Source organism: Paenibacillus albidus (assembly GCF_014644435.1).
GTDB lineage: Bacteria > Bacillota > Bacilli > Paenibacillales > Paenibacillaceae > Paenibacillus_AQ > Paenibacillus_AQ albidus.
In genome coordinates this window covers 115,344-173,014 of record NZ_BMKR01000001.1, presented here as the reverse complement: position 1 = coordinate 173,014, position 57,671 = coordinate 115,344, and the positions used below count along the sequence as shown (strand labels likewise).

53 protein-coding genes and 1 riboswitch (1 of these 54 only partly in view) are annotated in these 57,671 nt (G+C 52.9%); of the genes, 38 read left to right on the top strand and 15 right to left on the bottom strand.

The genetic code is table 11. From position 1 onward, the window contains the following. Window positions 1-21 precede the first annotated feature (21 nt). The 11 genes from IEY53_RS00740 (at window position 22) to IEY53_RS00690 (ending at window position 12,854) form a co-directional block, all read left to right on the top strand. On the top strand, window positions 22-315 hold the full coding sequence (locus IEY53_RS00740) for a nucleoside-diphosphate sugar epimerase (protein WP_251038112.1): 294 nt from the start codon (window positions 22-24) through the stop codon (window positions 313-315). A 22-nt stretch (window positions 316-337) separates the two neighbouring features. Continuing rightward, complete coding sequence (locus tag IEY53_RS00735) at window positions 338-676, top strand: alpha-helical endospore appendage domain-containing protein (RefSeq protein ID WP_189021705.1); 339 nt, start codon at window positions 338-340, stop codon at window positions 674-676. Further along, window positions 673-975: a hypothetical protein gene (locus IEY53_RS00730; protein WP_229695902.1), complete on the top strand. Its 303-nt coding sequence runs from the start codon at window positions 673-675 to the stop codon at window positions 973-975. The genes IEY53_RS00735 and IEY53_RS00730 overlap by 4 nt, the downstream gene beginning before the upstream one ends. Before the next feature lie 4 nt (window positions 976-979). Further along, complete coding sequence (locus IEY53_RS00725; RefSeq protein ID WP_189021704.1) at window positions 980-1,438, top strand: hypothetical protein; 459 nt, start codon at window positions 980-982, stop codon at window positions 1,436-1,438. 131 nt (window positions 1,439-1,569) lie between these two features. Continuing rightward, complete coding sequence (locus tag IEY53_RS00720; RefSeq protein ID WP_229695901.1) at window positions 1,570-2,091, top strand: GNAT family N-acetyltransferase; 522 nt, start codon at window positions 1,570-1,572, stop codon at window positions 2,089-2,091. A gap of 109 nt (window positions 2,092-2,200) precedes the next feature. Then, window positions 2,201-3,226 carry a LacI family DNA-binding transcriptional regulator gene (locus tag IEY53_RS00715; protein ID WP_189021703.1) on the top strand — a complete coding sequence of 342 codons (1,026 nt, stop codon included), beginning with the start codon at window positions 2,201-2,203 and terminating at the stop codon, window positions 3,224-3,226. 87 nt (window positions 3,227-3,313) lie between these two features. Beyond that, window positions 3,314-6,496: an alpha-mannosidase gene (locus IEY53_RS00710; protein WP_189021702.1), complete on the top strand. Its 3,183-nt coding sequence runs from the start codon at window positions 3,314-3,316 to the stop codon at window positions 6,494-6,496. A 1,006-nt stretch (window positions 6,497-7,502) separates the two neighbouring features. Further along, window positions 7,503-7,601: riboswitch (purine riboswitch) on the top strand. A gap of 72 nt (window positions 7,602-7,673) precedes the next feature. Beyond that, on the top strand, window positions 7,674-9,011 hold the full coding sequence (locus tag IEY53_RS00705) for a 5'-deoxyadenosine deaminase (protein WP_189021881.1): 1,338 nt from the start codon (window positions 7,674-7,676) through the stop codon (window positions 9,009-9,011). A 222-nt stretch (window positions 9,012-9,233) separates the two neighbouring features. Continuing rightward, complete coding sequence (locus IEY53_RS00700) at window positions 9,234-11,132, top strand: LTA synthase family protein (protein ID WP_189021701.1); 1,899 nt, start codon at window positions 9,234-9,236, stop codon at window positions 11,130-11,132. Window positions 11,133-11,143: 11 nt separating this feature from the next. Further along, window positions 11,144-12,562 (top strand): glycan biosynthesis hexose transferase WsfD, encoded by a 1,419-nt coding sequence (gene wsfD, locus IEY53_RS00695; protein ID WP_189021700.1) that lies wholly within the window; start codon window positions 11,144-11,146, stop codon window positions 12,560-12,562. A 109-nt stretch (window positions 12,563-12,671) separates the two neighbouring features. Further along, entirely contained in the window at window positions 12,672-12,854 is a 183-nt protein-coding gene (locus tag IEY53_RS00690; protein ID WP_189021699.1) for an aspartyl-phosphate phosphatase Spo0E family protein, read from the top strand. Window positions 12,855-13,132: 278 nt separating this feature from the next. On the opposite strand, the gene IEY53_RS00685 is transcribed toward IEY53_RS00690, so the two are convergent. Further along, window positions 13,133-13,900 (bottom strand): AAA family ATPase, encoded by a 768-nt coding sequence (locus tag IEY53_RS00685; RefSeq protein ID WP_189021698.1) that lies wholly within the window; start codon window positions 13,898-13,900, stop codon window positions 13,133-13,135. Between the two features lie 207 nt (window positions 13,901-14,107). Here IEY53_RS00685 and IEY53_RS00680 point away from each other — a divergent pair, with 207 nt between their 5' ends. The 11 genes from IEY53_RS00680 to IEY53_RS00630 all read left to right on the top strand — a co-directional run bounded on the left by IEY53_RS00680 (window position 14,108) and on the right by IEY53_RS00630 (window position 25,610). Beyond that, window positions 14,108-15,196 carry a CgeB family protein gene (locus IEY53_RS00680; RefSeq protein WP_229695900.1) on the top strand — a complete coding sequence of 363 codons (1,089 nt, stop codon included), beginning with the start codon at window positions 14,108-14,110 and terminating at the stop codon, window positions 15,194-15,196. A 33-nt stretch (window positions 15,197-15,229) separates the two neighbouring features. After that, entirely contained in the window at window positions 15,230-16,366 is a 1,137-nt protein-coding gene (locus IEY53_RS00675; RefSeq protein WP_189021697.1) for a CgeB family protein, read from the top strand. A gap of 199 nt (window positions 16,367-16,565) precedes the next feature. Further along, complete coding sequence (locus IEY53_RS00670; protein WP_189021696.1) at window positions 16,566-18,032, top strand: glycosyltransferase family 4 protein; 1,467 nt, start codon at window positions 16,566-16,568, stop codon at window positions 18,030-18,032. Between the two features lie 527 nt (window positions 18,033-18,559). Further along, window positions 18,560-19,654: a non-hydrolyzing UDP-N-acetylglucosamine 2-epimerase gene (gene wecB / locus IEY53_RS00665; RefSeq protein WP_189021695.1), complete on the top strand. Its 1,095-nt coding sequence runs from the start codon at window positions 18,560-18,562 to the stop codon at window positions 19,652-19,654. Next, window positions 19,644-20,630 carry a polysaccharide biosynthesis protein gene (locus IEY53_RS00660; RefSeq protein ID WP_189021694.1) on the top strand — a complete coding sequence of 329 codons (987 nt, stop codon included), beginning with the start codon at window positions 19,644-19,646 and terminating at the stop codon, window positions 20,628-20,630. Before wecB ends, IEY53_RS00660 begins: the two co-directional genes overlap by 11 nt. Continuing rightward, the gene (locus IEY53_RS00655; protein ID WP_189021693.1) at window positions 20,627-21,466 is read left to right on the top strand and encodes a dTDP-4-dehydrorhamnose reductase family protein; all 840 of its coding nucleotides are present in this window, start codon (window positions 20,627-20,629) and stop codon (window positions 21,464-21,466) included. Before IEY53_RS00660 ends, IEY53_RS00655 begins: the two co-directional genes overlap by 4 nt. Then, window positions 21,463-22,488 carry an NAD-dependent epimerase/dehydratase family protein gene (locus tag IEY53_RS00650; RefSeq protein WP_189021692.1) on the top strand — a complete coding sequence of 342 codons (1,026 nt, stop codon included), beginning with the start codon at window positions 21,463-21,465 and terminating at the stop codon, window positions 22,486-22,488. The genes IEY53_RS00655 and IEY53_RS00650 overlap by 4 nt, the downstream gene beginning before the upstream one ends. Window positions 22,489-22,490: 2 nt before the next feature. Then, entirely contained in the window at window positions 22,491-23,207 is a 717-nt protein-coding gene (locus tag IEY53_RS00645) for a glycosyltransferase (protein WP_189021691.1), read from the top strand. 38 nt (window positions 23,208-23,245) lie between these two features. Further along, a complete protein-coding gene (locus IEY53_RS00640; protein ID WP_189021690.1) occupies window positions 23,246-23,821 on the top strand; it encodes a class I SAM-dependent methyltransferase in 576 nt (191 codons plus the stop codon). Between the two features lie 32 nt (window positions 23,822-23,853). Beyond that, a complete protein-coding gene (locus IEY53_RS00635; RefSeq protein ID WP_189021689.1) occupies window positions 23,854-24,576 on the top strand; it encodes a glycosyltransferase in 723 nt (240 codons plus the stop codon). After that, complete coding sequence (locus tag IEY53_RS00630; protein ID WP_189021688.1) at window positions 24,573-25,610, top strand: glycosyltransferase family 4 protein; 1,038 nt, start codon at window positions 24,573-24,575, stop codon at window positions 25,608-25,610. Before IEY53_RS00635 ends, IEY53_RS00630 begins: the two co-directional genes overlap by 4 nt. Window positions 25,611-25,684: 74 nt before the next feature. Here IEY53_RS00630 and IEY53_RS00625 read toward each other — a convergent pair whose 3' ends face one another. Further along, the gene (locus IEY53_RS00625; protein ID WP_189021687.1) at window positions 25,685-26,755 is read right to left on the bottom strand and encodes a glycosyltransferase family 4 protein; all 1,071 of its coding nucleotides are present in this window, start codon (window positions 26,753-26,755) and stop codon (window positions 25,685-25,687) included. Window positions 26,756-26,959: 204 nt separating this feature from the next. On the opposite strand from IEY53_RS00625, the gene IEY53_RS00620 reads away from it, so the two are divergent. Further along, window positions 26,960-27,832 (top strand): YhcN/YlaJ family sporulation lipoprotein, encoded by an 873-nt coding sequence (locus IEY53_RS00620; RefSeq protein ID WP_189021686.1) that lies wholly within the window; start codon window positions 26,960-26,962, stop codon window positions 27,830-27,832. A gap of 90 nt (window positions 27,833-27,922) precedes the next feature. Here IEY53_RS00620 and nagA read toward each other — a convergent pair whose 3' ends face one another. The 5 genes from nagA to IEY53_RS00595 form a co-directional block, all read right to left on the bottom strand. Further along, complete coding sequence (gene nagA / locus IEY53_RS00615; protein WP_189021685.1) at window positions 27,923-29,107, bottom strand: N-acetylglucosamine-6-phosphate deacetylase; 1,185 nt, start codon at window positions 29,105-29,107, stop codon at window positions 27,923-27,925. Then, window positions 29,095-29,823 carry a glucosamine-6-phosphate deaminase gene (gene nagB / locus IEY53_RS00610; RefSeq protein ID WP_189021684.1) on the bottom strand — a complete coding sequence of 243 codons (729 nt, stop codon included), beginning with the start codon at window positions 29,821-29,823 and terminating at the stop codon, window positions 29,095-29,097. Before nagB ends, nagA begins: the two co-directional genes overlap by 13 nt. Continuing rightward, window positions 29,820-30,701 (bottom strand): MurR/RpiR family transcriptional regulator, encoded by an 882-nt coding sequence (locus IEY53_RS00605; RefSeq protein ID WP_189021683.1) that lies wholly within the window; start codon window positions 30,699-30,701, stop codon window positions 29,820-29,822. Before IEY53_RS00605 ends, nagB begins: the two co-directional genes overlap by 4 nt. A gap of 214 nt (window positions 30,702-30,915) precedes the next feature. Next, window positions 30,916-32,025 (bottom strand): DUF4179 domain-containing protein, encoded by a 1,110-nt coding sequence (locus IEY53_RS00600; RefSeq protein WP_189021682.1) that lies wholly within the window; start codon window positions 32,023-32,025, stop codon window positions 30,916-30,918. Further along, window positions 32,022-32,588: a sigma-70 family RNA polymerase sigma factor gene (locus IEY53_RS00595; protein WP_189021681.1), complete on the bottom strand. Its 567-nt coding sequence runs from the start codon at window positions 32,586-32,588 to the stop codon at window positions 32,022-32,024. The genes IEY53_RS00600 and IEY53_RS00595 overlap by 4 nt, the downstream gene beginning before the upstream one ends. 147 nt (window positions 32,589-32,735) lie before the next feature. Here IEY53_RS00595 and IEY53_RS00590 point away from each other — a divergent pair, with 147 nt between their 5' ends. Then, complete coding sequence (locus IEY53_RS00590; protein WP_229695899.1) at window positions 32,736-33,059, top strand: DUF3889 domain-containing protein; 324 nt, start codon at window positions 32,736-32,738, stop codon at window positions 33,057-33,059. Between the two features lie 379 nt (window positions 33,060-33,438). Here the strand turns inward: IEY53_RS00590 and IEY53_RS00585 are convergent, their stop codons facing one another. The 4 genes from IEY53_RS00585 to IEY53_RS00570 form a co-directional block, all read right to left on the bottom strand. After that, window positions 33,439-35,244 carry an FTR1 family iron permease gene (locus tag IEY53_RS00585; RefSeq protein WP_189021680.1) on the bottom strand — a complete coding sequence of 602 codons (1,806 nt, stop codon included), beginning with the start codon at window positions 35,242-35,244 and terminating at the stop codon, window positions 33,439-33,441. A 78-nt stretch (window positions 35,245-35,322) separates the two neighbouring features. Next, window positions 35,323-36,630: an iron uptake transporter deferrochelatase/peroxidase subunit gene (gene efeB / locus IEY53_RS00580; RefSeq protein ID WP_189021679.1), complete on the bottom strand. Its 1,308-nt coding sequence runs from the start codon at window positions 36,628-36,630 to the stop codon at window positions 35,323-35,325. Window positions 36,631-36,635: 5 nt separating this feature from the next. After that, a complete protein-coding gene (gene efeO / locus IEY53_RS00575; protein WP_189021678.1) occupies window positions 36,636-37,526 on the bottom strand; it encodes an iron uptake system protein EfeO in 891 nt (296 codons plus the stop codon). A gap of 153 nt (window positions 37,527-37,679) precedes the next feature. Beyond that, entirely contained in the window at window positions 37,680-38,657 is a 978-nt protein-coding gene (locus IEY53_RS00570) for a LacI family DNA-binding transcriptional regulator (RefSeq protein ID WP_189021677.1), read from the bottom strand. A 350-nt stretch (window positions 38,658-39,007) separates the two neighbouring features. On the opposite strand from IEY53_RS00570, the gene IEY53_RS00565 reads away from it, so the two are divergent. Continuing rightward, the gene (locus tag IEY53_RS00565) at window positions 39,008-39,232 is read left to right on the top strand and encodes a helix-turn-helix domain-containing protein (RefSeq protein WP_019908812.1); all 225 of its coding nucleotides are present in this window, start codon (window positions 39,008-39,010) and stop codon (window positions 39,230-39,232) included. Window positions 39,233-39,525: 293 nt separating this feature from the next. Here the strand turns inward: IEY53_RS00565 and IEY53_RS00560 are convergent, their stop codons facing one another. Next, a complete protein-coding gene (locus IEY53_RS00560; protein ID WP_189021676.1) occupies window positions 39,526-39,792 on the bottom strand; it encodes a hypothetical protein in 267 nt (88 codons plus the stop codon). A 235-nt stretch (window positions 39,793-40,027) separates the two neighbouring features. Then, window positions 40,028-40,213 (bottom strand): hypothetical protein, encoded by a 186-nt coding sequence (locus tag IEY53_RS00555; protein ID WP_189021675.1) that lies wholly within the window; start codon window positions 40,211-40,213, stop codon window positions 40,028-40,030. A gap of 494 nt (window positions 40,214-40,707) precedes the next feature. Here IEY53_RS00555 and IEY53_RS00550 point away from each other — a divergent pair, with 494 nt between their 5' ends. The 9 genes from IEY53_RS00550 (at window position 40,708) to IEY53_RS00510 (ending at window position 48,952) form a co-directional block, all read left to right on the top strand. Continuing rightward, window positions 40,708-41,205: a MarR family transcriptional regulator gene (locus IEY53_RS00550; RefSeq protein WP_189021674.1), complete on the top strand. Its 498-nt coding sequence runs from the start codon at window positions 40,708-40,710 to the stop codon at window positions 41,203-41,205. Then, on the top strand, window positions 41,202-41,777 hold the full coding sequence (locus tag IEY53_RS00545) for a nitroreductase family protein (RefSeq protein ID WP_229695898.1): 576 nt from the start codon (window positions 41,202-41,204) through the stop codon (window positions 41,775-41,777). The genes IEY53_RS00550 and IEY53_RS00545 overlap by 4 nt, the downstream gene beginning before the upstream one ends. A gap of 33 nt (window positions 41,778-41,810) precedes the next feature. Then, window positions 41,811-42,296: a nitroreductase family protein gene (locus IEY53_RS00540; RefSeq protein ID WP_189021672.1), complete on the top strand. Its 486-nt coding sequence runs from the start codon at window positions 41,811-41,813 to the stop codon at window positions 42,294-42,296. A gap of 222 nt (window positions 42,297-42,518) precedes the next feature. After that, window positions 42,519-43,853 (top strand): spore germination protein, encoded by a 1,335-nt coding sequence (locus tag IEY53_RS00535; protein WP_308424198.1) that lies wholly within the window; start codon window positions 42,519-42,521, stop codon window positions 43,851-43,853. A gap of 6 nt (window positions 43,854-43,859) precedes the next feature. Further along, the gene (locus tag IEY53_RS00530; RefSeq protein WP_189021671.1) at window positions 43,860-44,942 is read left to right on the top strand and encodes a GerAB/ArcD/ProY family transporter; all 1,083 of its coding nucleotides are present in this window, start codon (window positions 43,860-43,862) and stop codon (window positions 44,940-44,942) included. Between the two features lies 1 nt (window position 44,943). After that, the gene (locus IEY53_RS00525) at window positions 44,944-46,032 is read left to right on the top strand and encodes a Ger(x)C family spore germination protein (RefSeq protein WP_229695910.1); all 1,089 of its coding nucleotides are present in this window, start codon (window positions 44,944-44,946) and stop codon (window positions 46,030-46,032) included. Between the two features lie 376 nt (window positions 46,033-46,408). Continuing rightward, window positions 46,409-47,434, top strand: a complete 1,026-nt coding sequence (locus tag IEY53_RS00520; RefSeq protein WP_229695897.1) for an ABC transporter substrate-binding protein — start codon at window positions 46,409-46,411, stop codon at window positions 47,432-47,434. Next, the gene (locus tag IEY53_RS00515) at window positions 47,415-48,203 is read left to right on the top strand and encodes an ABC transporter ATP-binding protein (RefSeq protein ID WP_189021669.1); all 789 of its coding nucleotides are present in this window, start codon (window positions 47,415-47,417) and stop codon (window positions 48,201-48,203) included. The genes IEY53_RS00520 and IEY53_RS00515 overlap by 20 nt, the downstream gene beginning before the upstream one ends. Further along, window positions 48,197-48,952, top strand: coding sequence for an ABC transporter permease (locus IEY53_RS00510; RefSeq protein ID WP_189021668.1), 756 nt, complete (start codon window positions 48,197-48,199; stop codon window positions 48,950-48,952). The genes IEY53_RS00515 and IEY53_RS00510 overlap by 7 nt, the downstream gene beginning before the upstream one ends. Window positions 48,953-49,069: 117 nt before the next feature. Here the strand turns inward: IEY53_RS00510 and IEY53_RS00505 are convergent, their stop codons facing one another. Further along, a complete protein-coding gene (locus IEY53_RS00505; RefSeq protein WP_189021667.1) occupies window positions 49,070-50,008 on the bottom strand; it encodes a serine hydrolase domain-containing protein in 939 nt (312 codons plus the stop codon). Between the two features lie 191 nt (window positions 50,009-50,199). Here IEY53_RS00505 and IEY53_RS00500 point away from each other — a divergent pair, with 191 nt between their 5' ends. Beyond that, the gene (locus IEY53_RS00500; protein WP_189021666.1) at window positions 50,200-52,575 is read left to right on the top strand and encodes a YcdB/YcdC domain-containing protein; all 2,376 of its coding nucleotides are present in this window, start codon (window positions 50,200-50,202) and stop codon (window positions 52,573-52,575) included. Between the two features lie 139 nt (window positions 52,576-52,714). Here the strand turns inward: IEY53_RS00500 and IEY53_RS00495 are convergent, their stop codons facing one another. After that, on the bottom strand, window positions 52,715-53,542 hold the full coding sequence (locus IEY53_RS00495) for a TerC family protein (RefSeq protein WP_189021665.1): 828 nt from the start codon (window positions 53,540-53,542) through the stop codon (window positions 52,715-52,717). 545 nt (window positions 53,543-54,087) lie between these two features. Here IEY53_RS00495 and nifB point away from each other — a divergent pair. The 3 genes in view from nifB to nifD are tightly spaced (at most 35 nt apart) and all read left to right on the top strand, a layout consistent with a single transcriptional unit that may run on beyond the window. Beyond that, window positions 54,088-55,467, top strand: a complete 1,380-nt coding sequence (gene nifB, locus IEY53_RS00490; RefSeq protein WP_189021664.1) for a nitrogenase cofactor biosynthesis protein NifB — start codon at window positions 54,088-54,090, stop codon at window positions 55,465-55,467. Window positions 55,468-55,474: 7 nt separating this feature from the next. Continuing rightward, entirely contained in the window at window positions 55,475-56,341 is an 867-nt protein-coding gene (nifH, locus tag IEY53_RS00485; RefSeq protein WP_189021663.1) for a nitrogenase iron protein, read from the top strand. 35 nt (window positions 56,342-56,376) lie between these two features. Then, window positions 56,377-57,671 carry the 5' portion of a nitrogenase molybdenum-iron protein alpha chain gene (gene nifD, locus IEY53_RS00480; RefSeq protein ID WP_189021662.1) on the top strand. It continues 169 nt past the right edge of the window, so 1,295 of the gene's 1,464 nt are visible here — the first part of the coding sequence; its start codon is at window positions 56,377-56,379; the stop codon falls past the right edge of the window.

The following is a 57,671-nucleotide window of genomic DNA, read 5'->3' as shown; positions in this document are numbered from 1 at the left end:
GGGCGTTTGAGCAAAGGAGACATGAAGGTGCAGAATAAAATAACCAAAGTCCTGCAGCACATGGCCCATACGCACGAACAGATGGCGCGGATTCTCGATGCCGAACGTCACGTGGCCGTCCGTATGTCGCAAATTGTCCACGACCTGCCGGATGCGGAGCCCGATTTTGGCGATATCAGCGGGTTAATCGAAAGCTCGGGTAAGGTAAACAAGAATATTATTGCTTACCTTAACGCGTTTGCAGATCTGGAAGAGGCGATGGCTGAGGGTGTAGGCAGGGTCATCAAGGAATTGAACGGTCAGGAAGAAGAATAGTTACAAGAGCGGGAGGCGGATGATGAGCAGGGAAAAGGCTTATCTGCAAATGCTGGAATCGACGGCCGCCATCCAGTGGAACGTTGCGCTGATTCTGGAAGCCAAGGCGGTGGAAGCGGAGAAGGTAAAGCAGTGGACACAGCATCATATCCATGCCAGAGTGTTCGATACCCATGAAGAGCAGCTGAAAGAGTCACTCTCTATCCATGAGGTGATTGTGGAAATGGTGGAGGGGCTGACCAAGCTGGAGAACGGGCTGTACAGTAATCTCAAGGCAGTTCTCGGTAGCGGTGAAGAAGACGGTGGCGGCGGCGAAGGGTTCGAGGGGGAAGGCTTCGGATTCGGGGAAGACAGCAAATGAGCGGCGGGCTGATGTCGGAGCATGCTGTCAAGCTGGAGATGATTCGCTCCATCGCCCGCAGTCAGGCCGCACTCGCGGCCATTCTTGAGAGCATCGCCGAGGTTACGGGGCATTCCGAGCTGACGGCCCGCAAGCTGAGCGACAACATCCGTATCCTAAGCCAATATCAGAGTGCCATGTGCCGGATGATGTCCGGTATTTCACTGCACCAGCCAAAAAGAGGCAAACCTGCTGCGCCATGGCTGAGCAATAGCTGCGCGGGAGGAGCCTTTGGAGGACATGGAGTACAGGAGGAGTAGAAAAATGAGGAGAAAGAGAAGCAGAACGGTGCGTTCGGGCAGAACAACCCGCGGACGCACCTTGTTGCTGGCGCGGAGAGCAAAAGTCCGCAGAGGTCCTGTCCGTAAGAAACGCAGAGGTCTCACCCGGATAACAGTGCGTTATGGCAGGAAGAATAGAGGCCTCTTGCTGCGGCGGAAAAGAAGAGTTCGTCTACGCCGCAGGCTGGCCCGCAGGAACGTGCCTATCGCCCAGCCTGCGGTTCAAGTTGTGCCGGTGGCCGAGGTTCCCCAGGCCCCCCAGGCCCCTCCGGCCCCCCCGGCTCCGCAGGTGATTCCGCTCCCCCCGGATCTGGGCGTCCCGCCGGAGACACCTCCGGCCGACGCCTATCAGCAGGGTTACACCGAAGCATACAACGTGGGGTTCGACGCCGGTTTCGCCAAGGGCTTCGAGGACGGGCATAAGCTGGAATTGAAATCATAAGCACGAGCCGCTCCCGCTTCCGGGAGCGGCTTCTGTCGGTATACATAGGCTGGCCCCTCCGGGTGCCGATATGATAAACTTCATTAAAGACTCGTTAGGGGTTAAATGTCGAGAGGAAAGCAGGGATACCCGTGGGCAATGAGATCCGCAGAGCAGAGCAGAACGAATTAGAGGAGATTATGGAGCTGATTGCCAAATGCGTACAAGTGATGCAGGCCGGCGGCAGTGATCAGTGGGACGAGTTGTATCCGAACCGGGAGATTATCTCCCTGGATATCGAGCGCGGCACGCTTTGGGTAAGCGAGGAGAATCAGGCCGTGGCCGGAATCCTTGTGCTGGATGAGCATCAGGCTGAACAATATGCAGGGATTGAGTGGGCTGACCGGGAAGGTCCGCACCTGATTATGCATCGGCTGGCCGTACATCCCGAGGTGCAGGGCAAAGGGGTTGCCCGCCGCCTGAACGCATATGCCGAGGAGTTTGCACGGCTTCACGGGTATAAGAGTATCCGGCTGGATACCTACGCCAAAAATACGAAGGCGCTTGAGCTGTACCCGAAGCTTGGTTATGAGCGCAGGGGAGAAGTCAACTTCCCGGAGCGCACAGCGAACTTTCCGGTGTTCGAGAAGGTGCTGGCTGCTGAAGAAATGTAGTCCCGTTTGTACCCAAACAGCAGTCTGCTGCGAACCTGCGGCAGGCTGCTGTTTTGCCTCTTGTGCTCATGGTATAACACGTGTTATTATTGCCTCGAGGTGAAGGCTGTTGAGCAAAAAAAGAACGACCAGCTTCGATGTGGCCAAACATGCCGGGGTCTCACGCAGTGTGGTATCCGCCGTATTGAACGGGACACAGGGGATTGGTGTCAGTCCCGAGAAGCGGCAGCTCGTGCTAGATGCGATAAAAGAATTGAATTATCATGTGGATTCACAGGCCCGGAGCATGAAGACCGGCAAAAGCGGCTGTATAGCGGTCTATGGGGACATGGAGCGCCCGATGTTTTTGCAGCTTCTGGCAGGGGTGAAATCCGCATGTTCCGCATCCGGATATTACGTTATGCTGAACAAGGCGGCGAGCGGCGAGCGGATGGAGTCGCGCCATGAGCTGCTGGACCTCTACTATCAGAAAAGAATTGATGGAGCCATTTCACTGGATGCGACCAGCTACGCGGACCCGATATGGGCAGAGGCGGTGCTTGAGGCCGGAATGCCTTATGTGTCGGTGGAGGGATACGCGGAGGATGAGCGGATTTCATCCGTCCAGACGGATTACCGGCAGAGTCTCCGGGAGGCGCTGGCCTATATGCACCGGGGCGGCAGCGTTCCTCTCTATTTGAACATTCAAGTGGGAGGATCTGCCGAGGCATTGGGTGAACGCCAGCGTTTGGAGGCATATATCCGGTGGTGCGAAGAGGCCGGGGTACAGGCGGAGGTAGTCGATTGTCATCTTGCAGAGCTCGATGAGGATCACATCCAAGCCAGGGTTCTGGAAATTATCCGGGACCGGGCACGCAGAACTTTGCTTGCGAACTGGTCGGTCGGTGCTTTTGCGGTATACCGCGCAGCCTGGCAGATGGATTTGCGGATCGGGCGGGAGGTACAGGTGATGGCAGCGGATAATACCTATCAGGTCAACCAGCGGCTGGTTCCGGCGCTCAGTTCCATGGAGATTCCTTATTACCGGATGGGTGTTCAGGCTGTGGATCTGGTCAACCTGCAGCTGGATTCTACCGGCGCCATAAGGCGTCAAATCAAGATTCAAGCGGATTTGCTGAAAGGTGAAAGTTGCTGAAGGCTCGTTCCTTCTTGCCCTTGCATTCCCTATAAGGCAATCCGCCTTTTTTTATAAGATTATAACACGTGTTATAGGAGGGTGTTTATGTTCTGGACAGTGGAAAAATTGGAACAGCGCATCAAGGAATTGAGCTCTTACCGGTACAGAGGCCTTATGGAAATCAATGACTGGGAATATGCCGTGGATAACGAGAGGATTATCGGCAGTGCCCCTCCTCCTGTGCTTAAGGCTGAGCGCAGCGTAGGAAAAGGCGACAGATGGAGCGGCCGCGACCTGTATGTATGGCTGCGGAAGCAGGTCCTTGTTCCACAGGAATGGAGCGGAAGGAAGGTTGTGGGTCTGTTTGATTTTGGCGAGACGGGCGGGGGGCATAATTCGGGATTCGAATCCTTATTATTTGTGGATGGGCAGCCTTATCAGGGTGTGGATTCCAACCACCGGGAAGTGCTGCTTGAGCAGGCCTCTGCAGGGCGTGAGCTGAGCTTGTGTTTTCGTCTGTGGACCGGACTGGAAGGCGGGGGCGTGCCTAAGGAGCAGCACCATGAAGTGCGTCAGGCTGCCTTGGCCTGGCTGGATGAGCCAGCGGATAATCTGTACTACACCGGCAGAGCTGTACTGGAAAGTGTCAAGGTGCTTGGGGAAGACCGCCAGGAGCGGCATGAACTGTTAAAAGCGCTCGACCGTGCCTTTGCACAGCTCGACTGGTTCGATGTTGGTTCCGAAGCCTTCTATCAGAGCGTGGAACGGGCCGAAGCCAAGCTGCTGGAAGAACTCGCCCGCCTGCAGCAGACCCATCCGGTAACCGTACACTGCATCGGCCATACCCATATCGATGTCGCCTGGTTATGGCGTCTCCAGCATACGCGGGAAAAAGCGGCCCGTTCCTTCAGTACGGTACTGCGCCTGATGGAGCAATACCCGGAATATGTTTTTTTGCAGACCCAGCCCCAACTGTACGAATACATCAAACACGACTACCCGGAAATTTATGAACAGATGAAAGCGCGGATTGCGGAAGGACGCTGGGAAGCCGGCGGTGCAATGTGGCTGGAGTCGGACTGCAATCTGGTCAGCGGCGAATCGCTGGTGCGGCAGCTGCTCTACGGAACCCGCTTCCTGAAGGAAGAATTCGGAGTCACCTGTGATTATTTGTGGCTGCCCGATGTATTTGGCTACAGCTGGGCGCTGCCGCAGATTCTGAAGAAATCGGGTATACGTACCTTTATGACAACAAAAATTAGCTGGAACCAGTACAACCGCATGCCGCATGATACCTTTCAATGGCGAGGCATTGACGGCTCGGAAGTGCTGACCCATTTTGTGACCACGCCGGAGGTTCCGGGTTCGACCGTTTGGTGGTATACCTACAATGGAACAACTGAACCTTTTGCTGTTAAGGGGATCTGGGACACGTACCGGGATAAGGAAGTGAATAACGAACTGCTGTTGTCCTATGGATACGGGGACGGGGGCGGCGGTGTGAACCGCGATATGCTGGAGATGCGGCGGCGGCTGGAAGAGATGCCGGGAATTCCGAAGGCGGTACCGGGCCGGGTGGACGATTATTTTGCGCGGCTGCATGAGGCAGTAGACACGACAGACCGCTATGTCCATACCTGGGACGGCGAGCTGTATCTGGAATATCACCGGGGAACCTATACGAGCCAAGGGTTTATCAAAAAAATGAACCGCAAGCTGGAGTTGCTGTTCCGGGAGACGGAATGGCTGCAAGTGTTTGCGGGGGTGGCTGCCGGTTCCTGGAGTGCATATCCGGCGGAACAGCTGACCTTGGCCTGGAAAACTGTGCTGCGCAATCAATTCCATGATATTATTCCGGGCTCCTCCATACCGGAGGTGTATGAGGATGCCAGAATAGAGTATGAACAGGCAAGATTGCTGGGCCAGGAGGCTTGGGATGGGGCGGCATCGGCGTTGACGACGCGGAACATGGTGGAGAGTGCACGGCCGGTGGGGATTCCGGCTCACTCCGTACCCTACACCTTGTGGAATAATGCCTCATTCAGCAGAACCGACCGGGTGCTTATTCCCGCGGCAGAGACAGGAGCTGCGGCTGGAAGCTGGACCGATGGTTCGGGAAGTGCGTTGACAGCCCAGCGGAGCGGGGACAACTGGCTGATTCAGGTTCGTGACCTGCCACAGCTGGGCGGTTCGACTATCCATTTCGTTCCGGGCGGGGGAGCACCGGAAGCTTTGGAAGAGGCGGTACCGTTTGTACTGGAGGGCCGGACGTTGCACACCCCCTTCTACATTCTGGAATGGAATGACAAGGGGCAGCTTGGCCGGATCTTTGACCGGGAAGCCGGGCGGGAAGTGCTGGCCCCGGGGGAAGCCGGCAATGTATTCCAGCTGTTTGAAGATAAGCCGAAGATGTTTGAGGCTTGGGATATTGATCTCTTTTATCAGGAGAAGCAGTATCCGGTGGACGTGCTGGAGAGCTTCGAATGTACGGCGATGGGACCGCTGGCTGCAAGTATGCGCCTGAGCTGGACCTTTGGGCATTCGCGGATCGAGCAGACGATGACCGTGTACGCAGACAGCCGGCGGATGGATTTCGAGACCGAAGTGGATTGGCAGGAGCGGCAACGCTTGCTGAAGGTGGCTTTTCCGGTCACGGTCCGGGCCACCGAAGCCACCTATGATATCCAGTTCGGGAACGTCAAACGCCCGACCCACTGGAATACGAGCTGGGATTATGCGCGGTTTGAGACGGTAGGCCATCAATGGGCCGATCTGTCGGAGCGCGGTTATGGCGTCAGCTTTCTCAATGACTGCAAGTACGGGCATGACATCAAAGACAACGTCATCCGGCTGTCGCTGCTCAAATCGGCTATGTACCCCGATCCGCAGGCGGACCGTGGTGTGCACAGCTTCAAGTATGCGCTGCTTCCCCACAAGGGGGATTGGGTGGAAGGGCGTACGCAGCAGGAAGCCTGGATGCTGAACAACCCGCTGTCCTGGCTGAAGGGAGCTGCCGCGTTATCCGGCAAGTCGCTGCTGAAGTTAGATACGGAAGGCGTGATGATCGATGCGGTCAAAAAAGCGGAAGACGGCGACGACGTCATCGTCCGTATCCACGAATGGACCGGCACCCGCTGCCACGTCCAGCTTACAAGTGATTTGCCGCTTACGTCCTGGCAGGAATGCGATCTGATGGAGAATCCGGAAGGTGAAGTGTTCGCGGGCCCAGCGATTAGCTTGCCGCTGACACCTTATGAGATTAAGACGTTCCGGGTGAAATTTGCTTGAAACTGATTAGCAAGCCTCTGGTATAGGGGGTTTGTTTTTTTATCGTTTAGGAAATGATGCAATGCCCAAAAATGTGGATATCTTGGAAGCGTCAGATGAAATAGGCGGTGCAGGAGGATTGGGCTCCATCAGCGGAGTGAAGCGGACAGAGAAGCACTTATTTTGCGAAAAAGTCTGCTTTCCTGGCGAATTCGGACTCAGGAGCCGTTATATCGTTCGATTGAGCCTAGAATGAGGGGAGATGGGACAATTAGCGGAATCTCAGTCCGATTATCCTACTGAATAGCCGAATCCTCCCCAATAGCGGAATCTCTGTCCGTTTGTCCTGCTAAATAGCCGAATCCTCCCCAATAGATTTCCTGTCCGCATCAGCCGCGGATAGATCGTGAAGGGAACACATCATGTCCGCAGAGGGACCCACGCAAAATCGCACGGTCAACAATGCATGTCCTAACCACGCTATATGGGCGAGAGTTGTGCGCGTGTACAACAATGTGAGCTCTAAGCAAGCCAAATGACGATAATCTTGCCTATTGTATAACAATCCGTGCCTCGTAAGCTCCGAGTTGTTATTCACCCGTAGGGTGATTTTGTTCTTAGGGAACAGGGACGAGCTGGGAAAGGGAATTACACCCGCTAATTGTGAGGGGATGGCTCTTTTTTTGATCATTATAGGGAAAAACACCCATTAGTTTGTGGGAAAAGCTCGATTTGGAGGATTAACGGGTCGTATTCCCGCTAATGTAGCTGAAAGGGGAGCATCTGCGGATTTAATGGGCAAATTTCCTTATAGCAGAGCTTTGACAACTTTGTGGTATCAAGGCCTGTCTTAAACTGATCTATCGAAGACCGATGGATAAATTACTGTGAAGCATCACAACGCGTCATTATATATAACATAATGTGGATTTATTATATTGTATAATTATTTTTATGCTTAATTTTTATTTTTTATGTTATGTATATTGACATATGACTTGTTCTTCATTTATTATTGGATTATTCAAATTACAAATAGTCCTTTTTTCGTATATCCTTAATAATTGGTTTAAGGGTCTCTACCGGGAACCGTAAATTTCTGGCTACGAAAATATGCCCGGGCATATTTTTGTGGCCTTTTTATGTTGGCGAAGCAGCAGCTGGGGGCAATGGAATGATGACTAGGGGGAGAATAATGTTGGGGAACCTACTGATCAAAAATGCTGAAATTATAACCATGAACCAGCGGGAGGAAATCATAACCGGAGATATTCGCATCAAAGACACCCTGATTGTGGAGATAGGGAGCGGGCTGATGCCGCACGGTGATGAGAGGGTGATTGATGCCACGAACCGTACGGTGATCCCCGGCTTTATTCAGACGCATATTCATTTGTGCCAGACGTTGTTCCGCGGCAAAGGCGATGATCTGGAGCTGATGGATTGGCTGCGCAAGCGGATCTGGCCGCTGGAAGCGGCGCATGACGAAGAGTCGCTGTATTACTCCGCGATGCTCGGGATCGGCGAGCTGATCTCCAGCGGGACGACAACCATTGTAGATATGGAGACGGTGCACCATACGGACTTTGCCTTTCAGGCCATCGCTAAAAGCGGCATTCGGGCGTTATCCGGCAAGGTGATGATGGATCAGACAGGCGGTGACGTTCCCGCTGCTCTCCAGGAAGATACGGCAGCTTCGCTTCAGGAGAGTGTGGATCTGCTGGAGAAATGGAACGGCTATGGGGGAGGGCGGATTCAATACGCGTTTTCGCCGCGTTTTGTCATCTCCTGCACAGAGCGGCTGTTGACTGAAGTACGCGATTTGTCTGCCCGGTATAAGGTGAAGGTGCATACCCATGCTTCCGAGAATCTGGGGGAAATCGAGATTGTGCAGGCCATGACAGGTATGCGTAATATCGTCTACCTGGATCATCTGGGGCTTGCCAATGAACGCCTGATTCTGGCCCACTGCATCTGGCTGGACGGGGAGGAACGCCGTATTCTGAAGGAACGGGGAGTACATGTCAGCCATTGTCCAGGTTCTAACCTGAAGCTGGCCTCGGGGATCGCCGATACGCCGGGCATGCTGCATGATCAGGTCTCGCTCAGTCTGGGCGCAGATGGGGCGCCGTGCAACAACAATCTGGATATGTTCAATGAAATGCGGCTGGCGGCGATCATTCAGAAGCCGCAGCACGGGCCGACAACGATGGATGCCCGCAGCGTATTCCGAATGGCGACTATCGGCGGGGCGAGAGCGGTAGGGATGGAAGAGCAAATCGGCAGCATAGAGGTTGGCAAAAAAGCCGATCTGGCCCTTTTGAACCTTTATAATTTTCATACCTTCCCGTCTTATGACGTAGATCCGATCTCCCGGATTGTCTACTCCGCGACCCGGGCCGATGTGGAGACCACCATTATTAACGGAGAGATTGTCATGGACCGGGGGCAGCTGAAGACTATAGACAAAGAGGTTGTGCTGCAAGAGGCCAACCGTTCCATAAAGAGGCTGCTGGTGCACACCAATTTGGCCTAAAGCCGGTATTCTTTAGATATTGACATGCAGGGGGACTAACGAACCTCTGCTTTTTTTGTGCGGATCTACAGAAGCAGCCCATTGAAACGGGAAGATTGCCAGGCAGGATCAGCATTCCGGTATTTTTGATAAAAAAATCAAGTATTGCTATACTAGTGGAATCTGATATTTTACTGAAACCAGAAATAGTTTTTACAAATCATGAAGTAAGAAGGGGATTGTATGTACGAGAGAAAAAGCGGGCCGGGTAGAGCCCATTTCTATATCGTGTCAGGACTGCTGTTGTTAAAGCTGCTGCTGCTGAGAGTCCTGTTTTTTGACAGGATCGCCTGGGAGTGGGTGGCGGCGGACGCTGCTCCGGTTCTGCTGCTTATGGGTATTCTGGCTGTTGTGATCCCATCCCGTGCCAAAAAAGCAGCTTACTGGATATTTAACGGGCTCCTCTCCCTCCTGCTGTTCGCCTCCAGTGTGTATTTCAACCACTTTGGGTCGGTTCCGACGTATTTGGCTCTGTATGAGCTGGGACAGGTCTTTCAGGTAAAAGAGAGCGTAGAATCGACGATTAAAAGCATTGATTATCTGTTCTTTGCGGATTTGGTGCTGCTGCTCCTGTTTAGCGTATTCCGCAGATGGAGACACGGCCGGGGAGCCGGGGAACAGCGGTTGTATTCACCGGGGGCGCGGAGAGCCCACCTGATTGTAATTCTTGTCTGCATCCTTGGAGGCGCTTCGTTGTCGGTCTATTCCATTCATGCTGCACGGGGAATTACGAATGAGCTTGTGCAGGCGGAAAGTGCCGGATTTCTAAATTATGAGGTGGCGGCGGCGCTTAAAGCCCAGGAAGACAGCGGACTGGTTGGTACCGGCGACATCAAGGATACGATTGCCAAAGTAAAGGCGCTGGAAGCCGGCTATCCATACAGTGCCAAGCCGGCGGGGACCGTGCCGGACTATTTTGGCTCGCAAAAAGGGAAAAATGTAATTGTTATTCAGCTGGAGGCTTTTCAGACCTTCCCGCTCCATCAGTCTCTGAATGGCCAGGAGCTGACACCGGTATTGAACGGGCTGGCTGATGAGGGTTATTATTTTCCCCATGTGTTCCAGCAGGTTGGTCCGGGCAACACATCGGATGCGGAATTTATGAGCAACACTTCTATTTACCCCATCGGGACACTGGCAATGTCGACCAGCTTCGGAGACCGGGAGCTGCCGAGTCTGCCCCGGCTTTTACGTGACAAGGGTTATGGAGCATATACGTTTCACGTAAACAAGGTAGGTTTTTGGAACCGGAATGAGTTATACCCGGCACTTGGGTTTAACGGTTATTACGACAAGGATGCCTTCAAAAATGATAATTTTAATGCGTTTGGAGCTTCGGACGAGCAGCTCTATATCACCGGAGTAGAAAAGCTGGCGGAGCTCAGCAAGAAGGGAACGCCTTTCTATGCGCAAATGGTCACGGCCTCCAGTCATCATCCGTTCAACATTCCCGATTCGTTCAAAAAAATAACGGTGCCCGATAATCTGAAGGATACCATGCTTGGCAACTATTTAACGGCCATCAATTATACGGATTATGCCGTCGGCACGTTGATTGAAGAGCTGAAACAGAACGGCTTATGGGAGAATACCGTGCTGGTTCTGTATGGCGATCATTTCGGCCTGCAGCCGAAGGATGTGCCGCCGGAGCAAGTGAAGGAAGCGCTTGGTATTAACTATGACTCCCGGATCAGCCGCTTCAATATTCCGCTGATCGTGCATGCTCCGGGCCTTGCGCAGGGCCGCGTGGTAGAGAGAACCGGTGGACAGCTGGATATCATGCCAACCGTAGCCAACCTGCTGGGTGTTTCACTTCAGGAGGAAGGTTTTACGGCTTTTGGCCACGATCTGCTGAATATTGACCGCAATGTTATAGGTATGCGTTATTACATGCCTTCAGGTTCGTTCTTAAATGATGACATTATGTATGTGCCCGGCAAGGATTTTGCCAATGGAGAGGCTGTTTCGCTGGAGACGCTGGAGCCGGTCGCCGACTTTAGCCAATACCAGGACGATTATGACTATATCCTGAAGCTGATGGACTTGTCTGATGAATATGTGAAGCTGCTTCCGCAGCGGTAAAGGGGAAACACATGAAAAGGTTAAACAAACCGGAAAATATGATCCTCGTGCTCGGCCTGGGAATAATCATTTATCTTTTGTTCGTGCGTCCCTTCATAGGGGTGGCAGACAATGGGGATTTCTTACGCATGATGAGTACAACCGGGCTGAACTATTACGATGCTGCCGAATCGTACGCTGACCGTTTTTTCAACTTCAGCCATTCGCGCTTTTCGTATGAGAATCTGTTCAAGGGATTTTATCCTTCCTCGCAGATTATCCTGGTGCTCATCCCGCGGCTTATTGGCGGGGTGTTTCATGGGAGCTATTTTGATATCCGGTTATTGGGGGCCGTGTATGGCCTGCTGCTGCTGGGGGCGACATGGCTGCTAGTGAAGCATAATGCCCGCGGCTCCTATATTGCCGGTCTGCTGCTGGGTGGGGCAATTTTGTTTGTATTTTATGATATCGGGTATCTGGCGTATTTTAATTCGCTTTTTGGAGAGCCGGTATCGATGGTGTTCATGCTGCTGACCTTTGCCATTGGCTTGAGGCTTACCCGCATGGACAGGCCTACGACTAAAGGACTGACAGTGTTTTTTATTGCCGTTCTGTTTCTGACCTGCTCCAAAATCCAAAACGCGCCGATCGGCATTGCCTTTGCCCTGATCTTTTTGCGTTTTGCTGCGCTACAGGGAGAAGGGAACTGGCGGAAGCTGGCCCTGCGGTTCTCTGCAGCCATCTTCCTGATATCCATTCTTCTTTACGTAACCGCGCCGAAGGATTTGAAGCATATTAACCTGTATCAGACGGTCTTCTTCGGTATACTGAATGAATCTCCGGATGTAAAGGGTGATTTGCAGGATCTGGGGCTGCCGGAACGGCTGGAGGTACTTGCGGGGACCAACTATTTCCAGACGGATACGGCCATTAAGCAGGATGATCCAACGCTGCAAGCGGATTTCTATGACCAGGTATCGCACAAGGATGTGCTGTTCTTCTATCTGAAGAACCCGGGCCGGCTGATAGATAACATGAAATATGCGGCAAACAACAGTATGTCCATCCGCCCCTATTATCTTGGCAACTATGAGAAAGGGGAGAACAAGCCGGAGGGATCGTTGTCTTATACCTACAGTGTGTGGAGCCAATTCAAAAACAACCACGTTCCGCATACGCTCGGATTCCTTCTTGTCTTCTATGGCGTGTATTTTGCCGGAGCTTTGTTCCAATATTTCCGCAGCAGGGATATTCGCGGCAAAGTGACCGGAGAACTGATGATGCTGCTGGGCCTGATCGGCATTTTTTCTTTCCTGGTGCCGATTCTCGGCGATGGGCGAGCCGATATCGGCAAGCATTTATTTATGTTCAATGTCAGCTTTGATATGATGGTTGTAACAATGTTTGGCTGGGTCTTATACAAGCTTGCGGGGACCATAAATTTGGATTGACCCTTGTCAAATAATAGAATACAATCGGCGTATATATGTTTTTACATTTAAGTGAACATTTTGGAAATGGCTTATATGTCTAGCCTCATAATTAAGGGGGCCGCAATGCATGGAGACGAACACAGGCAGGGATCGAATCGAACAGGCACGGCAGGAACTGAACCGACTTGCATTAGAATTCGGTATGCAGGATTCCAGGGTGCTTCGTCAATCTGTAATACTGGATGCGCTCATCAACGAGTATATTGACAGCAGCAGTGCAGATAAGGACAACAGTTTTTTGAGTGATTAATATAGCGGGGATTGGAAACGGGGGTGTCTCAAAAGCCATGAAATGGCTGCTGGGACACCCCCATTTATTTTGCGTAAAATCCCAGGTAAGTGCTTGGGTGGACGCTCCGCGAGCGGACCGTTGTTCCGACTGCGTGCGACTCACTGTTTCAAAGAGCAGACATCCCCAAATCCCCTCGTTCATATCGTCAATGACGTCATCCACCGGCTGGACGACGTGATCTGCGAGAATCTTCTGAAATAAGCGGTCCAACGGGAAGTTAAGCCATCGGACAACCGCTAGGTATCACCCAGCAGTTCGTGCAGCATACCCTTCCGGTCATTCATGAATGCCTTGGTTACACTGAAATGTTCTGTCTCCTCCAGATCAACGGGCCGCATGGCCTCCCCCTCCAGCAGGAAGATCTCCGCACCGGGATAAGACATCAGAATTGGCGAGTGGGTAGCGATAATGAACTGCGAATGCTGCAACACCAGCTCATGCATGCGGACCAGCAGCGACATCTGGCGTACGGGTGACAAGGCGGCCTCGGGCTCATCCAGAATATAGAGGCCACGGCCGCCGAAACGGTGAACAAATGCTGCGAAAAAAGACTCACCATGGGACTGCTCATGGAGGGACTTGCCGCCATATGAGTCTTTGATAGGCGGTTGTGCACACTCCCCGGGATCTTCATCATTATCCAATTCATCAATATAAGAAGCGACATTATAATAGCTCTCCGCCCGGAGAAAAAAGCCGTCCTTCGGGCGCTTCACGCCTCTGGCGATTCTCAGAAACTCATACAGGCTGGAGTGGGAGGAACGGGTGTTGAAAGAGAAGTTAAGGGTTCCCCCTTCGGGGTTGAAGCCCCAGGCTGCCGCTATGCCTTCCAGCAGGGTTGACTTTCCTGTCCCATTCTCGCCTACCAGAAAGGTAACCGGTTTCGTAAATACCAGGCGCTCCAGATTGCGTACCGCAGGGAGTACGAAGGGATAGGCCTCGAAGGAAGGAACCTGATCACGGAGCAGCTCTACATGGCGCATATACAACATGGGGTTATTCATGGTGGTCCTCCTTGCCGATTAGAATAGCTGCTTCAAGTATAACAGCTTCTCTAAGTGGATACATTCGGCAAAGGTTCGGGCCGGCCGGGCGAAAGACAGGGGGCATCTGCCAATTTCCTGCGGCTACAGACAGATGTCCATGAGGCGGGTGCTGACTCCGCATATAGTACTACTGTCTTGAGAATACAACGGGGCAGGGTGAAAGCCGTGAGAGCAAAGAAGAGAAAAGCACGTCCACGGGAGTACCGTGACGGATACAAGGATGGTTACCATCTAGGGATGTGCGAAGCTGTGCAGCGCTTGAATCCTCCAGTGGTGGGGGTATGCCGCCCGTTCAAGCTGATGTATGTTCCCCAAGGATTTGAAGCGATTGATACGGGCGTTGCAGAGGCGCTGGGTCAGCTGATCAGTGAACTGGTGTTCAGTACTCCTGAAACCATGCTGGAAACTGCGGCCCGGGAGAAGCCACAGGCCGTGCTGGTAATGAACGGCCTGCATACGTTCCCGGGCAATCATCTGGAACAGGTGGATGAGATCCGCAGGCTGGGGATCACAACGGCCATCTGGTTTGTGGATGACCCTTACTTTACAGAGGACACCTCTACGATATGCAGCCATTACAATCATGTGTTCACCCACGAGCTGGGGTGCGTGGAATTCTACCGTGCGCTTGGCGTAGAATCCGTTCATTATCTGCCGCTGTGCGTGAACCCGGCGATGTTCCATCCGCGGCGCACCGGCCCGCAATACCAATACGATATTGTATTTATCGGCAATGCCTTCTATAACCGGACGGAGCTGTTCGACAAGCTGGCTCCCTTTCTGCAGGGGAAGAAGGTGCTTATTGCCGGAGGCTTCTGGGAACGTCTGTCAGCTTATGAACAGCTGTCCCCTTTTATCAAAAACGGCTTTATCCCGCCGGAAGAAACTGCGAATTATTACAGTGGTGCGAAGCTTGTTATTAACATTCACCGTCCGTGGGGGGCGGGTCAGGACAACCGCAATTCATTTGCACTTCCTTCACGCTCCATTAATCCCCGGACCTATGAGATCAGCGCTTGCGGCACGATGCAGCTCACCGATGTCCGTGAGGATTTGGGCAATTTCTATCGTCCCGGATACGATCTGGATACTTTTGGCTCTGCTGAAGAATTACAGCAGAAAATGGATTATTACCTCAAGCATGAGAAGGAACGCCGCCTGTATGCTGTACGCGGCCTGCATACCACTTTGCGCCATCATACGTTTACGGCGCGTCTTCCCCATCTGCTGAATATCATTGGCGCACAGGTCTAACCAATTTCTTATGGGATAAAGGAGCGATTATTTATGAACAACACTGAATTTATATTGCCAGCCCCGCCGCTGCCTCTGACGCCTGCAGAAGAAGAAAAACTGCGGGGCCGCTTGAGCGGATTCAAGGGGGGCTACGATGAAGGGTATCTGCGGGGCCGTCTTGCGGCGATGAATGCACGTCCCGAAGAAGTGCCGCCGATACGCAATATTCATGTCATGTACGTAGCTTCCGGCAAAGGTTATCCGTATTCTCCGCTGGATGATGCGGTTCTCGCGGCTTTGCAGAAATTAACGGCTCAGGTCACGATTACCGATGTCCGGCAAAATCTGATGGAGCTGGCGGCAACGCAGCGCCCGGATCTGGTTCTGGTGCTGGACGGCATGGATCTGGAGCTGGAACAGATCTCGTTGCTGCGCGGATTGGGAATCCGGACAGCAATTTGGCTTACAGATGATCCGTATTATACCGATTTCACGGCAAAAATCGTCGCGCATTACGATTATGTCTTTACGCTTGAGCGAAACTGTCTGGATTTCTACCGGGGAATGGGCTGCCCTGAGGTACATTATTTGCCCTTTGCCGCCCATCGTGAGCATTATCAGCCAACCATTACCCGTTCGGCCGTGCAGCGGGATATCAGCTTCATCGGTTCCGCCTATTGGAACCGTGTGACGTTCTTCCGGGAAATTATGCCGGACCTGATGACCTACAATACGGTCATCAACGGAATCTGGTGGGACCGCCTGCCGGAGGCTCCGCTGTACGGAGAGCGTATCGAGATCGGCAAATGGATGTCCCCTGTGGAGACGGCAATGACCTACAGTGGCTCCAAAATAGTCATTAATCTTCACCGCTCCCACATCGACGAGGTGGTCAATAACAACACGCTGATGATTCCGGCAGCTTCGCCGAATCCGCGTACCTTTGAAATCGCCGCCAGCGGCACGCTGCAGCTGAGTGATGCCAGGGATGACTTGGGCTCTTTTTATAAAGTGGGCGAAGAAATAGATACATTCGCAAGCCCGCAGGAATTGATGGAGAAGATCCGTTATTACCTAACCCATGAAGAAGAACGCCGCTCCATGGTTCTGCGTGCCTTTGAACGGACACTGAAGGATCATACCTACACCAAACGGCTGGATCAGATGCTGAACATTATTTACCGCTGACCGGGACCCTTTAGTTGAAGCAGTACTGGAATTGTGCATTAACCCGGGGGACAGATGTCGTGCCGGCATCCGTATCCCTTCTATATACTGAAGTACCGGATTTGGCGTCTGCCTGCTCTCCATGCGGGAGTGCTGCGGAATAACTTTCAGGGAGGTGAATGGCTGCTCCAAGCCCCTTATCCGGGAGCGCCAATACGCCATGACCGACAAAGCAACCATCGTCCTCTTTTCCCACGTTTCCAATGTACGGAGCATTACGGGAGCGGAGAAGCTGCTGCTGTTCTTTTGCCGGGAGCTCTCCCCCTATTTCAATTGTATTCTCGTCGCCCCCCAGGACGGCAAGCTGACACGCAAGGCCAGACTCTCCGGCATAGATGTGCATCTGATGTCGATTCCGCTGGTATACGGGATGTATACACCGTATGCGGGACTGGAAGCCGATATCCGCAAATTCCAGGACAGCAAGGAGAACCGGGAGTTGAGCGAGTGGCTGGCTGTTCTTCGCCCGGCATTCATTATTACCAGCACCTGCGTCCATGTCCTGCCGGCCATAGCAGCCAAATCGCTGGGCATTCCGGTGGTCTGGAAAATCTCCGAGACGATTACTGACAACGAGCATACACCGATCAGTGTAGACATCATTCACCGCAACAGCGATGAGATCCTGGTAATCTCGCATACGGCTGCATCCTGTTTCCCGGAGGATATCCGGCAGAGCAAGGTGACACATCTGCCTCCTTCCTGGAATGATGCCGATATCATGCTGGAAGCCTGGAGCAAGCTGCGGGGTGAGCGGCGCCGCGAACTGCAGATTCGGCCCGGTGAGAAGCTGGTCGGGTATATCTCCTCCTTTATCAATAAGGAAAAGGGACTTGAGCATTTCGTGAAAATGGCGGTGCTGGTAGCGGCTGTTCATCCGGAAGCAAGGTTCATGGTCATCGGTACACCGGGTGACAAAAGCTATTACGAACGTTGTGTGCGCAAAGTAAAGCTGGAAGGCCTTAACCCGCACTTTAAATTTATCGGGTACGAAGAAAGTCTTCCCGCCGCATATTGTGCCATGGATGTGCTGGTCGTACCCAGCCTCATCCGGGAAGGCTTCGGGATGACGGCTCTGGAAGGGCTGGCTTTTGGAAAGCCGGTAGTTGCCTACAGCTCCGGCGGACTGCGTGAAATCCTGCACGCGGCAGGTTGTGCGGATTACCTGGTTGCGGCCGACGACATCGACGGCCTGGCCGGTAAGGTGGGCATGCTGCTGGCGAATCCGGAGCTTGCGGCCGCCATAGGCAGCCAGGCGCGGGAGCGTGTGGTTGCCGCCTATGGGCCGGCAGCCTATCGCGTGCGCCTGCAAGGGTATGCGGAGAGGTGGAACCTCCGCTTCTGCACTGCGCCGCCGGAGCCGCAGGCCGCACCGGCGGTGGAGCTTCCGCCCGGTGGCGAAGCCCCGGGCGAGCCTGAAGCGGCGGCCGCGCCGCGCCGCAAGGGCCTGCCACGCCGCGCCGCCCGGCTCCGGCGCGGCAAGCTCCGGCGCGGCCGGCTGCGCCGCGCCAAAGGCCGCCGCCGCGCTGAGCTGAAGCGGCGGGCCCGGACGGCGCGGCGGCGGAGCACCGCCGGCAAGCGACGGAGCGCGGCGCGGCGCTCCGGCCGCCGCCGCAAGGCGGGATAGCGCCGGCGGCCACGCGGCGGCGCTTGCTCGCGCTGCCCGCTGACGCTGCCCGCTGACGCTGCCCGCTGACGCTGCCCGCTGACGCTGCCCGCTGACGCTGCCCGCTGACGCTGCCCGCTGACGCTGCCCGCTGACGCTGCCCGCTGACGCTGACGCTGACGTTGCACGCGCCGGATTGCTCACCGCAGTCGAGACTCATTCGACACCGTCTTTACACCATGCTCCTTACCGGGAGCGAGCCAAGGGAATCATTCGCCGCCGCGATAAAGGGATTTTCACCCACTAATTTAGGGTTTTGGGCTCCTTTCAGCCCGTTAGCAGGAATTTTGCCCACTAATTGCCGAAGAAAGCCCGTTTTTAGCGGAATGAAGCAAGAATAGTGGGAATTATTCCTGTTAATCTCACAATGTTAATGTATTGGACTGATTTAGAGGGAGTTTTTCCCGCTAAATCCCCGTTCTCTACTACCGTTATTTGAGGTGGATGACTTCCGCCACCTATTTCAAAGAAGGCAGGGGAGTGAATTCATGAAGATCATGACGATTTTGGGCACACGGCCTGAAATCATCCGCCTCAGTGTGATTATTCCGCTTCTCGACAAACATGCAGAACGTCATGTACTGGTGCACACCGGGCAGAATTTCACCGCCAGTCTCAGCGGGATTTTCTTTGCCGAGCTTGGGCTGCGGGCACCGGACTATGTACTGCAGGATAAGCAGGCAGGTCTTGGCGGACAGCTGGCCGCGATGTTCGGCGGGCTGGAGCCAATCCTGCTGAAGGAGCAGCCGGACCGGATTCTGCTGCTGGGCGATACGAACAGTGCGCTCTGTGCGATTCTGGCCGAGCGGATGGGGATTCCGGTCGTGCATATGGAGGCGGGCAACCGCTGCTTTGACCTCAAAGTGCCGGAGGAGAAAAACCGCCGTGTCATCGATGCGGTCTCGACCATAAATATGCCCTATACACAGCAGAGCAAACGGCATCTGCTGAGTGAAGGTTTTCCAAGCGCACGTATTGTCCTTACGGGCAACCCGATTCATGAGGTCTTGTCTCATTACAAGCAGCATATTGAAGCCAGTGATATCCTGGAACGGCTCCAGCTTACGGCGGGCGAATATTTCCTGGTCACTGCGCACCGGGCCGAGAATGTGGATGATCCTGAAGCGCTGATACAGATTATGTCGGGCCTGAACGCCGTGGCTGAGCATTTTGGGATCCGCCTGATTTGCAGCATCCATCCCCGTACCCGCTCCAGATTGACGGAGCAGTTTCCGCTTACGATGCACCCTCTCGTTGAATTTCATGAGCCGTTTGGATTTTTTGATTTTGTCTATCTGGAACAGCACGCCTGGTGTGCGATTACCGACAGCGGCACCGTTCAAGAGGAATGTTGTCTGATGGGTGTCCCTACCGTGACGATCCGCCGCACAACCGAACGTCCGGAGACTGTGGATTGCGGCAGCAACGTGGTCTCCGGCGTGGATCAGCATCATATATTGCGCTGCGTTAAGCTCATGACGGCAATGAGCCGCAGCTGGGAGGCGCCGGAGGGGTATTTGACACCGGACGTCTCGGTCAAGGTAGCCAAATTATTGCTTGGAGGGAATCTGCATGTTCAATAATAAACGGATTATGGTCACAGGCGGCACCGGTTCCTGGGGGCATGAGCTGATCAGGCAGCTTCTCCCGCAGAATCCCAAAGAAATCATTATCTTTTCCCGCAGCGAGTCGGCCCAGGTGGCGATGAGCCGCGAATTCGAGGACAGCCGCCTAACCTTCATCATTGGCGATATCCGTGATAAGGATGCACTGGTCTTGGCCTGCCGGGGCGTGGATTTCGTCTTCCATCTGGCGGCGCTTAAGCATGTGCCCGTGTGTGAAGACCAGCCTTACGAAGCACTGAAGACCAATGTCGTCGGCACCCAGAATGTTATTGAGGCAGCGGTCGCCAATAATGTGGAGAAGGCCATTTACATCTCTACCGATAAAGCCGCCAATCCGTCCAACTTCTACGGCATGACCAAAGCCATCGGCGAGAAGTTGTTCGTATATGCCAATCTGCTGGGGTCGGGAACCCGGTTTGTGACTGTGCGTGGCGGCAATGTTCTCGGCACGAATGGCAGTGTGGTTCATTTATTCATGAAGCAGATCAAGGAAAAGGGCCAGGTGCGTATTACCGATATGAACATGACCCGGTTCTTTTTTACCCTGCGCGATGCGATAACACTGCTGTTTAAAGCGTCGGAGGTCAGTCTTGGCGGTGAGATTTTTGTCATGACTATGCCTACCTGCCGGATCATTGACTTGGCCGAAGTGTTGATCGAAGACTCCGGGGTCACGAGTGTCAGCATTATAGAAACGGGAATCCGGCCTGGAGAGAAAATCCATGAAATTCTGATGAGCGACTTTGAAAGCCTGACGACGGTGGTCTACGATGAGCAGTATCTGGTCATCCTTCCTACCCTGGATATGCCGGAGCTGAAGGAGCACTACAAAGGGTATCCGCATGTCTCCTTTAACAGCTTCAGTTCGGAGACTAACCTGATGAACCGCCATGAGATTAAAGAGATTCTGATTCAGGGAGGTTTTCTGCAATGAAGCTGCTTATCCTCGGCGGAAACGGTATGGCGGGTCATATGCTGGCGGATTATTTCCGCCGCCAAGGCAAGCATCACGTCTTCCATACAACCCGGGATAAGCATGATCTCGGCGGATTGTATGTAGATGCCGACGATATTGCCGGCGTGGAGAAGCTGGTGGATATCGTGGCTCCCCACTGCATCATCAATGCGATGGGCGTGCTGAATCAATTTGCAGAACGGGACAAAATAGGAGCCTACCATGTCAACGGGTTCCTGCCCCACCGGCTGCGGCGGGCAGCAGATGCCGTTCATGCCCGGCTGATCCACATCAGTACCGACTGCGTGTTCGAAGGGACACGCGGCGGTTATACCGAAGACGATGTGCCTGATGGTACCTCCGTATATGCCATTACCAAAAGTCTGGGAGAGGTACGCGAGTCCGGTCATCTGACGATCCGCACCTCCATTATCGGGCCGGAAATCCGCGCCGGGGGCATCGGGCTGATGGAATGGTTCCTGGGCCAAACGGGGCGGGTATCCGGGTACCGCCGCGTAATGTGGAACGGGGTCACGACCCTTGAATTGGCCAAAGCCGTGGATTCACTGCTGGATTCCAAGCTGTCGGGCCTGGTTCATCTGGCTCACCCGTCTCCGGTAAGCAAATATGAGCTGCTCCGGCAGATGCAGAGTGCTTTTGACAAAACGGATGTGGAGATTGTCCCGGAAGATGAGCCTGTTCAGGACCGGACACTTGTGAGCACAAGGGCGGATGTTGTATTTGATCTCCCGTCCTATGCTGTTATGCTGGCGGAGCTTGCCGACTGGATGAAGCGGCCGGGAGTGGCCTCATGAAAGGGCAGAGACTGCTGATTACCGGAGCGGGCGGTTTTACCGGACGGCATGCCGTCGATTATTTCTCAGCTGCCGGTGCCGAGGTTACTGCGGTGCTGCGCCGCAGGCCGGGGGCAGCGTCCGGAGCATGTTCCGGCTCAGCCTCTGCTGAATCAGACCTGTTCCCGGAAGGAGTTAAGGTGTACGTCTGTGATCTGAGTGACCGGCAGGCTGTCGCCACCATGATTGCGGATACGGCTCCGGAGGAGGTGCTCCATCTCGCGGGACGCAACTCGGTTCCGGAATCCTGGAAGGACCCCATGCTCTATATGGAGACGAATGTCATGGCTACCTTGTATTTGCTGGAGGCCATGCGGAGCTTCCCGTCCAGCCGTATTCTGGTCGCCGGCTCCCGCCTGAAATACAGACCGGGCCTGGCGGAAGGGCCTCCTCATCCTTACAGTCTCAGTAAGACCATGGAAGAGCTGGCGGCACTTGCCTGGGGAACCTTGTTCAAGCAGCCTATCCTGCTGGCGGAACCTTGCAATCTGATTGGTCCCGGCCCTTCCACCGGCTTCTGCTCCTTGCTCGCCCGGCATATTGTCCGTAGTGAAGCAGGTCTGCCTTCACCACCGTTTAAACTGTCTTCCCGGTATGCCAAACGTGATTTCCTGGATGTGAGAGACGCAGTACGGGCTTACGAATATATCCTGCAAAGCGGTGAGCTCGGGACTGTCTATAGCATTGATTCCGGCACTCCCCGCCAGCTTGGAGAGATCACGGAGCAGATGGTGGAGCGTTCAACGGTAAAGGTAGAGGTTGATTGGGGGCCCGAAACCCAAAGGCCTGCGGAATCGGCACAACCGTCGGCCCGCGCTCAACTGCCGCATCAACAGCCGGCAGCGGATGGTTCTGGCCAGCCTGAGGACCTGGAAATACCGGAAGTTAGCGCCACTGTGCTCGGCTGGGCCCCGGGCATCGGGCTCGGGCAGTCGCTGGCAGATATTCTGGAGTACACCCGGGCGAACGGAGAGGAGAGATGATATTGAAACCCAAAGTATCGGTAGTCATTCCTTTTTATAATTGTCCTTATATTGAGCAGGCGCTGCAAAGCGTATTCTCCCAATCGTGGAAGCCCTATGAGATCATTGTAGTGGATGACGGCTCAACCCAACATAGGGATCGTCTCATGCCTTATCTGTCCCGGATTCATTATTTGGGCAAAGCCAATGGCGGGACGGCTACGGCGCTGAATCACGGCATTCGTCATGCTACGGGGGATTACGTTGCCTGGCTCAGCTCCGATGATATGTTCTATTATGACAAAATCAACAATCAGGTTTCGTTCATGGAAGAGAACCGCCTGCTCATTTCCTATACGAATTTCAATTATATTAACGGATCTTCCCAGTTGATTCAGCAGAACGCCGCAGCTCTTTTTCCCAATCACCTGGAGTATTTACGCTGTTTTCTGCAAGGGAATCCGATCAACGGCTGCACGGTAATGTTTAAGAAGGAAGTGTTCGGAGCCATTGGACTTTTTGATGAGGCTTTGCCTTACACCCATGATTATGACCTGTGGTTCCGGGCTATCCTGAACGGTTATGCGCCGGTTATGCTGAATCAATCGTTGACGGCTTACCGGCAGCATGAAGGAATGGGAACGATCAAGCATTATGACACTATAATGGCTGAAGCTGCGGCAACCAACGCCCGCTACCATGGACTGCTCCGGGGCTTGATCTCCTCCATGGGAGGCTGACAGTCCGGGCCTGCGGACCACCATAAGGGGGGAAGAGGATGTACCGGGAGATTGAAGTGATTGACTTTCTGCCCGTGCTGCTGGAACAGCTGAAATTCTCGGAGAGTATTCTGGATATCGGGAGCGGTACAGGGGTCTTGCTCGAAAAGTACGGGGCATCCGTGGTGCTGGGACTCGATATTCACCGCCCTTATCTGCTGCACCGCAGGTATACTTCACCGCATATCATTCCGGTGAATGCGGATGCCTCTGATATGGCTCGGCTGTTTTTACCGGGGACCTTTTCCGCCGTAACCTTTATTGATTCCCTGGAGCATTTTTCAATGGAACAAGGTAAAAGGCTGCTCGGCATGGCAGAACAGATTGCAACGTGCCGAGTGGTGGTGTTCACTCCGCGGGGGTTTTTCCCCCAGGAAGACATCGATCATTTTCATTTGCAGGGGGAGCAATATCAAAAGCATCACAGCGGCTGGGAGCCGGAGGATTTTCTGAAGCTGGGTTATGCTGTAACGGTGCTGAAGGGCTATCACCATGCGGGGAATCCGTCATTTCGTAAAGCATTTGGCGACGATCACGCTCCGCTGGATGCCCTGCTCGCCTGCAAAACCATATAGGCACAGAACCTCGGGATGAAGGAGGTGAGCGCATGAACAAAGAGCCTAAAGTATCTATAGTCATCCCATTTTATAATTGCCCCTATGTGGATCGGGCTGTACAAAGCGCGTTAGATCAGACTTATCCCTGCCTGGAGATCATTGTCGTTGACGACGGCTCTACGCGGGAGAAGGAGAAGCTGGAATCCTTCAAAGAAAAAATTATTTATATTCCCAAATCCAATGGCGGCACCGCCTCCGCTCTGAACCGTGGTATAGAGCGGGCGAGCGGCACCTATTTTGCCTGGTTAAGTGCCGATGATCTGTTCCATCCGCACAAAATCGCACGGCAGATGGAGAGGCTGCAGCATACCGGAACGTTGTTTAACCATACCGGTTATTATTACATCAATGAACTGGGGACTCGTATCTCCGAGCCGGTCCGGATGCCTATATATAATAAAGGTGAGCTGGTAGAGACGATGATGACGGGATGTCCGGTAAACGGAAGTTCCGTCCTGTTGCATATGGATATTTTCCGGAAAGTGGGGTTGTTTAACGAATCCTTTCTGTATACTCAGGACTATGACCTGTGGCTGCGTATTTTGCCGCACTATGAATGGTCGTATATAGAAGAGCCCTTGCTGGACTACCGGGTGCATAAGGAGATGGGTTCTGTCGTTCATAAGGAGGCGCAGACACAAGAAATTAAAGGGGTTCAAGCCAAACACCGCGAGATTCTCTCACGTCTTTTGCGGAAGGAGAGAGGCGGATGAAAATTACCTTTCCGGTTCTGACACTCTCCAGGGGAGGCGCGCAGCGAATGCTGGCAGAGCTGGCCAACCGCCTGGCCGAGAACGGTCATGACGTCGTTATTCTTATGCCGGGTGATGGGGTTGTGGAATATCCGATGAGGTGCAAGGTTGTCTATGCGGAGACGGGTGTGCTGACGGAGAGTGATTTTCCCTATGCCGACGTAATTGTATCCAATTACTATACAACCGTGTCCGTTTCACACAAGGCCAGCCATATGGGCAAAGGGGTTCATATCCGGCTGGCGCTCTGTTATGAACCGATTTTTCTCCCTGATAACAACCAGTCTTTTGCCTCATATCACATGACTCAGAATCTGCTTGTGTTGTCTCGCTGGCAGCAGGAGATTATCCGGATCAATCACGGTATCAAGGGGACTATCGTGCCGATCGGCCTGAACCCCGACTTTCGCAATCTGCATGTCCGGGATCAGACGGAACGCAGACTGGTGATCTCCGCTATTCTCCGCAAGCCGGAAGGGGGATTCTCAGGCCACCGGGAACAGGAATATCTCCTGCAGCAGTTAAATTTGGTGAAGGATATCTATCCCGGAGTAGAGCTGTATCTGATCGTACCTCCAGGTGAGTATGCCGGGTCCCCGGAACTCCAGCAGCTAGTTGCGAATCCTCGATATCATCTGCGGACGCCTGCCGACGATGCAGAGCTCTGCTTTCATTATAATGAAAGCAATATTTTTGTTAGCTCCAGCACAAGTGACAGCGGATCATTGCCGGGACTGGAGGCCATGCGCTGCGGAGCGGCACTGGTCACAGTCTATTCAGGCGGCAATATGGAGTATGGCAGACATGGGCATAATTGTCTGATGTCCTACCGGTACGAGGACCGGCTGGCGCTCGATATCATCACGTTGATTGCGCAGAAGGACCTGCGCCTGCGCCTTGCCCGTAGAGGGGAGGAAGATTCCATGTCTTTTACCTGGGCAAAAAGTATGGAAATCTTTCAGGCTGAGCTGTTTGAAATTATGTCCAGATCCTAATGACTGCCTGGCGAACAAAAAAAGAACCTTCAATACCACGCGGAACTTCAGTGGCTTGAGGGTTCTTTTCCCGTTTAAAAAATAGCAAACGAGTTCAGCATTTCCCGGAAGGAATGGGCGTACCGCTCCGCACCGAAGCTGGCCTCCATATGTGCTCTTCCCTGTGTCTGAATCGTTTGGCGGAGCGGGAGATTATCCATTAGCTCAAGGCCTTCCGCGGCAGCGGCTTCAATATTGCCGAGCGGGTAGAATTTGCCGGAGGCGTTATGAACAATAAAGGAGCGTACGCCATCGGAATCGGTACTGAGCACAGGGCAGCCGCAGCAGATCGCTTCCGCCACAGCATATCCGAAACCCTCCGTGATCGAGGTGGATAGCAGGAAGCCGCCTGAAGCGGCAATAGAGGAATAATATACCGGCATTTGCGCATTCGGGATATTCGTGAATACATTCAGCCGGTCGTTTTGCTTGCTGGCATGCAGTTCGATATCGAAGGCTTCCCTTTCCTCCTCGGTTGCCAGATCAGGGTCGTGGAACATCCAAAGATGCAAATCAGGCTTGCTGCGGCGGATCTGCCGGGCGATTTGCAGGTATTCCCGCCAATTTTTGTTGCTCTCCAGCCGCCCTACCCAGGCAATGACGGGGTCATGCGGGGCTTCTCCCGGGATAGGGCGGAAGGACTGGACATCGACAATATTAGGGATAATATAACGGTGCAGCCAGGGGCATATGGATATAAACAGCTCCAGCAAATGCGTCGTAGGCGGAATCAGTACCGCATTGCAGTAGGCTTGCAGATAAGGCACTGCTTCCCGGATGATCAGCTCGGCATCACTCCGTTTGCCAAGTCCTTGGGATTCATAAATCAGAACTCCGTCATAACCCAGACGGCGAAGACGTTCCAGCAGTAAAAAATCGGACGTTACAATAATGGCATCATAATGATGCGTATCCAGAATCCCCTTGATTTCTGTATCCAAGGAGGTGATAAATACCGGGAAGCTGGTGCAGGCCTGCGCGCCTGTACCGGGCCTCAGATACAGCACATGGCATTCAATGCCGCTGCTCTGCAGACTCTCACATCGCAGTCTGTTCAGCGTTTCCACCCCGCCACTGGGTACGTAAAATGTGAATAGAACCCTCATGCTCACCCCTCCTGACTTTTGACGAGCAACACCGGCTTTGGCCAAAGATATGCTTACTGTTTATAAGATACGCCGCTGCACCCCGGCAGGTGACGGTTAAAGAGCAGTATGCCAAATCCTTTCAGGATAGCTTGTTCCGAAGCAGGCTATCCTAACGATTGTTACAATGCACAACATACAACTTATGAGATGGAGGATGAATTCATGTTGCGTTCCAGGATCAGCATGTCAGTCTCTGCCGCGCTGCTTGCCGGCGTGGTAAGCATTACAGGGTGCGGAACAAACAATACGGCCGGGGAAGTAACCACAAAAAATACCCGTGGAGCCCAGGACGGACGCTTGAGCGTGAATTCCGTGAATCGCGCCCATTCCATGGATAACATGGAGATGAGCGAGGAGCTGTCTGAACGGATTGCAGCGATGGCGGATATCCGTTCAGCCAATGTGTTGGTGGCCGGAAGAAGCGCCTATGTGGCAGTCACTCTGGATGAAGCTGCAGGAGGTACACATACCAGAGGCAACACACAATACAATGCCAGAAATACAATGCCGGGTACAGGCAGAACAATGCCGGGTACGGACGGAGCGATGAATGGTACAGGTGCTACCATGAACGGCACGAACGGCTCTATGGCGGGCCCTGGTGGTGCCATGGGCGGTACAGGCCAAGGTATGAGAGGTACTGCGGACACAAACACGAACGGTACGGACATGATGGATAATCGTGGAATGAAGCGTGATGTTGATATGGGTCTGGGAAGAGGCCTGCGCAATGATGCAGCAGATACAGGAATAGATGACGGGCTCGATACAGGAATTAGAAACCGTGGTGCCGGCTTGGGCAACACCACAAATGCCGGAACAGAGACGGTAACCCGCGAGATTAAGGACAGAGTTTCTTCTGAAATTAAAAAGCAGGCTCCAAATATCGATACGGTCTATGTATCGGCTAATCCTGAATTTGTGGATCGTGTGGGTATGTTTGCCGAAGAGACCCGGGCAGGACACCCAATTAGGGGTTTTGCCAATGAATTCGGGACCATGGTGGAGCGGATTTTTCCGACACGGGGCCGATAAACAGGAAGTATTTCCAATGGTAAAAGCAAACGCAGCAATCCTTTCAGCCGAAATGGCAGGGATTGCTGCGTTTTTTACAATTTAATAAGCTCAATCCAGGCTTCGGCCATTTATCCAAACACCCAGCAGCCCGAGATTTGCATCCAGTCTGAGGATATCACCGCGTTTACCGGCTTCAAGGGTGCCGATGCTCCGCTCCATGCCGAGAGAAAGAGCCGGGGTGAAGCTGGCAGCGCGTGAGGCATCTTCTAATGTAAGGCCTACCTCCTGCACCAGGTAACGAAAGCCGCGAATCATAGTAAGCGTGCTGCCTGCCAGTGCTTCGGGGTTCTCCTTGAGTGTCGCAATTCCTTCCCGGACAATCACCGGCAGATCGCCGATGAAGTATTCGCCGTCGCTGAGCCCGGTTGCTGACATTGCATCTGTAATCAGCAGCAGATTATGGTGCTGCTTGAGCCGGGCCAGAAGGGAAATGGCTGCGGGATGGACATGAATGCCATCGGCAATAATCTCCGCGCGGATACGCGGATCGGACAGCACGCCCCCAGCCGCGCCCGGCTTGCGGTGATGAAGGGGGGTCATGGCATTGAACATATGCACGGCTTGATTCAGACCGGCGTCCGCAGCTGCAATGACTTCTTCATATGAGGCATTTGTATGTCCGAGTGCGGCAGTGATGCGGTGTCTGCGCAGCCACTGGATGGCGGCAAGGGCTCCTTCACACTCCGGTGCCAGGGTGACCTGGCGGATCAGGCCGGGATAAACACTTTCCCATTCCTCCAGCCATCCGATATTGGCCGGAACAATATGCTCGGGATTCTGGGCTCCCGACCATTTCGGACTGATGAACGGACCCTCCAGATGTACCCCGGCAAGCTGAGCGTAAGGCATGGGGGATGAGCGGAAGTTATGGATTTCATGCAGCGCCTGATCGATGCCGGCTTTATTCGCCGTCATAGTCGTCGCGAGCATCGTAGTCGTGCCTTGAGTGCTGTGAAATCTGGTGATTTCAGTGAGAGCTTCCTTATCGGCATACATGAAATCATGACCCGCTCCGCCGTGAACATGGACATCGACGAACCCGGGAAGGAGCAGAGTTTCAGTGTCCTGGTCGCTGGCCGGCCAGTGAGCATAGACTTCCGGCAGCCAGTCTGACTCACCGGCATAATGAATTTGTTCTTCCGATACAGCGATGACACCTTTGGCGATCAAGCCGTCTGGAGTAAGCACTTGACCGAATAACAGCTTCCCGGTTTCCTGGATTATTTGAGCCATTGGCCTGCTCCTTCATCCAGCAGTACAACCACGTTCGGATGGCTTTGCAGCAGCGAAGCCGGACATTGTGTGGTTATCGGCCCTTCCACGGCATTGCGGACCGCTTCGGCTTTCTCTTGCCCGCGCACGAGCAGCACGATTTGTTTCGCCTTAAGAATGCCGCCAATGCCCATGGTCACGGCTTGCCGGGGAACATCATCCAGCTTCTCGAAGAATCTGGCATTGGCTTCCCGTGTCTCATCCAGCAAATCCACGACATGGGTGCCGCTGCTAAGGCTGGCATCCGGCTCATTGAAGCCGATATGGCCATTGCTGCCAATGCCGAGAATCTGCAGATCCACCGGTCCGTTATTCTCCAGCATCTGGTCGTAAGCCAGGCACTCTGCAGCAAGATCGGCAGCATTGCCGTTCGGCACATGCGTCCGGGCAGGATCGATGTCGACATGGTTGAACAAATGCCCGTTCATGAAGCTGCGGTAGCTCTGCGGATGATCCACCGGCAGGCCGACGTATTCATCGAGATTATAGGAAGAGGCTTTGGCGAAGCTGACCAGGCCCTTGTTATACATTTCCACCAGTCTAGCATAGACGCCAACCGGAGAACTGCCGGTGGCCAGACCGAGCACGGCCTTTGGGTTGCTTTGAAGCAGACTGGCAATCAGATTGGCACCGGTTTGTACGAAATCCTCATCACTGTGGAACTTTAGAATATTCATTGCATTGAACCTCCCCGTTTATGCCTGTATTGTTGAACATTAAGATAAGAATGCTCGAGCTTGGGAATAAAATCTCCAAACTTTGAGCTGACCATACCCGTGAACAAGATATCAATGATATGCAGCTGGGCGATCCGTGAAGCCATGTCGCCACGCCGCATGCCCTGCTCCAATGAGGAGGAGAAGAGCGGGAACTCGGCCAGTGTAGCAAGAGTGCTGCTGCCGTAAGAAGTCAGTGAGATCGTACTGGCTCCGCTTGCTCCGGCACAGGTCAAAGCATCGATTGTCTCCGGCGTTTCCCCCGAATACGAGATAGCGAACGCAACATCGCCTGCTGCGAGCGAGGACGCGGAAGTAATCTGCATATGGGAATCGGCAAAAGCCGTACAGTTCACGCCAATGCGGACCAGCTTCTGGTAGAAATCCTGAGCCACAATTGAAGAAGTCGCCATCCCGTAAAGATCCACCCGCCGGGCGCTACACAATAAACTGATAACAGCCTGCAGGCGTTCAATGTTAAGGAGGGATGTGGTATCCCGGATAGAGGCCAGATGATTCGCCTGCATGGCCTCAACAATCACTGACAGCGGGTTCCCGGCGACAATATCCTGATAGGAGGAATTGCCGTCCTGCGGGGCGGCATCGCTGTGCGCCAGTTCGGCAGCCAGCTTCACTTTGAAATCGGGGAACCCCTTGAAATGAAATACCTTGCAGAAACGCGTGATGGTCGCCGGGCTGATGCTGCATTGCTCAGCCAGCTCGGTGATGCCCATATGAACCACATCGCCGGGCGAGGCCAGAATCCGTTCGGCCAGTTTGCGCTCCAGTTGGGATAGCTTGGACTTCTCTTTCTCCAGCGCATGCAGGATGGGAGACATACATCCACCTCGACTTTGTTTTCTTATTGAAATTATTTTTATTAATATGCGATAAATAAAGAAAATTATTTTCATACTCAGAATAAAGCAAAATCCGCTTGGATGCAAGAGCCGGTTCACGGAAATTTCGCAGTCCCCAGGCTTGGGCCGGTTAAACGCAAAAAGAGCCGCCCAACATACCGGGCAGCCCATATTGTGATTTGACGATAAAAGCTCAATCCTGCAAATCAATCACAAGATCCTTTAGCCTAATTTCCTCTGTTCTGCCCTCTGACTTCCCAAGCGGCGGGCCGGCTTTGACTTCGCTCCCGTTCAGCTCCACCGAGCCATGGTTCTCTGCCGAATAACTTCTCAAGATCACACGCGGAGTGACAATGAGGCGGGCAGCCTTGGCATCAAGCCTGCTGAAGGTTGTGCTCCACTTCATCGTCAAGTCGTCTTGGCCCGTACCCCCGTTGGTCTTCCCCGTATAATGGTTGCCTAGATCGTCGGTGATGTCCAGCACCACTTCGGCGTCATCCCATTTGCTGCGTGGCTCCTGCCCGACCTGCTGGCTGTAATGTACCGTGAATGACATCGGGTGCACAGTGATTTTGTCCAGGTTCACCCGCACGCCTGCCTGCTCGGTGCTTTGGCCGATGAGTTGGGTCCTGCCTTCTGTAGCCTTGAGGCTGAGTTCGAAGGACCAGCTCCCCTTAATTTCCTTCGAAGTCTCATGGACGATGATTCGATTCAGCTCCCAGTCCACGTTCACAGCAGCTCCTTTATCGCCGGCAAGCCCCGTAGCATGATACAAACCGACATAATGATGGTCATCGATTTTGGTGATACGCGAGCTGCCGGACATGGCTGTAGCTCCAACAAGGACCGGGCTGCCCTGAATTGTAGGGTTCTCTCCCAAATCCTGCTCGCTCTCGATGGCAAAAGCCACGGATACGGTTTGGCCGTCATAGATGGCATCCTGCATCGTTACGGATATTCCCTTGCTGGTCTGGGACAAATTCAGCGCTGTGGAGTATTCCTTGTAATGGTCGTACACCCCCGGTCCCGTGCTGCCATCGTTCCACATCTTAAAGATATCGCGTATCACCGGCAGGCTGCTTGCATAGGTAGGAAAAGTCAGTCCAAGCGCCGTCAGGGAAAGGGCGCCAACCATGGCAGCGGCCAAGGCTCTTTTTTTCCAGGAGGAACGTGGTTTCGCAGAATGGATGGCTTGCTTGAGCGATTGTTTGAGCCTGGCTTTCTCCAACGCTGTAACGTCCATTTCCAGGAGCTCGTCTTCTTTAAGGTTGACCTCATTGCACAGTTCATATAGATCTCTCACAGGCTTCTCTCTCCCATCTGTAGGTTTACGGCCTGCTGCTGAAGTTTCTTTTTGCCCCGGTAGATCCGGTTGTCTACAGCCGCTCGGGTCAATCCAAGCTTGGCGGAGATACTCTCCGTTGAAGCTCCAAGGAAATATTTCATCATAAAAATCTCCCGCTCCACCGGCTCCAGCCGATCGATCAGCTCCAGCAGTTCCGTGCGTTCCTCTTGTAAAAGCAGCTCGTCTTCAGCCGACATAACCACCTGCACATCCGCAGCATCCGTAACGTCTGCAAGGTCTCTGCGGGCTTTGCGGTAATAATCAATGGCCTTGAATTTGGCAATCGCCGCTGCCCATTTGCGGAAATCCTCCGGTTTTCCTTTGAATTTATGCGCATGGTTCCAGATGGAGAGGAATACATCATTTACACATTCGTCAATGATTCCGCTATTGTTCAGCGGGCCGAGCACGTTGTGGGTGATTCCCTTGATCAGAGGCAGATAGCGTTCAACGATGAACTCCAGGGCATCCTCATGCTGCCGTTGCAGCCGCCGGACGAAGTTAGTGTCATTAGACTTCATGAATGAAATCTCCTTATCAGTTTTGTAAAAGCGCCTTTACACTCTATACAACGTCTGCGAAGAGCATTTCTCTCGCTATTGTTGGCATAGAACCGCTGGCGCGGGGAAACGCTAAGCCCAAAGTTCATCATCGAAAAGGTGGTTGCCATGAAAAAAATGTGGATCGTGCCGTTGCTGACGATGGTTCTGGGCTTATGTCTGGGCGCAAGTATGCCAGTCAGTCCAGCGGCTCCGGAATATGCCAAGTGGGGAACTGTAGCCGTGAAAGTGACACAGCAGAAATACAATGCCGACATTCTCGACTATAAGCATGTGGGACGTACGGACATCCAGCCCAAGCTCTCCGAGGAGAAATTTAAACTGTGGGTCCGGAGCAAAACAGGCAAGGAATTTGGCGTTCTTGTGTCCATTCGCTTCAATCCCGCGACCGATCAGATCGAGACGATAAATTTCTCCGAAACGGACCGCTAAACCTTCTGCTCCTCGAAACTCCCAAATTACATCACCTGGATTATAAAGGATTCTGTTAAGCATCTCATAAAGTCGGGGAACAGGTAAACTGCCGTTCCTTATCTGCGATGAAGAGAGTCCTAATGTATTTAGTGCAGTATAATCATCATCTGGTGGCTAAAAAGTCCATTCTGATGTATTTCCTGCAGCGGACAGTTACAAAATAGCCGTTTTTCTGGCAACTCTACAGTTTCTAATGCACAAAATGCAGTCAAAACGTAAATGAGCCCAATGTACCAGCATTATGATGTATAAAGTGCAGTGAAAAAAGACTCCATTCCGGATTGGTACTCAGTGAGCCGCCGCCGGAATGAAGTCTGGAAAATCAGTATTCAGAAGCTTAATTAAGGATACTCGGCGTTTTGGGTGTCCGGCGCAGCAGCCCCCACAGAATGAAGATCAGCACCAGAAGCTGGGGCAGCAAGGTTTCCCAGGTCGGAAACAATCCCAGCCAGCTGACCGAAGGCAAGCCTTCCGACACATGTGCCGAAAGCTTGCCGGCCACCTGCAGCGAATGAAGGCTTTCGCCCAGAAAGCGGAATACCAGGTAATAAATCAACACGGTCGCCGTACGGAAAAAAGCGGCGATTGGCAGCTTTGCGCTGAACGCAATAATGGCGTAGCCCACGATGATAAGGATCACAAGCGCACTGCCGATGCCCAGCAGCAGCTGGGAGGTCTGGATGGAAGGGGCCATGCCAACATAAAAGATGGTCGTTTCGGCCCCCTCCCGCAGGATGGCCAGGAGAGCTACGAAATAGACGGACCACAGATTTCCTTTAGCGAGTGCTCCATCAACCTGTCTGCCGACATACCGGTTCCAGGAGGCTGTATTGGACTTGCTGTGCAGCCAGCGCCCAATCGTCAACATCATCACAACGGCTACAAGACCCGTTATGCCTTCGATCAGCTCACGGGCTCCCCCGGCTGCGGCCAGCGAGAGGGTATAAGTCAGCAGGGCGGCCATGACGAAGCTTAAGATAAGACCTGTTGCGGCCCCTGACCAGACCCATCTGCCAGCCGCAACGCTGTTATTGCGCTTCAGATAAGCGAGCAGGGCAGCCAGAACCAGAATAGCCTCCAGGCCTTCGCGAAGAAGGATTAATGCGGCATCCCAGGCTGTATAGCTGGACTCACCGGCCAGCGGTGTCAATTGGGCCAGCATGTCGGCCAACGTAGCTTGGGCCTGATCGAGTTTTGGAGGATTGGAGAGCAGATAGCCGGCTACGGCAGCGCTCTCGTTCTCGATTCTGTTATAGACCTTCGGCGAAGCGATCTGAACCTGCCCTTCGGCCGCCGGCCAGGCGACAATGAACTGCTCCATGATCCCGGCTGCTCCTGCATTGTCTCCCGCCTTGACGGCAGCCGCTGCCTTGTTCAGGTAGCTGATCAGCCCGGCAATACTCGCGGGTTCTGTGGAGATGTTGCCGGCCGCGATGTTTTTGCCGGCGCTGTAATCTGCCAGCAGCTGCTGCAGTGCCGCAGATTCAGCCTGTGCCGGCGCTTCGCGGAGCGGCTCGGCCTGCAGCGCGATGCGCAGCAGGCTCATCTTCGTCTCCAGCAAGCCGTAGACGGCAGGATTGTCCTGGCGGATGGCGCTCTCGGCGGGCTTCCATCCGCTGACCATGGCGGCGTACGCTTCCGCGGCCGCCGTCCAGTCGGCGCGCTGCGCCGCCTCCGCCGCACGCTCCGCGGCGGGGAGCAACTGAGCCGCCGCAGCCTGCCCGGCGGCGCTGAGGTCACCGCCTTCGCCGGCGGCGGCGGTGATGTACGCGTCCACGGCCCGGGCGAGCGTGGACAATGCGGTTGAGGCGGGCTTGCCGCCGCCCGCCTCAAGGGCCGCCGCCGCGTCGGCAAGCGCGGCGTCCACGGCGGCAGCCGGACCGGCGAGTGCCGGGTCCGGCGTGCCTTCGTTCGCCGTGCGCCATAGCGCAGCGAACGTGTCCACATCGGCGGCGGCCGCCTCCCAGCGGCCCTGGCCGGCTTCGACGAGCGCGCTGCCGACAGGCGGCAGCAGCTCGTCAAACGCGGCGGAGCCTGCCGCCGCAGCGGCTGCTGCCGGCCGGAAGATCAGCAGCAACCCCAGCAGTATAACCAGCGCGGCTGCCTGCAGCGCCCGCCGGCAGGGAGAGTTGATAAATGACATCGGGAACAACCTCCTTCATGAAATCACACGTCAATAGTAGAAGACATGCTCCCGGAATCGAGTCCGGGAGCATGTCTTTTAGCCCAGCAAAGATTGTCCGATATACCCGCCTTCGCGGATACCGGGGAAGCAGGCGAACACTGCGCTGCCGGTATGGACCATATATTCGTTCAGACGGTCACTGGCCGCAAGACGCTGCTGGGTGGCAATGAATTGCTTCAACAGATCCCGCTGGAAGCTGATGAACAGCAGGCCGGCATCCAGCTGGCCTGTGACTGGATCCAGTCCGCTCGAATAGGAGTAGGAGCGGCGCAGCATTTTGACCGTGCCGTCACCATGGGCCAGCGCCGAATGTGAATCGGGTGGGACCAGCGGTTTGCCGGACTTATCCTGTACCTTCAGATCCAGCTCGGCGAATTCGTCCGTTGCCCCGATAGGGGCGCCGGTCTTACGGTGGCGGCCGAAGGTCGCCTCCTGATCGCTCAGCGAGGAACGGTCCCAGACCTCGATACGCAGGCGTACGCGGCGAACGGCCATATAGGTGCCGCCAGCCATCCAGGCAGGACCGTCGCTGCTGCTGTTCCAGACGACCCGGTCCATCTCGGCGTTGTCCGACACCTCAGGATTGCCCGTTCCGTCCTTGAAGCCCAGGAGGTTGCGGGGTGTAGAACCTTTGGGATCGGCTGCCCCTGTGCGTTGAAAACCTTCCTGAGTCCAGCGCAGCACGGCAATGCCGCGGGCGATCCGGGCGAGATTGCGGATGGCGTGGAACGCCACCTGCAGGTCATCGGCGCAGGCTTGGACACAGAGGTCTCCCCTGCACCACTTGGGGTCAAGACTGTCGCCTGCAAAAGGCGGGAGATCTGCAAGCTGGGCCGGGCGCAACGCCGCCAGTCCGTACCTTGCATCAAACAACGAAGGCCCGGCCCCGAACGTGAGTGTACAGCGGGAAGGTTGAAGCCCGTCCGCTTCTCCGGTATCGGAAGGCGGCAGATTTAGGTTGTCGTTTGCATCGCCGATCAGCTTTCCGGAGGTCAGGGAGGCCGCTGCTGTTGTCCACGATTCCAGCAGCTTCCGCACTTCCGGGAGCTTGACGGTAGTCAGATCAAAGGCAGCGAAGACGAGGAAATTCTGAGCCGGTGTGAGGATGCCGGCCTGATGGCTGCCATGGAAAGGGATGATGTCCCCGCCAGTGTTGTCCAAAGCCACGGCAGAGCTGGGGGTATTTTCGCGTGTTCCCATGATGCCGCCAATCGCGCTGCCGCCCAGCAGCAGTCCGAGGCCGGAGGCGCCGGTAAGCCGCAGCATATCCCGGCGGTTCAGCTTTTTGCCGAGCAGGGAGCCGTTCTGGATGTGTTCATCCATAGGCTTGTTTTGCTTGCTCATTCCACTCACACTCCCAGGATCGTCCCCATATTGGACAAAGGTTCCGCCAAAGCATCCAGATTCTGGCTCAGCTTGCGGACTTCTTCTTCTTTCAGCGCCTCGTAGGATACATACCCTTCCCCGGATTTGAACGGGGCCAGCTCGGCATGCAGGGCGGCGAAACGTTCGCCGATGGTCTTCTCCAGCTCGGCATCCTTTTTAGCCAGTTCAGGCTTTAGCAGTTCATAGATTTTTTGCGCACCCTCTACATTGGCAACAAAATCATACAGGTCGGTATGGGAATACCGTTCTTCTTCACCGGTAACTTTGGAGGAGGAGACCTCATTGAGCAGCTCAACCGCTCCGGTAACAAGCAGGCTGGCATCAATCTCCACAGTCTCTACTTTGGCGCGCAGCAGCTGGGCGTCTTTCAGCAATTGATCGGCAGTCTCTGCCATACCTTTCGTAGTCTGATCCTGCCAGAGCGCTTTCTCAATCTTGTGGAATCCGCGCCAGTCCGCAGCAGCTACGTCATTCTCACGGGCATCGATGTTCGGGTCCAGATCGCCCAAGGCTTCCGCAATCGGCTCAATTCGTTCATAATACATGCGGGCCGGAGCATACAGCCCTTGGGCCTCCTCCAGTTTGCCTGCTTTGACCGCTTCTGTGAAATGCTCGGTCTCCTTTACAAACGCATCACATTGCTCAATTACATAAGCCCTGTATTGCTCGGTAGCCGCAGTAAAATCTGCCGCAGCCGTATCGGCAGCGGGCGTTTCCGTAACGGTCCCGCCGTTTGCAGCTGCCGCTCCACTCTCCGTGGCTGCAGCGTTGCCGCCCTTGTCATTTGCGGCACATCCGGTAAACACAATCGCAGCAGCGAGCAACCCTGCGGGTACAGCATAACTAAACTTCAAGCGACACACCCCTTTTGTCCTTTATCATTGATAATCGTTATCAATAAATGCTGGGTTTATCATACGGCTGTGCCTGATACCTGTCAACAAAAAAATGTGATATAGCTCACTGCCAAGCGGGAACTTAAAAAACCCCCAGCATTGCTGGAGGTTTTATACCGTGGTTCGTTCTATGAGACGATAATCAAGCTTGCGGTAAACCGGTGAAGGAGCGTCTTCATTAATCTGATCATGGATAATACGAAAAGCGGCTGCCCCCATTTCAAACAGCTGATTGTCTATTGTAGTCAGTCCCAGCAGTCTGCCGATGGGCTGGTTGTCGAACCCGATAATGGCCAAATCCTCAGGAATGCGGATCTTATAGCTCCGTGCTGCAATCATCAGACCGGCTGCGACATGGTCGCCGGCAATAATCAGCGCATCCGGCCGCTCTTCCATTTGCCACAGCCGGTCCAGCGCGGCCGCACCATCTTCTTCCGTCGCACAGTCGAACATAATCCATTCCGGGTGCAGAGGAATTCCGGACTCCCTATGGAAATCGCCGAAGGCCTTCTGCCTGAGGCCGCTGCTGCTGCCATGCTGCCGTCCTTCGAAGTAACCGATTTTGCGGTAACCTTTATTCCTCAAATATTGCAGTCCATGCCAAAAAGCGGCGTAATGCTCCAAATACACGGACGAGAAGCGGCGCTCCCCGCTGTCCTGGCAGGTCACCACCGGTCCATATGCCGTGTAGGCTTCAATGGTTTCCGGCTTCAAGGCAGTAGACACGATAACTACCCCGTCAATCTCCTTATTGCGCAGCATGTCCAATACCTGAAGTTCCTCTTCCGGGCGGTAGCTGGTCTGGCAGAGGATGAGCCGGTATTTGGCGGGCAAGGCTTCACGGGCGAGGCCCTCCAAAATGGCGGAGAAATAATAATAATTAATGTTCGGAATTACTACCCCAATCGCTCCGGTCCGGCCGGTGATCAGATGTACGGCATTCATATTGCGGGTGTAGTTCAACTGTTCTATGGTTGCAAGCACGGCGGCTCTTTTCTGCGGGCTGACATAGGGGTGATTATTCAGCACACGGGATACCGTAGTGACGGAAACCCCGGCAATCCGGGCAATCTCTTTAATGTTGGCCATGGAACCGGCAGCCTCCCTGGGATGTGTGAATGTGATGTTTTTATTTTATCACAATGCCGCTGCACCTTCGCAAAAAAAGACTTGCTATGAAATCCATTCCATATTTTACACTGGGGGTGCAACATCTTTACCGGACTAAACCGGCGTGACCGAAAGGGCGTGACGGACCGGTATACACGAAACGGGTGCCTCCCGGCAGGAGGGTGCGGCCGTTTCTTTTTCATTTGGCTTGGGGCGCCTATTTTAGACCTCACACGGCACCTTTAACTTATCCCTTACATAGTATGTTTTGACTGTATCCCTTTACCTTGTTATACCAAACAAACCCAGGGCAAGGAGGGGTGACACCATTGAAGGGTAACGAACATCATAGTAAATTTCTGTTGACGCACCGTGAGCGCGAAGTATTCGAGCTTCTCGTGCAAGACAAAACAACGCGGGATATTGCCGGCTTATTGTTCATCAGCGAAAAGACCGTCCGTAACCACATCTCCAACGTCATGCAAAAATTAAACGTAAAAGGCCGTTCGCAAGCGGTTGTCGAGCTGATCAAGCTTGGGGAGCTGAAAATATAGCTGCCGTGCATACGGAAATGACGCGTTTAAGCCTTCTTTTATCCTATGGGATAAGGGAAGGTTTTTTGTTGTATATACTTAGGTTTCCCGGTTAAGCAGGCATCGCCCATTGAAAAAGGCTCAGCCCGCAGGAGTTCCAAGTGGAATGCTTCTGCGGGCTGTTTGCGAGTTATGTGATTAATTGGAATAGTAAATCTGCATCGTTGCAAAGTCGGCTTTGACGTTCTGTAAGACAACAGATTGGTTATTATAGGTTAAGGTCAGTGAGATGATGGGCAAGCCATGCTGGAGCCTTATCTTCCTGTGCGCTGCCGTACTCCTGAGAAGAATTCTTCTACTACCTCAACATCACTTCGGCTGGTATGAAATACGTACAGTTCACGTGTTGGATGTAATTTGTGAAAATGCTTATACCCGTTCCAGGCTATTTGCGGATTGTCGTACTCCTGAATAACCGCGAGGTCTTCCAATTGGCGCAGACGGTTATTGGAGCTTGCTTTAATGGCTTCCACCAAGACAAAACGACCCGGATGCAGTTCGGCAATTTCATCCCATTTCATTCGGCTTCACCTCGCTTGATTCGTATTAAGACTAGTATAACATACTTACAGGAGGCCGTTGAATGTGGGCGCGGAGATAGTAATGATAGGGTGCCATATCTATTTAAAGTGTGTTTAAAGTCCCTATAGCGCTAGTATGTGACAACAGCAAAATAAAAGACCGCACAACCTGGAACAACGTCCGGTTCTGGCGGTCTTATGTAAGATCAGGGGATCTGTCTTTTACACGGGGGGATTAATGATATTTAATAGTCTTGATACGTGCTTCTTCCACATAGGTAAGCGGATTCCGGGCTTGCGGAGTGTGCAGATGGCGCTCCACGGTGTATTCGATTCTCCGGTAGTCCTCATCTCCTGAAGCTGTCCACGGCTGCCCTATTCCGGTCACCCAATTCTTAAGCTCCTTCAATCCTGCCAGCATTTCTTCCAGCCTCCTTGGCGGTGAATCCATGGTTTGAACTAATTTGTTTACGCTTTCATTGTAGCATGGATATTGTTTCTTTAAAAGGTGTGTCCACGTGAAAAAGACAGTTTTAATTGTGAACATTGCGTGTTAAAAAGGGTTGTGTTTTCCTGGGAAGAAAGTGTCTCCTGGAAAAGGACATTTTCTGCTTAGTCCAGTTTGCAATACCGGGCCTGGCCCGTTTGCCGTCAGGACTGCCTGACATGTGCACGCAACTGCTGTATTTACTGCATCAGAATGGCTTTGGAAAGGCTCAAAACGGCTTTTTGATGTATTTAGTGCAACGTATAGACATGCCCCTGGCACGTGCTCACCACAGCTTTATTCCAGTTGATAATTGTTATCAATGATGCTATATTGTTAACTAGTAAACAATATTTGCGGGGTCTTATCCTAATCCCAATGGATATAGCCCTGTACCGATTTACTATTAAACAAGGAGCGACTCAGCTATGGAATCAGCGGACAGGCTTAAACAACTATTGCATGACCAGTACATCCGGTTTCTGCATGTGCATGAAGCTTATATGGACATTGAAATTGAACAATTACTCGATATTGCCGAAAGGAGAGCGATCACCAGACTTCCCCGGAACATTACCGCTATTCACGTGATTGATTGTATTGGCCGGAATGAGCCCATTAATAGTACTGCCATTGCCGAGGTGATGGATTTGTCCAAAGCCAGTATTACGAAGATTGGCAGCAAGCTGCTGGAAGAAGGATTCGTTGAGCGTACACAATTGAATGACAACAAGAAGGAAAGTTACTTCCGGCTGACTCCTCAGGGCAAGCAATTATTTGATCTGCACACACAACTGCATCAGGTAGAGGCTGAGCGGTTCTGCGGATTTCTGGACAAATACACGGACGGCGAACTGGGGGTCATACGCAATTTTTTGCAGGATTACAGTATGGAACTGGAAAGAAAATTAACCGAAGGAGTGTGAACCCTTTGAGTCTGGCGGAGTTAATCAGGGAACGTAGAAGTATCCGCAAGTTCAATTCCACACCTGTAGCCGAGGAACTGGTGGTGGAATTGCTGCAGACTGCAGTCCAATTGTTGCCCTCATCAGCCGGTGTGCCTTGGCGTTGTGTGTATGCCGGAACCCCTGAGTCGCGCAAAAGGCTGGCCGATTATATGCTGCAAACTGTGTCTCACAGCAGACTGGGCAAGCTGATTCCGGACAAGATGCTGGAGGTGTTCAAAAAGAGGTTCATGGACATTCCCGCCCATGTCGTTGTGCTTGCCGGCACAGGCCCGGACCCCCTGGCCTCGGAACGGAATTATGCGGCGGTCTGCAGCATTCTGCAGAACTTCCAGCTGCTCGGCTGGGAACGGGGACTTGGCATGTTGTGGGATACGGAAGCGATGATCCAGAATGAAGGATTGTTCCAAGGCATTGGCATGCGGGCGGATGAAAGGTTCGTTGGAATTCTTCATGTGGGTTATTACAACAAAGCGCCCAGAGGACGCAAAAGAACGCCTGCCGAGAAAAAATGGACGGTATTTCAGGGATAAGTCATGTCATTCTGAATGAAAGGAGAGGACAGGATGTTGTTAGCCAATTTAGCCATGGAAGCAACCGGCCCGGTGTGTTTCCGCAATCAGCCGGTACCGCAGGAGCTTGTGCTGGAGCTGCTCAATCACGCTGTATGGGCACCGAATGACGGGCTCAGAGAACCCTGGCGTTTTATTTTTGTAGATCACCGGAACGCGGACCGTATGGTGGGATTACAGGAACCGGCTCCGGCCTATCTCATTGTGGTGATGAAGGAAGAAGCGGACCGCTACAAGCGGGAAGAGGATTTCGCCGCTGTGAGCTGTCTGATGCAGAATTTGGAGCTGCTGGCCCCTGAAAAGGGCCTGGGGATCAGGCGCACCCTGAACGAATGGAGATATGACCGGCAACGTGCGGGAACCTTTGGAGTGTTGGGCAATGAATGGATAGCAGGAGTATTGGAGCTGGGGTATGCGGAACAGGTACCGGGAAGGCCAGCGGCGGACAGCAGACCGGAGCTAAGGTTCGAGCTGCTATAAAAGGTGGTTCATTTCTTAATAGTCTCTTTTTGCCCGATGGGGCAGAGGAGGCTTTTTTGTGATGTCCCTTAATATTCAAGAAATTCCTGGGCATACTACCTGAATCTTAACAGGGAAAGCGGGGGGAACTCTTTTTATGGAACCGGCTCCTGCTCAGGAAATGGCAACCTTGCCGTATGTTTTGCAGGAATTTGACCAATGTGTTGACTTGCTGCATCGGGAATCGAGGCCGATCTTGTCTATTTTGATTCTATCATTGACAGCAAACTGCTGGCCAGTGAGATCCTGGTGCCATTCACAGATGTCAGGCCGCATGAGGTGAAAGAACTGCTGCGGCAAGCTCCGGTGGTGCTGGTCACTGATGCCAAAAAGGTCATTGAAGGTATTGTCAATGGCGGTGTGGCCATTTTTCACGACGGAAGCACCTATCTGCTTGATCTCTATAGCCCGGAATCGCGCAGTGTGCAGCAGTCTGAGACGGAAACGGTGATCACAGGGCCCCACGATTCTTTTGTAGAGTCCCTCACCACCAACCTGTCTTTAATCCGGCGGAGAATCAAAAGCTCTCATTTGAAGATCATCCCCTGCTCTGTCGGCGAGATTTCCAAGAGCAAGGTCTATATTCTCTATATTCAGAACATCGCCAACCCGGAGCACGTGGAAGAGATGCGGAAGCGGGTCCAGCGGATTGAAACCGATGGGATCCTGGACGGGAGCATCCTTACCCAGTACCTGGAGGATAGTCCGAATTCCGTGTTCCCGCAATTTATGATCACCGAAAGACCCGATGTTGCTGCTTCCAAACTGATGAGCGGCAGGGTTCTGACCATTATGGAGAACAGTCCGATTGTCGTCAGCGCCCCGGCAGCCTTTTTTGAGTTTTTTGCTTCCCCGGATGATTATTACCAGCGTTGGGCCCTGGGGACGGCACTCCGCATGTTAAGGTTCATGGCGTTGCTCATTACGGTTACGTTTACAGCCATGTATGTATCCGTAACTACTTTTCATTATGAGATGGTTCCGGAAGCACTTCTCCGGACGTTGGCCGAATCCAGAAGTCGGGTACCTTTTCCTCCGGTCTATGAGGCTCTGCTGCTGGAGACCATGATTGAGCTGCTGCGGGAAGCGGGGGCGCGTCTTCCTACCAAAATCGGGCAAACGATCGGGATCGTTGGCGGTATTGTCATTGGGCAAGCTGCGGTACAGGCCGGACTGACCAGTAATATCCTGATTATCGCGGTGGCCACTTCCGCGATTGCCTCCTTTGTAATTCCCAGCTATATGATGAGCGCGTCGATCCGCCTCATTCGATTCGGTCTGATTATTCTTGCCGGAACATGGGGCAATATGGGATTGGTCATGGGGATAGCCCTGATCATTATCCATTTGTCGGGCCTGACGAGCTTGAAGGCATCCTATATGATCCCGCTTGCCCCCATGAAGCCGAGTGATTGGAAGGACGTTTTTATACGCGCTCCCTTTTCCATGCTGACCAAACGTCCTACCCAGGTCAAGACGCCCAATTCAACGAGGCAAACCGACAAAAAGCAGGAGTGAAGCCTAGTGAAGGAAAAACTGCAGCCTTTCCATATTGCCATTCTGGTGTACACGACCCAGGCCGGAATCGTTGTGTTCACCTTGCCGAGACAGCTGGCCGATTATTTCGGAACCAACGGATGGCTCTTTTTGCTGGTATGTTATCTGCTGTCTGCAGGCAACATCGGCCTGATTGCACTTGTCTACAAGCTGGGTGGGGGGCGCCCGATCTTCGAGATACTGGAACAAAGTCTCCCCAAGCTGATACTTTATCCTGTGTATGTCTCACTGGCCTCCGTCTGGTTGATGTTCGGATGTATGATCGGCAAGAAATACATTCTTTTGTTTCAGATGATTTCCTTTCCGACTACGAACCCGATGTTCTTTAAGCTGGCTGTGGATGTGCTCATTTATTTGCTGCTTGCTAAAGGCATTTACACCATCTCCAAAGCGGCCACGCTGTTCTTCTGGATGACCATATGGATGTCTTTACTGCTGCTGTGGTTTTTCCCTTCCTTTCGCTGGGAGCGTCTGACTCCATTCCTGCTGCAAGGCGGCCATGATCAGATTAAGGGGGGAATCGAACTTTATTCGGCTTATCTGGGATACGAGCTGTCTATCTTGTTTTTTCCTTACATAGATAAGCGGAAAAAAGCGATGCTCGCCATACAGTTGGGCAACACTTTATTAACGCTGAATTATCTCAGTCTGTCGCTGATCTGCTTTGGATTCTTCAGCTGGGGCCAGTTAAAAAAACTGATTTATCCCCTGCTTGATTTACTCGCTTACATACAGCTCCCCTTTATTGAACGGCTGGAGAATTTACTGTATGGGTTCTTTCTGTTTCTTATCCTGATTACAGTTGTTATGTACTGGTGGGCGGCTGAGGTTACGGTGATGAGAATCTTTCCGAGAATTAAAAAGAAAGGGCTGACCATTACCCTGATTACCGTGTCCTACTGCATTTCCTTTATCCCCAAAACGTTGGATGAGGTAGTAAGCTGGATTACCAATTTGGGCTACGTAACGATTGGGATAGCTTTCGGCTTACCTATAGTTCTGATTCTGGTGTTGCTTATTCAGAGACAAGGGAGGGAGTCCCGTGCGTAGAATGTTAGCCATAGTTGTCGTAATCTGTCTCTTGGCCGGCTGTGAGAGCGATGAGCGTATTCTGGAGCAGATGGCACTAGTTCAGACCTCGGCCTATGACCTGCTTGAGAATAACAAAATCAGGGTTCTATCGAGTATTCCGGTGATCGAACCCGACTCAGACGTTCAAAGACAACTGCTTACCGCAGAGAACGACAGCATCAAAGAGGCGAGGCTAATTTTCTCCCGGGAAACAGACCTCACCGTAGTCAGCGGGCAGATGCGCAACACATTATTCGGCATAAGTATAGCCAAGGCGGGGCTTGCCAGGTATATTGATACCTTGTTGCGTGACCCGTCCATTGCACTTGGTGTCAAAGTCACTGTTGTCAATGGCGGAGCCGGGGAGCTGCTGTCCAAAAACTACAAATCCCATCTGGACACAGGCCGTTATATCGACCATCTGCTGGAAAAGGAAGCCTCCGTAAACAGCATTCCTAAGGCGACACTGTACGAGTTCTCCAGAGACTACAATGACGACGGGGTCGATCCGGTTGCGCCTATGGTCAAAGATGCCGGTGAAAAAGCGACCATCGACGGGATTGCCTTATTTAATAAGGACCGTTATGTGATGAGGATTCCGGCTCGAAACGGTCTGATCTTTGCACTGATGAAGAACAATCTGAAGCAAGGGGAAATTGCCCTTAATATGGGTGAAGTCGAAGGCCGAAAACTGGTTGTGATGTTCAGCTCCCTCTTAAGCAAGCGCAAAGTGAAAGTGCATCACCTGGAAGGGGAGCGCTTCAGTGCAGATATCCATGTAAATGTACGGGGCTCTATACTGGAATACACAGGGCAGGAAGATCTTACGGATACGGATCAGCGCAAAAAGCTGGAGGAAGATATAGCGGCTCATGTCACTGCCAGAGCAGAGAAAATGATTCAGGACATGCAGCGCAACAAAGTGGACAGTCTGGGCATCGGGCAATATGTGCGCAACAGTTTAAGCTATAAAAGGTGGAAGGCTACGGAGTGGAAAGACGTCTATCCCCGGGTGAAGATTAACTGCCGGGTCAAGGTGAAGATTAAGGACTACGGGAAATATATTTAGACCTATACGGACCCTATGACGCTTATATTCTCCCAAGTACCACGTCCATCCTACTCAAAAAACAAGGGGTGTCCCAGGCAGCCATTTTGATGGCTTATGGAACACACCCTCTTTTTATTTTACAGAACTATTTCAATTTATAAATATACAAAATACAACAATAGGTGTAAAATGGCATTGACTTCATACTGCCTGGGCAAACCTGGGACGTTTAATATGCCCTTTTGTGAATAAATGCGCAAACTTTGTGGAATTTACAGCAATCCGCATGCGGCAGTGGATCATATCACTGGAATGGAGGTAGAGCTTAAGAACAACAAGAGTCTGCCAGGCAGCTCGAACAATTACATACAAGAATATGGAGGCACGAAGACTCATGAACAAAATAAAAATGAACAAAATGCTGCTGATGATGATGCTCCTGGCCGTTGCCGGAATCATTGCGACAGGCTGCGGCGGCAAAGCGGGCTCCTCAAATACTCAAGCGGCAGGTGAAGCATCTGCGGCAGTACCGGAGAACTCTGCTCCCGGCGAAACATCGGCAGCCGATATTCCGGTGTTGTCCCTTGGACTCCTTCCTTCGATTGATGCCATCCCCTTCATCATTGCCCATGAACAGGGCTTTGACCAGAAGCATGGCGTGAAGCTCAATATTCAGACCTTCAAAAGCGCCAAAGACCGCGACGTAGCCTTTCAGGCAGGCAAAGTAGACGGACTCAGTGCGGACCTTGTGGCGATTTCCATTTATAACGAGGCAGGTCTGGATGTCAAAATTACCAGCACGACCTTTGGTGAATTCGACCTGTTGACCGGAAATCCGGAAATCCGGGAAGTGAAAGATCTGAAGGGCAAATCCGTTATTTTATCCAAAAACACTTCCACTCAGTACACCGTAGCCATGATGCTGAAGCAGGCGGGGATGACGGAGGAAGATATCCACGTGACCGAGGTGCCGCAAATCCCTACGCGTCTGGAGCTGCTCAAGAACAACAAAGCAGATGCGGCGATCCTGCCCGAGCCTTATGTGACCATGGGCCGGACAGCCGGCCTGAACGTGCTTAGCTCTACAGTTACAGCGGGAGTGAATCCGTTTGTGCTGGCTTTCCCGCAAAGCGCCATTGATGCCAAGCCGGCAGCCATTCAGGCGATGTATGCAGCATATGACGAAGCTGTGGCGTATATGAAATCGAAGCCCCAAGCGGAATATATCGATCTGATTATTCAAGAAGTCGGTTATCCCGACACGTTGAAGGACGAGATTAAAGTTCCGGATTATGTGCCCGCCCACCAAGTGGATGTGAAAGAGGTTGAAGCTGCTTTTGCCTGGGCACGTGAAAAAGGATTGCTGACCCGAACGATCGTGGCTGAAGATGTGATCTCCGATGTCCAGTTCAAAAACTAACGTTAACTCAAGCGGTCTTTGCGTCAAAGACCTGCAGGTCGAATACAACAACGGGCAGCCTGCGCTGGGCAAGGTGAATTTCATTTTGCCGGAGCATGGCATTTATACCGTGATCGGTCCTTCCGGCAGCGGGAAGTCCACTTTGCTCCGGGCGGTGGCCGGTCTGCTGCCGGATTATGCGGGCCAGCTGCTTTTTAACGGAAAAGCCGTGCAGGACAAAGAAACGCTGATCGGGCTGGTCCCGCAGAACTATGGGCTGCTGCCCTGGAAAACGGTGCGGGCCAACATCCGGACGGCGCTCCGGATCGCCCGCCCCGCTATCTCGGATAAGCAGGAGGTAGAGTCCCGGATTCAGCGCTGGCTTACCTCCATGGGGATCTCCGAGCTGGCCGGCCGTTATCCGCTTTCTCTAAGCGGCGGCCAGCAGCAGAGGGTGGCCATTGCCCGGGCTTTTGCGATTATGCCAACCATTCTGCTACTGGATGAGCCGTTCTCCGCACTCGATGCCATAACGAGGGAAGCCCTCCAGGTGCTTTTTCTGGAGCATTGGCTGGCTCATCCGGTGACAGCTTTATTTGTGACCCATGATGTGGAGGAAGCGATTCTGCTGGGGCAACAAATCATCATTTTGCCTGCAAGCAAAGAAGAGACGCCCGATATTGTCGATAACCGGGCCGTATTCGGGATGAAGCATGAGGATAAACGCAGCAGTGAGGACTTTTTTGAACAGACGAAGCGTATCAGAAAGGTAATGCGGGAGAAATGGTGAATAAACGGCTTTTGCAGCAGGTTGTCAGACTGGTCTTGGTTTTTGCAGGTATAAATGTTATATGGTATCTTGCCTTTTTACTGATGAATCATCCGATTCTGCCCAGCCCTCTGACGGTGTACCGGGCTATGTTTGAGCTGGGGGCAGGGAATATTGCACTGAATGTAGGCTACAGCCTGATGCGGATTTTTGCCGGTGTCGCGGTTGCTTTGGTTCTCGGGCTGCTGGTGGGCCTGCTGATGGGGCGCTCCCCGCTATGGAACAGGCTGCTTGATCCGGTTGTCTATTTAACCTATCCGGTTCCCAAAATAGCACTGCTGCCAGTGGTAATGTTGTTCTTCGGGCTGGGTGAAACCTCCAAAATCCTGATGATTATGCTGATCCTGCTCTTTCAGGTCATTATCTCGGTACGGGATGGCGTGAAGGCCATTCCCGCAAGCACTTATGATGTTCTGACAAGCATCGGTGCCAATGCTGCCCAGAAATTCTGGAATGTGACCTTGCCCGGTGCTTTATCGGTAATCCTCAGTACGATCCGGATCTCTCTGGGCACGGCGATTTCAGTGCTGTTTTTCACGGAGATCTACGGGACGGAGCACGGGATGGGCTTTTTCATAATGGATGCCTGGTTAAGGCTGGACTATCCGGAGATGTATGCGGGCATAATGCTGTTCAGTCTGGTGGGGTTTGTGCTGTTCCTGCTCGTCGATCTGCTGGACTACAAATTTATGAAATGGCGGAATCAGTAATATATAAGCGAGAGGGGTCCCGGATAGCCGCAAAATGGCTGCCGGGACCCCTGCTGTTGTGGGAGTAGGCTGTGCAGATTAATCTTCTGCCGGCCTTCTTTTTGTGTGCGCTCCCCTCTACTCCTGGCGGAGCAGCGGAATAATATATTCCTGAAAGACATTGACTGCTTTGCGTCTCCGGCCGAAACGATCGGCTGTAACCACTACAGTCAGATCGTAAGCGGGAACTACGACAATATACTGGCCGCCATAACCGAGCGCATGATAATAGCCGATTTCAGCTGCTCTGTTCGTAAAAGAAGACACCCACCAGTGCCAGCCGTAATACCCGGTACGCGGAGGTTCCGTATTCATTAGAGGAGAGGTAGCCTGCTTGAGGGTCAACGGGTCTATGAGCCGGTTCTCCTTCCAGCGGCCTTCCTGCTGATGCAGGAGCCCGAATTTGAGCATGTCCTCCGGCCGCAGATACAGGCCGAAGCCGCCGGTATGCGTACCCTGCGGATCGGTCTCCCAGCGGTAGCTGTCGATGCCGAGCGGGTGGAAGAGCTGCTGCTCGGCGAAGGCCGCCGCCGATTGACCGGTGGCCTGGCGCAGGATGGCGGTGAGCAGCTGGGAGCAGCCGGAATTGTACTCCATCCGGGAACCGGGAGCATCGGACAGCGGCTGGGACAGGACGAACTGGACCCAGTCGTCCGTCTTGGTCATGGTCGGGAACGAATTAGCTCCGCCGAATTCACTCCACTTGAAGCCTGCGGACATGGTCAGCAGATGCGAAAGGGTAATCTCCCGTTTGCGGATATCCTTATCGTGCGTAAGCTGCGGGAAGAAATGGCGGATATTCGTGTCTTGATGCGGTAAAATATGTTGATCTATAGCTATGCAGACCAAAGCGGCGACAACGCTTTTGGTGCAGGAGTTTATTTTGCCGGGTTCTGTGGCCGATTGCGGTTCACGGTAGTATTCAAGTACGGTTATGTCCTTTTGCCGGATCAGGCAGCTGCGGATTTCTAGCTCCTGCAGTCCGCGAAGGAGGGGGTCTAGCTGCTGTGTGTTCAAATCGTCCAGCTCCTGACAATAGTAAATGGATGTCCCGACAGTGTAGCAGATTGTGCCGGGCTATTCAAACAACATTCCTATAAAGCAATGACCGCTTTCCCAATCCATTTCCTTAAGACAAGAAATATTGGAAAATTAATGAAATTACAGATATAATGTATAGAATCACGTTTAAGGGAGGATGAAATCTTTTGAACAGTAACAACGGCACTCATTTTATACACCAGACAACCAAAGCAGCGCTTGTGACTGCGGTCGCATTGGCATTGTTATTACCGTCCAGTTTGGCCGGAGCGGCATCTTCGTCAGCTGCTGCAGCAACGACTGTCACCTCGGAGGACGTAAAGATCACGGCTGAGACTGGAGTGGAAGTGGCGGCAGATCCGTCCAAAGTGAAATTCTCCAAGGAGCAGGCAATTGCCAAACTAAGAGAGCTGTTTCCCGCACTTAACGATGCAACCGTTTCCCGTGTCGAACTGGGAAGCAATAACAGCTACCCGCCGAGTCCCAACCAGATGGTCTGGAATGTTCAGTGGCAATATGATCTCGGCAATTCGGGGTACGGATTCAACAGCGAAGTAGATGCGGTTACCGGGGACCTGATCAACACTTATATTTCTTTTCCGCGCAAGGGCAATGAAACGTATTACCCGCCGAAGATTACCCGGGAAGAGGCGTTGGAGAAAGCCAAGGCTTTTATTAGCAAAGCGGCAGGCTCCATCAAAAGCACTGACCTCAAGCTTGAGGAGGGCGATCTCTATTCTTATAACAATACCCCCCTGTTCGGGCCTGTTCAATATGGCTTCAGCTTCTCAGTTTTGAAGAATGGGATTCCCTCCCAGGTCAACAATTTAGTAGTCTCTGTAGATGGCGATGGTACGGTTACCCAATTCTCCAAACCTTCCGGGGGGCTTGAATATCCATCCGCCCAGCCCAAAATCACACAGGCTCAAGCTGAAAAAAGCGTAAAGGACCACTTCGATGTGCGTCTTTATTATGTTCCTGTTTATGAAAACGGTGCGGTAACCCGCTGGGTTCTGGGCTGGCGTCCGACGGAGCAGGCACTGTATTCACTGGATGCGCATACCGGCAAACGTCTGGACCAGGAGGGTGCGGAAGCTCCTTCCGCGCCAGTCACCTATGTGGATGTGCCACAGGGGAAGGAAATATTCCAGTCCCGGAGTGAAAGTACAGAGATTACGGCAGAGCAGGCAGCCAAGCAGGCAGAGAAGGTAGGCTACATTCCGGCTGGCCGCAAGTTGGCTTCCCAGACGCTTAGTAACGTGTATACGGAGAGCAGCCGGAAAGTTTGGATGCTGAGCTGGGAAGAGGGAACACGTTCCATGGGAACTCCTCCGCAGCAATCCTATGCACAGGTTGACGCAGCGACAGGACAGATTTTGAATTTTCAATCCGAGCAGTACAATTTTGATGGGAAAAGTAAAGTAAACCCGGCTCCTGCCGGTGCAAAGAAGCTGACTGCAGCTGAAGCGAAAGCCAAGGCAGTTGCGCTTGTGAACAGCCTGTACCCCAAGGCAAGCAGCGTTCTGAAGCAGATTGATTACGGCGACAACTGGAGCTTGCTTCCGGACGGTTCCGGCTACCGGTACCAGTTTATACTTTTGCATAACGAAATTCCTGTGAGCAACAGCAATGTCAGTGTCAATCTGGATGTGTACGGAAGACTTCAAAGCTATAACGCCAATATTAACCAGAACATCGGTTCGATCAAGCAGGCGCCGGAAGCCAAAGTTACGAAGCAGGAAGCGCTGGAAGCCTATGCCAAGCAATTTCAGGTCAAACTGCAATACAAGCAGATCGGCGGTTATATGGTTAACAGTTCCTATACGGAACCTAAGGTGAAGCTTGTCTATGATTTCGCTCCGGTCGAGGCCAAAAATAACTTTGAAGTGCTGGATGCAGTTACCGGCAAATGGAGTTATATTTACGGTTCTGCCGGCAACTCAGCGGGAGCAGTGGAGGCCAGTGATATTAAAGGGCATGCTGCGGAGCAGGCCTTGGCCGAGCTGGTGAAATACGGTGTGCTTGTGCCCGGTGAGGACGGCAAGGTGAATCCGGATCAGGAGATAACAACGGGTGAATGGATCACACTGATTGCCAAAGCGGCCAATCCGAATTACGCAGGATATAACAGCGTCAACAATGAGCGCAAAGCAGTAGCGGGTGTCAGTTCGGACAGCCCTGATTATGAGGCGGTCAGCTTTGCCGCTTCGAGTGGCTGGATCAGCAGCGATACGGTGCTGCAAACGGAAAGCAAGCTCAGCCGGGAACAGCTGGCGGTGCTGCTGACCTCTTTTGTTAAATACAATAAATTTGCGGCCTACCTGGACAAAGACCCCGGGGTTAGCCAATTCAGTGACGCGGCTTCCATCAGCAACAAGGGGGCGGTAGCAGTAGCCGTCAAGCTGGGCTTGCTCCAGGATGACAACGGCAAGTTTAATCCGCAGCAAAATGTCACCAGAGGGACAGCCGCTTCCGTTATTATGAAGCTGGTGGAGCTGCAAGGGAAAACAGATCAGGTTATGGGTTCCAACCCGCAATATTAAGGTCCTTGATGTAATGCACGGTAATGTATCAATGAACAAAAAACAAGCAGCTAGTTTCCAATAACCGGAGACTGGCTGCTTGTTTATGATTTGAGATGAGACAAGTTCATTCTATATAGCTGTGGAGCTTCGAACCCGATTATTTACCAAGTTGCTTGTCAACTTCCTTAACCGGATTCTCGCCAACATGTTCAGGTTCAGCCTTGCTGCTGAGGAACCAGCCCAAAGCGGCAATCAGAACGAGAACAACGTAGAACGTAGCCTTCCACAAGGTGCTGTGCGCGAAATCTTCGGACAGAACACCCAGTGAAGGGTGAGCCAGGGTGATGACGGCAAGCTTGACGCCGACCCAGCCGACGATGAAGAATGCGGCAACCTCAAGACCTGGACGGGTATGCAGCAGCTTGACGAAGAAGGAAGCTGCGAACCGCATAATGACAAGTCCGATAAATCCGCCGGCGAAGATGACGAGGAATTGTCCTCCGTCAAGACCACCGATTTTGGGAAGTCCGCTGGCCGGGAGTGCAACAGCCAAGGCTACTGCGGCGAGGATGGAATCGACTGCAAAGGCGATATCTGCAATTTCAACCTTCAAGACAGTGAACCAGAAGCTGGCTTTCTTTTTGTTAACCGCGCCATCTGTACCGCTCTCGGCGGCTTCTTCCGTTACATTTTTCTTGAACAACACTTTTCGGAAAATATGGTTACCGGCAATAAACAACAAGTAGATCGCGCCGATGGCTTGTACCTGCCATATGTCAACGAGATAGGAGATGATGAACAGGGAGCCGAAGCGGAAAACAAATGCTCCTGCCAATCCGTAGAAAAGCGCCTTTTTACGTTCCTCATCGGGAAGGTGCTTAACCATAATTGCCAATACTAATGCGTTATCTGCGGCGAGCAGTCCCTCGAGTGCTACGAGAACGAGCAATACCCAGCCATACTCCAATACTAATCCCCAATCCATTCCTGTTTCCTCCCATTTTCGAGTGTAAATATCTTTTGATCGATACTCACTATCCTATCTTTAACCAAATTTATATAAAAAAGACCTTTACCAAACAGATTAGCCTTTGGAATAAAGGTCTAACATGGTTGGTAAAGGTCTCGCTAACAATAGGTACATTGCCAATAAAGCCGGAGAATATCCTCATATTCTCGTATTGACGACTTTATTTAACAGCTACTCCCCTTTACGGGTTATATGAAGTTGATTTAATTTACGCCTGTGATCTAAGAAGATCATATATTAGTTGAATGCGATTGTCAAATCGTCAGCGAAAAAATATTGGGCGGGTGTCCAGGGCATAAAAAGATAATGAAAACGGACACATGGTAAGTTTGAGTGAGGAAACATAACGTTTAATATGACGAAAATGCAAACTCAATCGAAAAAGGGTTTTTTTGTCTGTGAAGTTAATTGACGATGTTTGGGGATGAAAATATGATAAGAATAACTTAAAGAGAAAAAGTAAGATATATGTAAATTTAATTAACATTGGAGGTGAGGGGATGAAGCCGATGGCGTCGTCATGTATATCAAGTGAAGCACAGGAGGAACTAAGCCGCCATCCCTGTTACAGCGAGGAAGCGCATCGTTTTTTTGCCAGGATGCACCTGCCGGTGGCTCCCGCATGCAATATCCAGTGCCATTACTGTAACCGCAAGTTCGACTGTGTTAATGAAAGCAGGCCGGGTGTGGTGAGTGAAGTGCTGACACCGGAGCAGGCGGAACACAAAGTCAAAGGCGTGGCCGCACAGCTGATGCAGCTGTCGGTGGTCGGGATTGCCGGTCCGGGCGATCCGCTGGCCAACGCGGAGAAGACGTTCGACACCTTCAGGCGGGTCAAACAGCAGGTTCCGGATGTGGCCTTATGCCTCAGTACCAACGGCTTGACATTGTACCGGCATGTGGAGCAAATCGTTGCCCTTGGCATCCGGCATGTCACGATTACCATCAATGCCATCGACCCTGAAGTCGGCCGCGACATTTATCCCTGGATATACGATGAAGGGGTGCGGTACGAGGGGAAAGCGGCGGCAGAGCTGCTGATCTGCCGGCAGCTTCAGGGTCTGGAGCTGCTGGCGCAGCGGGGAATTCTGGTCAAGGTGAATTCTATTCTGATTCCGGGGATCAATGATCATCATCTTCCGGCAGTGTCGGAGCGAATCAAGAAGCTCGGGGCCGTCCTGCATAATGTCACGCCGCTTATCATCGCCCCGGGCAGCCAATATGAGCAGAATGGGCGCAAAGCCCCCCGTCCGAAAGAGCTGTATCAGCTGCAGGAAGTGCTTGGACGTGACGGCATGAAGGTGATGCGTCATTGCCGGCAATGCCGGGCCGACGCGATTGGCCTGCTGGGCCAGGACCGCAATCAGGATTTCACGCTGGATAAGCTGGAAGCCGAGCCGGTCGTGAACACAGAAGCCAGGGAATCGTTCCAGCGTGACCTGGATGCGAAGATCCGAAATCGCCTAAAGGCCAGAAAGACGGGCCAGAGTGTTTTGCAAAAGGGGGTACATCCGACCAGAGTAGCTGTAGCCACCAGAGGTGGGGATAAGGTGAATCAGCATTTCGGCCATGCCACGGAGTTTCTCATCTATGAGACCGATGGAGTTCATGTGAAGCTGGCAGGCGTCCGTAAAATTCAGGCCTACTGCCACGGCATAGCAGACTGCAATGGCGACAAAGAAGCCACGCTGCAGGAGATTATCTCGATCTTGCAAGATTGCCCCATCCTGCTCTGTTCCGGCATAGGGGAAATTCCCCGGGCCAGGCTGGGTGCCGCCGGCGTTCTGGCGCTCGTCCGCAAAGGCGGTATTACGGAAGCGATTCTCGAAAGCGTGAAGTACAGCTCTTATTTTGCCAATCTAAACATTTCGAAGGGATGATGAAATCATGAGACAAATCGCATTTTATGGAAAAGGCGGCATCGGCAAGTCCACCACTTCGCAAAACACCCTGGCTCAGCTGGCTACAAAGTTCGGACAGGAGATTATGATCGTGGGCTGCGACCCCAAAGCGGATTCCACCCGGCTGATTCTGAACACCAAGGCGCAAAATTCCGTGCTGCAATTGGCTGCCGAAAGAGGTACGGTGGAGGACCTGGAGCTGGAAGAGGTTGTGCAAAAAGGATTCGGTGATATCCTGAACGTCGAGTGCGGCGGCCCGGAACCGGGCGTCGGCTGCGCGGGCCGTGGAATCATTACCGCGATCAACTTTCTGGAGCAGCAAGGGGCTTACGAAGGACTAGATTTCGTATCTTATGACGTGCTCGGGGATGTGGTGTGCGGCGGCTTCGCGATGCCGATCCGCGAGAACAAGGCGCAGGAGATCTATATCGTCTGCTCCGGCGAGATGATGGCCATGTATGCTGCGAATAATATTGCCCGCGGGATTCTGAAGTATGCCAACAGCGGCGGGGTAAGGCTGGGCGGATTGATCTGCAACAGCCGGAATACAGACCGTGAGGATGAGCTTATCATGGAGCTGGCCCGCCGTCTGAATACGCAGATGATCCATTTCGTGCCGCGTGACAATGTAGTGCAGCACGCGGAGCTGCGGAGAATGACGGTGGCCCAGTATAACCCGGAGCATCAGCAGGCGAAGGAATATGAGATTCTGGCGGAAAAAATTCTGAACAACAAGATGATGACCATCCCGACCCCCATCACCATGGAGGAACTGGAAGAGTTGCTGATGGAATTTGGTGTAATTGAGGATGAGGCAGCTGCGATCCAGAAATTGCAGGCCTCAGGCCAATAAGCTCTGGGGTTTTTAAGCAAAAAGGAGGGTTAGGCATGGGACTTGATATTGAAGCGAATGAACAGCTGATTGGGGAGATTTTGAAGGCCTATCCGGAGAAAGCGCGGAAAGACCGCCAGAAGCATTTTCAAGTGAACACCCCGGAGTCCATAAACTCTTGCACCTGCACACTGAAATCCAATATGAAATCCCGCCCGGGTGTGATGACGATTCGGGGCTGCGCTTATGCAGGCTCGAAAGGGGTAGTCTGGGGACCGATCAAGGATATGGTCCATATCAGCCATGGCCCGGTAGGGTGCGGCCAGTACAGCTGGGGGACACGCCGGAATTATGCAAACGGCATGCTGGGCATCGACAACTTCACGGCAATGCAGGTCACCAGTGATTTCCAGGAGACGGACATCGTGTTTGGCGGTGACAAGAAGCTGGAGGTGATCTGCCGGGAGATCAAGGAAATGTTTCCGCTGGCCAAAGGTATCTCGATACAATCCGAATGTCCGGTGGGACTGATCGGCGACGATATTGAGGCGGTATCCAAAAAAATGGCGGCTGAGCTGGGCATCCCGATTATCCCGGTACGTTGTGAAGGGTTCCGCGGAGTCAGTCAGTCGCTGGGCCATCATATTGCCAATGACGCCATCCGTGATTTCATTATGGGCAAGCGGGAACTGGCGGAGACCGGCCCTTACGATATCAATATTATCGGAGACTATAACATCGGCGGGGATGCCTGGGCTTCGCGTATTCTGCTGGAAGAGATGGGGCTGCGCGTCATCGCCCAGTGGTCCGGCGACGGTACGATTAATGAACTCGCCATCGCCCATAAGGCGAAGCTGAATCTGATCCACTGCCACCGCTCCATGAACTACATGGTAACTACAATGGAGAAGGAGTACGGGATTCCCTGGCTGGAATACAACTTTTTCGGGCCGACCAAGACGGCCGAAAGTCTGCGGAAGATTGCAGCCCTGTTCGATGAGCATATTCAAGAGAACTGTGAGAAGGTTATTGCCAAATATGAAGCCGAAATGAATGCCATTATCCATAAATACAAGCCGCGTCTGGAAGGCAAAAAAGTCATGCTGCTGATCGGCGGCCTCCGGGCCCGGCATACGCTGGGGGCTTATGAGGATCTGGGGATGGAAGTGGTGGCGACAGGGTATGAATTTGCCCATAAGGACGACTATGAGAAGACGTTCCCCGAGATGAAGGAAGGCAGCATTATTATGGATGACGCGACGGCTTATGAACTGGAGGAGCTGGCGCAAAGGCTGGATATTGATCTGATGGGATCGGGAGTCAAAGAGAAATATGTGTATCACAAAATGGG

Bases quoted from the DNA above. Each gene is read 5' to 3' on its own strand.
- IEY53_RS00710 (WP_189021702.1), top strand. From the start codon at position 3,314: ATGTTCTGGACAGTGGAAAAATTGGAACAGCGCATCAAGGAATTGAGC.
- IEY53_RS00700 (WP_189021701.1), top strand. From the start codon at position 9,234: ATGTACGAGAGAAAAAGCGGGCCGGGTAGAGCCCATTTCTATATCGTG.
- nagA (WP_189021685.1), bottom strand. From the start codon at position 29,107: ATGGCTCAAATAATCCAGGAAACCGGGAAGCTGTTATTCGGTCAAGTG.
- IEY53_RS00540 (WP_189021672.1), top strand. From the start codon at position 41,811: ATGTTGTTAGCCAATTTAGCCATGGAAGCAACCGGCCCGGTGTGTTTC.
- IEY53_RS00595 (WP_189021681.1), bottom strand. From the start codon at position 32,588: ATGAAGTCTAATGACACTAACTTCGTCCGGCGGCTGCAACGGCAGCAT.
- wecB (WP_189021695.1), top strand. From the start codon at position 18,560: ATGAAGATCATGACGATTTTGGGCACACGGCCTGAAATCATCCGCCTC.
- IEY53_RS00630 (WP_189021688.1), top strand. From the start codon at position 24,573: ATGAAAATTACCTTTCCGGTTCTGACACTCTCCAGGGGAGGCGCGCAG.
- IEY53_RS00670 (WP_189021696.1), top strand. From the start codon at position 16,566: ATGACCGACAAAGCAACCATCGTCCTCTTTTCCCACGTTTCCAATGTA.
- IEY53_RS00550 (WP_189021674.1), top strand. From the start codon at position 40,708: ATGGAATCAGCGGACAGGCTTAAACAACTATTGCATGACCAGTACATC.
- IEY53_RS00730 (WP_229695902.1), top strand. From the start codon at position 673: ATGAGCGGCGGGCTGATGTCGGAGCATGCTGTCAAGCTGGAGATGATT.
- wsfD (WP_189021700.1), top strand. From the start codon at position 11,144: ATGAAAAGGTTAAACAAACCGGAAAATATGATCCTCGTGCTCGGCCTG.
- IEY53_RS00560 (WP_189021676.1), bottom strand. From the start codon at position 39,792: ATGAAATGGGATGAAATTGCCGAACTGCATCCGGGTCGTTTTGTCTTG.
- IEY53_RS00605 (WP_189021683.1), bottom strand. From the start codon at position 30,701: ATGTCTCCCATCCTGCATGCGCTGGAGAAAGAGAAGTCCAAGCTATCC.
- efeB (WP_189021679.1), bottom strand. From the start codon at position 36,630: ATGAGCAAGCAAAACAAGCCTATGGATGAACACATCCAGAACGGCTCC.
- IEY53_RS00585 (WP_189021680.1), bottom strand. From the start codon at position 35,244: ATGTCATTTATCAACTCTCCCTGCCGGCGGGCGCTGCAGGCAGCCGCG.
- IEY53_RS00555 (WP_189021675.1), bottom strand. From the start codon at position 40,213: ATGCTGGCAGGATTGAAGGAGCTTAAGAATTGGGTGACCGGAATAGGG.
- IEY53_RS00520 (WP_229695897.1), top strand. From the start codon at position 46,409: ATGAACAAAATAAAAATGAACAAAATGCTGCTGATGATGATGCTCCTG.
- IEY53_RS00640 (WP_189021690.1), top strand. From the start codon at position 23,246: ATGTACCGGGAGATTGAAGTGATTGACTTTCTGCCCGTGCTGCTGGAA.
- nifB (WP_189021664.1), top strand. From the start codon at position 54,088: ATGAAGCCGATGGCGTCGTCATGTATATCAAGTGAAGCACAGGAGGAA.
- IEY53_RS00740 (WP_251038112.1), top strand. From the start codon at position 22: ATGAAGGTGCAGAATAAAATAACCAAAGTCCTGCAGCACATGGCCCAT.
- IEY53_RS00650 (WP_189021692.1), top strand. From the start codon at position 21,463: ATGAAAGGGCAGAGACTGCTGATTACCGGAGCGGGCGGTTTTACCGGA.
- IEY53_RS00655 (WP_189021693.1), top strand. From the start codon at position 20,627: ATGAAGCTGCTTATCCTCGGCGGAAACGGTATGGCGGGTCATATGCTG.
- IEY53_RS00625 (WP_189021687.1), bottom strand. From the start codon at position 26,755: ATGAGGGTTCTATTCACATTTTACGTACCCAGTGGCGGGGTGGAAACG.
- IEY53_RS00620 (WP_189021686.1), top strand. From the start codon at position 26,960: ATGTTGCGTTCCAGGATCAGCATGTCAGTCTCTGCCGCGCTGCTTGCC.
- nifH (WP_189021663.1), top strand. From the start codon at position 55,475: ATGAGACAAATCGCATTTTATGGAAAAGGCGGCATCGGCAAGTCCACC.
- IEY53_RS00590 (WP_229695899.1), top strand. From the start codon at position 32,736: ATGAAAAAAATGTGGATCGTGCCGTTGCTGACGATGGTTCTGGGCTTA.
- IEY53_RS00735 (WP_189021705.1), top strand. From the start codon at position 338: ATGAGCAGGGAAAAGGCTTATCTGCAAATGCTGGAATCGACGGCCGCC.
- IEY53_RS00570 (WP_189021677.1), bottom strand. From the start codon at position 38,657: ATGGCCAACATTAAAGAGATTGCCCGGATTGCCGGGGTTTCCGTCACT.
- nagB (WP_189021684.1), bottom strand. From the start codon at position 29,823: ATGAATATTCTAAAGTTCCACAGTGATGAGGATTTCGTACAAACCGGT.
- IEY53_RS00525 (WP_229695910.1), top strand. From the start codon at position 44,944: ATGTTAGCCATAGTTGTCGTAATCTGTCTCTTGGCCGGCTGTGAGAGC.
- IEY53_RS00635 (WP_189021689.1), top strand. From the start codon at position 23,854: ATGAACAAAGAGCCTAAAGTATCTATAGTCATCCCATTTTATAATTGC.
- IEY53_RS00675 (WP_189021697.1), top strand. From the start codon at position 15,230: ATGAACAACACTGAATTTATATTGCCAGCCCCGCCGCTGCCTCTGACG.
- IEY53_RS00690 (WP_189021699.1), top strand. From the start codon at position 12,672: ATGGAGACGAACACAGGCAGGGATCGAATCGAACAGGCACGGCAGGAA.
- IEY53_RS00510 (WP_189021668.1), top strand. From the start codon at position 48,197: ATGGTGAATAAACGGCTTTTGCAGCAGGTTGTCAGACTGGTCTTGGTT.
- IEY53_RS00685 (WP_189021698.1), bottom strand. From the start codon at position 13,900: ATGAATAACCCCATGTTGTATATGCGCCATGTAGAGCTGCTCCGTGAT.
- IEY53_RS00515 (WP_189021669.1), top strand. From the start codon at position 47,415: ATGTCCAGTTCAAAAACTAACGTTAACTCAAGCGGTCTTTGCGTCAAA.
- IEY53_RS00660 (WP_189021694.1), top strand. From the start codon at position 19,644: ATGTTCAATAATAAACGGATTATGGTCACAGGCGGCACCGGTTCCTGG.
- IEY53_RS00495 (WP_189021665.1), bottom strand. From the start codon at position 53,542: ATGGATTGGGGATTAGTATTGGAGTATGGCTGGGTATTGCTCGTTCTC.
- IEY53_RS00725 (WP_189021704.1), top strand. From the start codon at position 980: ATGAGGAGAAAGAGAAGCAGAACGGTGCGTTCGGGCAGAACAACCCGC.